Source organism: Pedobacter sp. UYP1 (assembly GCF_040547305.1).
GTDB lineage: Bacteria > Bacteroidota > Bacteroidia > Sphingobacteriales > Sphingobacteriaceae > Pedobacter.
On the sequence record NZ_JBEPPL010000007.1, the window covers coordinates 1 to 57,671 of the forward strand.

General features: G+C 39.6%; 38 protein-coding genes and 1 tRNA gene (1 of these 39 running past the window's edge). 15 read left to right on the forward strand and 24 right to left on the reverse strand.

Translation table 11 applies throughout. From position 1 onward, the window contains the following. Positions 1 to 224, forward strand: a 224-nt coding sequence (locus tag ABIB30_RS15015) for a hypothetical protein (protein WP_354303346.1), incomplete at its 5' end; no start/stop codon positions are given. A 267-nt stretch (positions 225 to 491) separates the two neighbouring features. Here the strand turns inward: ABIB30_RS15015 and ABIB30_RS15020 are convergent. The 9 genes from ABIB30_RS15020 to ABIB30_RS15060 form a co-directional block, all read right to left on the reverse strand. After that, positions 492 to 573 (reverse strand) — tRNA-Leu (locus ABIB30_RS15020). Positions 574 to 685: 112 nt separating this feature from the next. Next, positions 686 to 1,483 (reverse strand): ABC transporter substrate-binding protein, encoded by a 798-nt coding sequence (locus ABIB30_RS15025; RefSeq protein ID WP_354303348.1) that lies wholly within the window; start codon positions 1,481 to 1,483, stop codon positions 686 to 688. Positions 1,484 to 1,500: 17 nt separating this feature from the next. Beyond that, positions 1,501 to 2,184, reverse strand: a complete 684-nt coding sequence (locus ABIB30_RS15030; protein WP_354303350.1) for an ABC transporter ATP-binding protein — start codon at positions 2,182 to 2,184, stop codon at positions 1,501 to 1,503. A gap of 41 nt (positions 2,185 to 2,225) precedes the next feature. Then, complete coding sequence (locus ABIB30_RS15035; protein WP_354303352.1) at positions 2,226 to 4,622, reverse strand: ABC transporter permease; 2,397 nt, start codon at positions 4,620 to 4,622, stop codon at positions 2,226 to 2,228. A 10-nt stretch (positions 4,623 to 4,632) separates the two neighbouring features. Further along, complete coding sequence (locus ABIB30_RS15040) at positions 4,633 to 7,026, reverse strand: ABC transporter permease (RefSeq protein ID WP_354303355.1); 2,394 nt, start codon at positions 7,024 to 7,026, stop codon at positions 4,633 to 4,635. A 10-nt stretch (positions 7,027 to 7,036) separates the two neighbouring features. Beyond that, the gene (locus ABIB30_RS15045) at positions 7,037 to 9,430 is read right to left on the reverse strand and encodes an ABC transporter permease (protein ID WP_354303357.1); all 2,394 of its coding nucleotides are present in this window, start codon (positions 9,428 to 9,430) and stop codon (positions 7,037 to 7,039) included. An 11-nt stretch (positions 9,431 to 9,441) separates the two neighbouring features. Next, entirely contained in the window at positions 9,442 to 11,814 is a 2,373-nt protein-coding gene (locus ABIB30_RS15050; protein WP_354303359.1) for an ABC transporter permease, read from the reverse strand. Between the two features lie 68 nt (positions 11,815 to 11,882). Continuing rightward, the gene (locus ABIB30_RS15055) at positions 11,883 to 12,581 is read right to left on the reverse strand and encodes an ABC transporter ATP-binding protein (RefSeq protein ID WP_354303361.1); all 699 of its coding nucleotides are present in this window, start codon (positions 12,579 to 12,581) and stop codon (positions 11,883 to 11,885) included. 75 nt (positions 12,582 to 12,656) lie between these two features. Then, positions 12,657 to 13,901 carry an efflux RND transporter periplasmic adaptor subunit gene (locus tag ABIB30_RS15060; RefSeq protein WP_354303363.1) on the reverse strand — a complete coding sequence of 415 codons (1,245 nt, stop codon included), beginning with the start codon at positions 13,899 to 13,901 and terminating at the stop codon, positions 12,657 to 12,659. A 257-nt stretch (positions 13,902 to 14,158) separates the two neighbouring features. Here ABIB30_RS15060 and ABIB30_RS15065 point away from each other — a divergent pair, with 257 nt between their 5' ends. The 3 genes from ABIB30_RS15065 to ABIB30_RS15075 are packed head-to-tail and all read left to right on the forward strand — an operon-like array spanning position 14,159 to position 17,979. Further along, the gene (locus ABIB30_RS15065; RefSeq protein WP_354303365.1) at positions 14,159 to 15,529 is read left to right on the forward strand and encodes a sigma-54-dependent transcriptional regulator; all 1,371 of its coding nucleotides are present in this window, start codon (positions 14,159 to 14,161) and stop codon (positions 15,527 to 15,529) included. 3 nt (positions 15,530 to 15,532) lie between these two features. After that, complete coding sequence (locus tag ABIB30_RS15070; RefSeq protein ID WP_354303367.1) at positions 15,533 to 16,891, forward strand: sensor histidine kinase; 1,359 nt, start codon at positions 15,533 to 15,535, stop codon at positions 16,889 to 16,891. Between the two features lie 38 nt (positions 16,892 to 16,929). After that, complete coding sequence (locus ABIB30_RS15075) at positions 16,930 to 17,979, forward strand: 2Fe-2S iron-sulfur cluster-binding protein (RefSeq protein WP_354303369.1); 1,050 nt, start codon at positions 16,930 to 16,932, stop codon at positions 17,977 to 17,979. A gap of 483 nt (positions 17,980 to 18,462) precedes the next feature. Here the strand turns inward: ABIB30_RS15075 and ABIB30_RS15080 are convergent, their stop codons facing one another. Beyond that, entirely contained in the window at positions 18,463 to 19,737 is a 1,275-nt protein-coding gene (locus ABIB30_RS15080; RefSeq protein WP_354303371.1) for a glucose-1-phosphate adenylyltransferase, read from the reverse strand. A 9-nt stretch (positions 19,738 to 19,746) separates the two neighbouring features. Beyond that, positions 19,747 to 21,153 (reverse strand): glycogen synthase, encoded by a 1,407-nt coding sequence (locus ABIB30_RS15085; RefSeq protein WP_354303373.1) that lies wholly within the window; start codon positions 21,151 to 21,153, stop codon positions 19,747 to 19,749. 226 nt (positions 21,154 to 21,379) lie between these two features. On the opposite strand from ABIB30_RS15085, the gene ABIB30_RS15090 reads away from it, so the two are divergent. Continuing rightward, the gene (locus ABIB30_RS15090; RefSeq protein WP_354303375.1) at positions 21,380 to 22,183 is read left to right on the forward strand and encodes a hypothetical protein; all 804 of its coding nucleotides are present in this window, start codon (positions 21,380 to 21,382) and stop codon (positions 22,181 to 22,183) included. Between the two features lie 64 nt (positions 22,184 to 22,247). Here ABIB30_RS15090 and ABIB30_RS15095 read toward each other — a convergent pair whose 3' ends face one another. The 6 genes from ABIB30_RS15095 to ABIB30_RS15120 are packed head-to-tail and all read right to left on the reverse strand — an operon-like array spanning position 22,248 to position 32,046. Further along, entirely contained in the window at positions 22,248 to 24,842 is a 2,595-nt protein-coding gene (locus ABIB30_RS15095; RefSeq protein WP_354303377.1) for a BamA/TamA family outer membrane protein, read from the reverse strand. Positions 24,843 to 24,853: 11 nt separating this feature from the next. Next, positions 24,854 to 27,208: a GAF domain-containing protein gene (locus ABIB30_RS15100; RefSeq protein WP_354303379.1), complete on the reverse strand. Its 2,355-nt coding sequence runs from the start codon at positions 27,206 to 27,208 to the stop codon at positions 24,854 to 24,856. A 46-nt stretch (positions 27,209 to 27,254) separates the two neighbouring features. Continuing rightward, complete coding sequence (locus ABIB30_RS15105; protein ID WP_354303381.1) at positions 27,255 to 28,124, reverse strand: SdiA-regulated domain-containing protein; 870 nt, start codon at positions 28,122 to 28,124, stop codon at positions 27,255 to 27,257. Continuing rightward, positions 28,121 to 30,184 (reverse strand): polyphosphate kinase 1, encoded by a 2,064-nt coding sequence (gene ppk1 / locus ABIB30_RS15110; protein ID WP_354303382.1) that lies wholly within the window; start codon positions 30,182 to 30,184, stop codon positions 28,121 to 28,123. Before ppk1 ends, ABIB30_RS15105 begins: the two co-directional genes overlap by 4 nt. Before the next feature lie 7 nt (positions 30,185 to 30,191). Continuing rightward, entirely contained in the window at positions 30,192 to 31,433 is a 1,242-nt protein-coding gene (locus ABIB30_RS15115) for a Pycsar system effector family protein (protein ID WP_502931091.1), read from the reverse strand. Positions 31,434 to 31,458: 25 nt separating this feature from the next. Continuing rightward, the gene (locus tag ABIB30_RS15120) at positions 31,459 to 32,046 is read right to left on the reverse strand and encodes a TetR/AcrR family transcriptional regulator (protein WP_354303386.1); all 588 of its coding nucleotides are present in this window, start codon (positions 32,044 to 32,046) and stop codon (positions 31,459 to 31,461) included. Positions 32,047 to 32,507: 461 nt separating this feature from the next. On the opposite strand from ABIB30_RS15120, the gene ABIB30_RS15125 reads away from it, so the two are divergent. From ABIB30_RS15125 to ABIB30_RS15135, 3 genes are read left to right on the forward strand one after another with little or no spacing between them, the layout of a single operon-like run. Beyond that, positions 32,508 to 33,299 (forward strand): FkbM family methyltransferase, encoded by a 792-nt coding sequence (locus tag ABIB30_RS15125; protein ID WP_354303388.1) that lies wholly within the window; start codon positions 32,508 to 32,510, stop codon positions 33,297 to 33,299. Further along, complete coding sequence (locus ABIB30_RS15130) at positions 33,292 to 39,837, forward strand: amino acid adenylation domain-containing protein (protein ID WP_354303390.1); 6,546 nt, start codon at positions 33,292 to 33,294, stop codon at positions 39,835 to 39,837. The genes ABIB30_RS15125 and ABIB30_RS15130 overlap by 8 nt, the downstream gene beginning before the upstream one ends. 1 nt (position 39,838) lies before the next feature. Then, complete coding sequence (locus ABIB30_RS15135) at positions 39,839 to 43,897, forward strand: non-ribosomal peptide synthetase (protein WP_354303392.1); 4,059 nt, start codon at positions 39,839 to 39,841, stop codon at positions 43,895 to 43,897. Positions 43,898 to 43,934: 37 nt separating this feature from the next. Here the strand turns inward: ABIB30_RS15135 and ABIB30_RS15140 are convergent, their stop codons facing one another. Both ABIB30_RS15140 and ABIB30_RS15145 read right to left on the reverse strand, forming a co-directional pair. After that, positions 43,935 to 45,104, reverse strand: a complete 1,170-nt coding sequence (locus tag ABIB30_RS15140; protein ID WP_354303394.1) for a glycosyltransferase family 2 protein — start codon at positions 45,102 to 45,104, stop codon at positions 43,935 to 43,937. Between the two features lie 6 nt (positions 45,105 to 45,110). Next, entirely contained in the window at positions 45,111 to 46,022 is a 912-nt protein-coding gene (locus ABIB30_RS15145) for a glycosyltransferase family 2 protein (RefSeq protein WP_354303396.1), read from the reverse strand. A 410-nt stretch (positions 46,023 to 46,432) separates the two neighbouring features. On the opposite strand from ABIB30_RS15145, the gene ABIB30_RS15150 reads away from it, so the two are divergent. From ABIB30_RS15150 to ABIB30_RS15165, 4 genes are read left to right on the forward strand one after another with little or no spacing between them, the layout of a single operon-like run. Continuing rightward, positions 46,433 to 47,293, forward strand: a complete 861-nt coding sequence (locus ABIB30_RS15150) for a beta-1,6-N-acetylglucosaminyltransferase (protein WP_354303398.1) — start codon at positions 46,433 to 46,435, stop codon at positions 47,291 to 47,293. Continuing rightward, positions 47,277 to 47,648, forward strand: coding sequence for a sugar 3,4-ketoisomerase (locus ABIB30_RS15155; RefSeq protein ID WP_068395343.1), 372 nt, complete (start codon positions 47,277 to 47,279; stop codon positions 47,646 to 47,648). The genes ABIB30_RS15150 and ABIB30_RS15155 overlap by 17 nt, the downstream gene beginning before the upstream one ends. Next, complete coding sequence (locus tag ABIB30_RS15160) at positions 47,635 to 48,729, forward strand: DegT/DnrJ/EryC1/StrS family aminotransferase (protein ID WP_354303400.1); 1,095 nt, start codon at positions 47,635 to 47,637, stop codon at positions 48,727 to 48,729. Before ABIB30_RS15155 ends, ABIB30_RS15160 begins: the two co-directional genes overlap by 14 nt. Before the next feature lie 6 nt (positions 48,730 to 48,735). Further along, entirely contained in the window at positions 48,736 to 49,551 is an 816-nt protein-coding gene (locus tag ABIB30_RS15165) for a methyltransferase, TIGR04325 family (RefSeq protein ID WP_354303402.1), read from the forward strand. A gap of 4 nt (positions 49,552 to 49,555) precedes the next feature. On the opposite strand, the gene ABIB30_RS15170 is transcribed toward ABIB30_RS15165, so the two are convergent. Next, positions 49,556 to 50,578: a hypothetical protein gene (locus ABIB30_RS15170; protein ID WP_354303404.1), complete on the reverse strand. Its 1,023-nt coding sequence runs from the start codon at positions 50,576 to 50,578 to the stop codon at positions 49,556 to 49,558. Beyond that, positions 50,547 to 51,413 (reverse strand): beta-1,6-N-acetylglucosaminyltransferase, encoded by an 867-nt coding sequence (locus ABIB30_RS15175; RefSeq protein ID WP_354303406.1) that lies wholly within the window; start codon positions 51,411 to 51,413, stop codon positions 50,547 to 50,549. The genes ABIB30_RS15170 and ABIB30_RS15175 overlap by 32 nt, the downstream gene beginning before the upstream one ends. Positions 51,414 to 51,815: 402 nt before the next feature. Between ABIB30_RS15175 and ABIB30_RS15180 the strand changes: the two genes are divergently transcribed. The 3 genes from ABIB30_RS15180 to ABIB30_RS15190 all read left to right on the forward strand — a co-directional run bounded on the left by ABIB30_RS15180 (position 51,816) and on the right by ABIB30_RS15190 (position 55,066). Further along, positions 51,816 to 53,195: a hypothetical protein gene (locus tag ABIB30_RS15180; RefSeq protein WP_354303408.1), complete on the forward strand. Its 1,380-nt coding sequence runs from the start codon at positions 51,816 to 51,818 to the stop codon at positions 53,193 to 53,195. A gap of 125 nt (positions 53,196 to 53,320) precedes the next feature. After that, a complete protein-coding gene (locus ABIB30_RS15185) occupies positions 53,321 to 54,112 on the forward strand; it encodes a glycosyltransferase (protein WP_354303410.1) in 792 nt (263 codons plus the stop codon). Between the two features lie 60 nt (positions 54,113 to 54,172). Beyond that, positions 54,173 to 55,066, forward strand: a complete 894-nt coding sequence (locus tag ABIB30_RS15190) for a glycosyltransferase family 8 protein (RefSeq protein WP_354303412.1) — start codon at positions 54,173 to 54,175, stop codon at positions 55,064 to 55,066. A 5-nt stretch (positions 55,067 to 55,071) separates the two neighbouring features. Here ABIB30_RS15190 and ABIB30_RS15195 read toward each other — a convergent pair whose 3' ends face one another. The 3 genes in view from ABIB30_RS15195 to ABIB30_RS15205 are tightly spaced (at most 2 nt apart) and all read right to left on the reverse strand, a layout consistent with a single transcriptional unit that may run on beyond the window. Next, on the reverse strand, positions 55,072 to 56,769 hold the full coding sequence (locus ABIB30_RS15195; RefSeq protein WP_354303414.1) for a GMC oxidoreductase: 1,698 nt from the start codon (positions 56,767 to 56,769) through the stop codon (positions 55,072 to 55,074). A gap of 2 nt (positions 56,770 to 56,771) precedes the next feature. After that, the gene (locus ABIB30_RS15200) at positions 56,772 to 57,350 is read right to left on the reverse strand and encodes a gluconate 2-dehydrogenase subunit 3 family protein (RefSeq protein ID WP_354303415.1); all 579 of its coding nucleotides are present in this window, start codon (positions 57,348 to 57,350) and stop codon (positions 56,772 to 56,774) included. Continuing rightward, positions 57,351 to 57,671 carry the 3' end of an MOP flippase family protein gene (locus ABIB30_RS15205; protein ID WP_354303416.1) on the reverse strand. Its footprint extends 1,116 nt past the window's final position, so only the last 321 of its 1,437 coding nucleotides appear in the window; the start codon falls outside the window, past its right edge; it ends in the stop codon at positions 57,351 to 57,353. It abuts the gene before it with no gap.

Consider the following 57,671-nt stretch of genomic DNA (forward strand, 5'->3'; position numbering starts at 1 on the left):
TGGGAAGTTTAACGGGTAAATTTTCAAAGGGAATCCTGGGCGATTTCATTTTTAAAGCAGCAGTTTGGAGTACAGGTTGTTTCAAAAGTTCTGTACTGGGCATAAGGAAACAATCAATGGGAAACCGAAAGGCATCAGAGAACTTTCGTAAAAGTAGCAAGCCTGGAAAAATCAGGATCTTTCCTCCCCCTGAGAATTCCGCTGAAGCGCTGGCCGATCTCTGATCAAAAAAGTAATCAGGAGCGTTTAATAAGGATAAATTGAACTATAAAATCAGGAAGTAATTAGCTTGGTAAAGAAGCGTAACCAGCTGCTTTGAACTCGAAAAATATCAAACCAAAACTTGAAATTTAATCCCTGATCCACAAATTGATGACTTGATACCAAATTTGGCATTGATCCAATTTATCAGACTAGCTGCAAATAAATTACAAATAAAAACCCCTTAAAATAAAAATGGTGACAGATAATTAAATCTATCACCATTATTGTGCGGATGAAGGGACTCGAACCCCCACGCCGTGAAGCGCCAGATCCTAAGTCTGGTGCGGCTACCAATTACGCCACATCCGCAGTTAGGAATTGTTTTTGTTTGGACTGCAAAGATAGAGATAGTTATCAATTATCAAAAACCTTTTGCATTTATTTCACCTGTAAACAGCTAACACATTCATTTTAAGCGAATTTATTTTAATTCTTTTTGCAACTGAAATAAATATTGAACCGCTTTGACTAATCTGCTACCATACCAGGAGAACATTTCTCCGTCTACTAACATTACTTTAGCACCTGGAATAGCCATTTTCAATTCTTCAATATGCTTTTCCCGGAAAGGATATGGCTCTGAAGAGAGTAAAACCAGTTCCGGCTTTAATGCAGCCAGCTCCTGAAGCTCAATTTCAGGGTAACGATCTGCTTTAATTACGTTAGTCAGTCCGTTTTTAACCAAAACATCATTAATAAAAGTATTTCTTCCAGCCAGCATATACGGCCCCTTCCAGATCAGGTAAGCGACTTTTTTATCTATCCCCTGCTGTAAAGCTAAAGTTTGCAGATCTGTAAACCCCGCGTTGATCAGATAATTTAAGTAAGCTGCTTCAGGTTGCCTGTCTACCAGTTCTGCAATCTGCGTAATGGTTTTCATGGCGTCTTCCAACGTAAAAATATCGCTCATCCATACCGGAAACTCTTTCCGCAGCAATTCTATATCTTCTTGCGTATTTTCTTCCTTGTTGCCAATTATTAAATCAGGCTTCAGACTTCTGATCAACTCAATATTAAGTTTCTTCGTCCCTCCTACTTTAGTCTTAGCTTTAAACTGCTGCGCAGGATAAATGCAAAACCTGGTCAGCCCGACGACTTCTTCATTCAGGCCCAATTCAAACAATAATTCGGTTTGGGAAGGCACAATAGAAATGATCCGTTTTGGAGGATAATTAATCGTAATAGTCTGATCAAGCTGATCGGTAAACTGACGTAACATGGAACAAAGATACTTTTTTATACCACCACCTGAAGATCCTCACTGATTACTCCATCAAGCAAATGTAAAATACGTGTACCATAGCCAGCATTGATTTCAGAGTGCGTTACCTGGATAATAGTAATATTTTCTTCTTCATTCAGTTTTTTGAAAAGATCCATGATTTGCAAAGCCTGTGCCGACTGCAAATTTCCAGTTGGCTCATCTGCCAGGATAAGCAATGGTTGCGCCGCTAAAGCCCTTGCAATACCCACCAACTGCTGCTGACCGCCGGATAACTGATTAGGAAAAAGATCTTTTTTAGCTACCATATTAAAACGATCAAGCATTTCTGCTACACGACTTTTACGCTCTGCGCTACCTACCTTTTTATAAAGTAAGGGCGCTTCAATATTCTCGGCAACAGTCATCTCATCTATCAAATGATAAGCCTGGAAAACAAACCCGATATGATTTCTGTAAAGCTCAATCCTTTTGCGCTCATTCAGGGAAACTACATTTTCGCCCATAAACTCATAACTTCCATAAGTAGGTTCTTCCAGCATTCCCAATATATTCAGTAAAGTAGATTTTCCTGCACCAGAAGGCCCCATAATCGAGACAAATTCACCTTGTTGAATGGTTGTGCTCACATGTCTGAGGATATAGCTTTTCAGTCCTTTGTTTGCGTAGTATTTTTCTATATTCTGTAATTGTATCATGTTTTGATAAATATAAGGTTTAATCAGTTAATTCAATTTGTTTATTCGTCTTTCAATGCAGCTACCGGGCTCATCCTGGCAGCGCTGAAAGAACGGAAACTCACCGTTAGTAAGGTAATGCCCATCGAGGTAAACATCGCAATTGCAAAAGGCCATATATCCAGTTCAATCCGGTAAGCATAACCAGCCAGCCAACTGCTGATAAAGAGATAAGCAATTGGCCATGCGACTAAATTCGACAAAAATACCAGTAGTAAAAATGAACCATTCAGCAACTTAACCAGTTCAAAATTTGTAGCACCTAAAACTTTTCTGATCGCCACTTCACGCGTACGCTGCGAGGCTACAAAAGATATCAGGCCAAATAAACCGATAAATGAAATGAAGATAATCAACACTGAAAAATTTTGAAACAAGACACTCATTACTTTCTCCGTTTGATAGTATCTGTTTAAGTCGTCACTAACAAACCCGGTTTCGTAAACCTCTTGCGGAAAAGTAATATCCCATAAACGTTCCACTTGTTTCATGGACTCCAGCAAATTTTTCCGTTCCATTTTAATAGCCAGATTTGTGTACAGACTTTTGTCGGAAGAAAGTGCAAGCGGAGAAATTTCCTGATGCAAAGACTTATCATTAAAATCCTTCACCACCCCTGTTATTCTGGCCTCATGGTTATCAATACGGATTAATTTACCAAGCGCAAGTTGCGGGCTTGCAATATTCATCTTCTTCAGAAAGGTTTCATTCACAACATATGAATTAACTGTATCACTTTTTGATAAGATCTTTCCGTCAATCATCTTCAGATTAAAAGTTTCAAAATAAGCCTGGTCAGCATGTAATACCCGCACTTCGAAATCTTTAACCAGAATTCCGTTAATGGAAAATTTACTTTCATTCACCATAGTTGAAGAAGGAGCCATGTCGCAAAGGCTAACCTGGCTGACACCAGGTATCATTAATATCCGTTCTCTGAGTTGATTTTGTTTTAGCTGGTTCTGACGACTATCATTTGGTAAACGAATCATGGCAACCGTATCGGGATTAAAACCTAATGGCTTTTGCCGCATATAGCTCATTTGCTTTAAAACCACCAGTGTAGAAATAATCAGCACAACCGTAATTGTAAACTGGATAACAACCAGAATTCTGCGCAGTCCTAACCCGCCAGCCTGATTAGAAGCTGTTTTGTTCTTAATAGCTAATGCAGGACTAAATCCCGACATAACCATTGCAGGATAGAAACCAGCAAGCAAACCTACTGTAAAAACCAGCCCAGCCAGAAAAACAAAGATTACCGGGTGTTCAAACAGACTGAAAGAAATAGGTACATCAAAAAGATGCTGTAAATAAGGAATTGTAATTTCTGTCAACACGCAAGCAATCAATAAAGCGATGATACTGAGCGTTAGTGTTTCTGCTAAAAACTGGAACATAAGCTGTTTGCGTCCGCCACCCATTACTTTACGGATACCAACTTCTTTTGACCGGCTTACGGCTTGTGCAGTCGATATATTAATAAAGTTAATGCAAGCAGTGAGTAATAGAAAAACACCAATAATCACCAGACCATAAATTTCCTTCTTTTCCATCGTCTTATAGGCAAAATTCCCATAAAGCACATTGTGATGTATGTCTTTCAATGGTTGGAATGAATGATACTGCTGTCCTTGTTTGTCTGTTTTATTATAGTGTTTATGATTGAACGCAGCTAAGGAAGCATCTAAATCATGGATTCCAACTCCTTTTTTCAGTAGAAAATAGCATTCAGAATAAGAAACTACATATCCCCAGTTATTATCATTTTTATCCGGAAAGGTCGCATAGCTTAAAACCACATGAAGTGGCAAACTTGTATTTTCAGAAAGCGCTTTGAATACACCTGTTACCTTTAAATCTGTTTTATTGTTCAACCGGATGGATTTCCCTGCAGCCTTACGCCAATCTCCAAAATATTGAATTGCTTTATCATCAGATAACACTACCGTGTTCGGCTGGCTTAATGCTTGTTGAGGATTGCCTGCAAGCCAGGTGAAATTAAAGATTTCAAAAAATGCAGGTTGTGCATAAAACATGCGGGATGTCTCTTTAAAACCAGGTTTACCTGAAAGACCATTCATGCTGATCATCCCATAATAACTCTGGATCGCCGCAGCTTTCTCTACCTGTGGGAAATCCTGCGGTATGGCATTCACCAGCGGAATAGGCACACCTTGCGAGGCATTGGTTCCAGCAGCCATTCTCCAGTTAGTGACTACCCTGTAAATACGATCGCTGTATTTAAACTGGCTATCAAAACTAAGCTGATACCGGATAAAAATAAAAATCAGGATACAGCACACCATTCCCAATGTAAGGCCGGCAATATTTATCAAAGTATAGGTCTTATACTTCCACAAGTTGCGTAAGGCAATTTTGAAGTTGAGCTTAATCATATTCCTTTAATTATTCATCTTTTAATGCATTTATCGGGTTTGTTCTTGCCACACTGAAAGAGCGAAAGCTCACCGTTAGCAAGGTTGCCACCATTGAAATAGAGGTGACAATTAAAAAGGGCCAGCTATTTAATTCAATCCTGTAAGCATAACCAGACAACCATTTATCTATCAAAAGATATGCAATTGGCCAGGCAATCAGGTTAGCCAAAAGTACCAGCATCATAAAAGAAAAATTCAGCATATTAATCAGCTCTAATGTACTTGCGCCTAAAACCTTTCGTATCGCCATCTCTTTTGTTCTTTGTGTAGCCACAAAAGAAATCAATCCGAACAGACCAATAAAAGATATAAATACGATGACAAATGCAAATGCCTTAAACAGCGTCCCCATTACCCGCTCACTCTCATAATATTTATTGATTTTTTCTTCCATAAAAGTGGTCCCATACACCTGATCCGGATAAATAGAATTCCATATAGATTCAATGTTTTTCATCGTTGCAGGAATATTTTGCGAATTCACTTTGACAGCAATCACAGTAGCTTTCCTGGGATCTTTATGGAACAAAATCGGCGAAATTGCTTCTCTTAAATTTGTATTGTTAAAATCTTTCACAACGCCAACGATTGAGATCTGATCTGAACTTCCGCCCAAAGTAACTTTTTGTCCGATCGCATCTTCTGGACGCACTATATTTAATTTTTTCAGGAAAGTCTCATTCACAATGTACTCCTTCAAACTATCATTTTGGGAAAAGCTCTTTCCTGCAATCACCTTTAAGCCAAATGCTTTAAAATAATCAGCATCTGCATATTTACTCCCCACATGAAAACCTGGTTTCTTTCCATTATAAGAAAAATTAATATCGTCAACATCCATTGAGGAAGGGCCGTTGCTGCATAAACTTGCAAAACGCACACCAGTCACATTCAATATTCTTGTTTTCAACAGACCATACTTTAGCCTGCTGAGACTATCCCCAGGTATATCTACCATAGCAATTGCCGAAGGATTAAATCCCAATGGCTTTTCACGCATATACGTCATCTGTTTGATGATGATAAACGTTCCTGTCATCAGGACAATAGTGAGTGTAAACTGCATCACCACCAACACCTTGCGTAAAACGACGCCCCCTGAATTACTTAAGTTAACTTTATTCTTGATAGCCAGGATAGGATTAAAACCTGACATCACCATCGCCGGATAAAAACCAGCGACCAGGCTAACCAGCAGTACAAGCCCTATCATGAACACAAAAATTACCGGATGATCCAAAATACTAAAAGAGATATTTTCTCTGAACAATGCGATCATAGCAGGTAAAGCGGCCTCTGTCAATACGCATGCAATCAATAAAGATAAAATGGTAATTGTCAATGTTTCCGTCAGAAATTGCACCATCAGCTGCTTTCGTCTGCCCCCCATCACTTTACGCACCCCTATCTCTTTAGATCGGCTTATTGCTTGTGCAGTGGACAGGTTAATAAAATTGATACAAGCAGTAAGGAGTAAAAATACACCAATAGCAATTAAGCCTTTCAACTGACTTTTCTCTATTATTTTCCTGGAAAAGTTGCCATAGTTTGCATCTTTATGCAGCTCAGCCAGCGGTTGAAAAAAATGATCTTCTTTACCATTTGATTCTTTATCTGTATAATATTTTTTAAGAAAGGCATTTTTAGTCCCTTCAAGATCAGCAATATCTACCCCTTTTTTCAACAAAACATAAACTTCCGAACTTGAAGATACCGTATACCACGCTTTCATATCTTTATTTTCATATCCTGCATAGGCTATTGCGATATTGATAGGATTACTGCTGTTTTCAGGAATATCTGCAAATACACCAGTTACCTTCAGGATCTTGTCCCGATATTGAAAAGTCTGGCCCACTGCTTTATGCCAATCACCAAAAAATATTGAAGCCATTTTCTGAGAAAGCGCAACAGTATTTGGTTGTAGCAAAGCTTGCTGTGGGTTTCCTTCCAGCCAGGGATAATCAAATATTTTAAAAAAACCAGGCTCAATATAAAACACATCTTCTGCTATTTTCAACCTTAAATTACCTGATTGATCTTTTATTTTTATAATTCCGCCACTGCGCTGTAATGCAGCAACTTCATCCAGCATCCCAAAATCATTCCGCATGGCCGCAGCCAAAGGCCTTGGAACACCACTTTGAAATTCCTCCTTATCTGCAGACTTCCAATAAGAAACTACTCTGTAAATCCTGTCTTTATTGACGAATTGCTGATCAAAACTCAATTGATATCTGATAAAGATAAAAATGAGGATACAGCTGGCCATACCTATAGATAAGCCTGCAATATTGATAAAGGTATATCCTTTATTTTTCCAGAGATTTCTTAATGCAATTTTGAGATTGAGTCTAAACATCCTGCGTTATTTATTCGTATTTAAGTGCGTCTACCGGATTAGTTTTTGCTGTTTTATAAGAGCGGAAACTTACCGTTACCAGTGTAATCATCAAGGAGATAAACATCGCCGCTGCAAATGGCCAGATACTAAGTTCTATACGATAAGCATAACCGGATAACCATTTCTGGATAAAAATATAAGCTACCGGCCATGCGATCAGGTTGGCTATTAAAATCAGGAAGACAAAAGTCATATTCAGCATACTGACTAATTCAAAGACAGTTGCCCCCAAAACTTTACGAATAGCCATTTCTTTGGTTCTTTGTGTTGCAACGAAAGAGATCAGGCCAAATAAACCAATGAAAGAAATAAAGATGATCACCAGCGCAAATACGTTGAAGAGTGTACCCATTACTTGCTCACTTTCATAATATTTATTGATTTTATCATCCATAAAATCAGAAGAATAGACATGATCCGGATAATATTCATACCAGATTTTCTCTACATTTCTCATCACATCCGGAATTTGATTTACGTTCATTTTCACCGCCATAATCTCGAAACGATCATTGCGGGTACCCATAATTATCGGAGAAATTGAAGCTCTCAGATTCAGATTATTAAAGTCTTTCACTACCCCAACGACAGGAATACTTAGCCCTCCAAACAGAATTTTCTTTCCAATTGCATCCTGAGGATGGATAACATTTAATTTCCTCAATAAAGTTTCATTCACCACAAATTCATGGATGGTGTCGCTTTTACGCTGACTCAGGTATCTTCCCGCCACAAGCTGCAAACCAAATGTCTTCAAATAATCTTCATCTACAATTTTGGTGTTAGCTTGAAAATCAGCCTCTTTTGTTCCATCGAAAGCAAATGCGTTGTTTGTATTATCATCAGCACTAGGGCCATTATTGCACAAACTAACAGCTAATACACCTGGTTCGCCTTTAACCCTGTTCTTTAAAATCTCAAATTTCTGTCTGCTTACACTGTCAGTAGGAATGGTAACTAAAGCTACTGCTGAAGAATTAAATCCAAGAGGCTTTTCTCTCATAAATTTCATTTGCATCAGGATGACCAATGTACCAGTGACCAATACAATTGTGATGGCAAATTGAACAACAACAAGCACCTTGCGTAGCAATCCACCACCATGACCAATATTCACTTTGTTTTTAATAGCCAGCGCCGGACTAAATCCAGACATGACCATTGCAGGATAAAAGCCGGATAAAAAACCTGCAAACAACACCATACAGGTAATAAATACAAAAATGACCGGGCGCTCCAGCAGGTTAAAAGTTATTTTTTCATTAAACAAGGCAGACATGCCTGGCAGAGCAATTTCCGTAATTGCACAGGCCAATAACAACGCGACGAAGGTCAGCAGCATTGTTTCGGTTAAAAACTGGATCATGAGCTGTTTTTTACCACTTCCCATTACCTTGCGTACACCAACTTCTTTAGACCTCCCAACCGCTTGTGCAGTAGCCAGGTTTATAAAGTTGATGCATGCGGTAATTAGCAGCAACACACCAATCGCTGTAAGGCCAAACAGTTCACTTTTACTGGTTATTTTACCAGAAAAGTTACTGAAACGTTCATCTATATGGATTTCATCAAGCGGCTGGAAAAGATGATCCGGTTTAGCAATTGTCTTTTCGACATAGTATTTTTTTAGGAATAAAGCTTTTGGACGCTCTAAGTCAGCAATTGTTACACCTGGTTTAAGTAAAACATAACACTCTGAACTTGAAGATATTGAACCCCATTTTTTTTGATTTCTATTTTCAAAGCTTACATAAGAAATTGCAATCTTGATCACGTTACTATTATTTTCTGGCATATCAGCAAATACACCTGTGACTCTTAGATCTTTATTATTCTGATAATTGATAGTTTGACCAACGGCCTGATGCCAGTCACCAAAAAAACGTTCAGCAGTCTCTTTTGAAAGTGCCACAGTATTTGGCTCTTTTAAAGCCTGCTCCGGATTTCCCTGCAACCACTCGTAATCAAATATTCTGAAAAAATCAGGCGCTACATAAAATGCTTTATCCTGAATTTTAATTTTCACATTTCCTTTGGAATCTTTGACTTTAATCATTCCCCAGCTTCCCTCCAAAGCAGCGACCTGTTCCAACATTCCAAAATCATTACGCATAGCAGGAGCTAAAGGCAAGGGAACTCCACGATCAAATTCTTCACCACCTGCATAATACGCGTGGCTCACTACTCTATAGATTCTATCTTTATTTTTATATCGCTGATCAAAGCTTAATTGATAACTTATAAATAAAAAGATCAGAATACAGCCAGCCATACCAATAGATAAGCCAGCTATATTAATCAAAGTATAACTCTTGTTTTTCCAAAGGTTCCTGAAGGCAATTTTAAGATTGAGTCTGAACATGATCGTATCGATTATTCGTATTTTAAAGCCTGAACTGGATTTGTTTTTGCGGCCCTGTAAGTTTGAAGACTTACGGTAACCAGTGCAATCCCTAAAGTGCCTGCGGCTACCAGTACAATAACCATCCAGTTGATGGTTGTATGAATTTCAAAATTCCTCAGCCAGCCATTCATGATATAATTCGCAATAGGAACACCGATTACAATAGCGATCAGCACCATTTTAAGAAAATTTAAAGAAAGTAATTGCATTAGATGTACCACTGAAGCACCTAATACCTTTCTAACCCCAATCTCTTTTGTCCTTTGTTCCGCACTGAAGGCAGCGAGTCCAAATAAACCAAGACAGGAGATAAAAATAGCCAGCCCGCCAAAAAGATTAGACAATATACCTAACACCCTTTGTGCATTCAATTTACCTGCATATAATCGATCTACATAATTAACCTGAACAGGATATGCTGGATTTATCTCTTTAGTAATCTTCTCAATAAGTGCCAGATTAGCCACAGGAGTGTTTGCCGGATTTAACCGCATAATAACCGTTCCTCCCCAGCCCTGATAAAATCCAATGACCATAGGCCGGTCAATTTGAGCAGGTGAACCCCAGATGAAATCATCAAATACACCCACGATAGTCCGCTTCTCTCCATGATAAACAACAATCTGCCCCACAGGATTAATCAAATTCATCCGTTTCACTGCTGAGCGGCTTACCATGACAGCTGCACTATCAGATGCAAAATGCGGCGAGAACTCTCTTCCTTCCAGCAATTTCACACCTGTAGTTTTAATAAAATTATAAGTTGTGGCGATTTGGTTAAAAGTGAACAGCTCATCAGCATGAGTAGATCCAGGCCATTGCATTCCGGTAAAATTTGAACCATCTATGGTCATACTGGTTGAAGATTGTGCCAGTGCTGTGATCGCTCCGGATTGCAACAATTTAGCTTTCAATACCTCAAATTTGTTAACCAAATTACCATCCTGCTGCATTTCTACCAGCTCATTGACTTTGTAACCTACCGGCCTGTTTTTAATATATTGTATCTGCTGATAGATCACTGTTGTTGCAATAATCAATATCACAGCAAAACTGAATTGTCCGATTACTAATAACTGCCGGAGACTAATGAATTGTCCCTGGCTTTTACCTCCTTTTTTCCGGAGGATTTGCACTGGACTAAAGGAAGACAAATAGAACGCAGGATAACTTCCGGCAATCAAACCGGTTAGCAAAACTACCGAAATCAAGCCAGCCCATATCTCCGTATTTGAATAACTGATCCCCAATTCAATACCTAATAAATTATTAAATAAAGGTAATGCCAGCTCAATAATGACAATAGCCATAATTGCACTACAAAGGGTCAACACCAATGATTCCATCAGAAACTGGCTGATCAGGCTTCGCCTTGTTGCACCAATAGTTTTTTTAATTCCGACTTCTTTGGCTCTGCGTTCAGATTTTGCAGTAGCCATATTCATAAAATTAACACAGGCTATCAGCAGGATCCCTATACCCAGTCCCATAAATAAACGTACCTGTTCAATTTTCCCTCCCACACATTTTCCATTGACAAAGCTACCATTGAGATGAAGTTTACTTAACGGATAAACGAATACAGAGGCCCTGGCATCAGGACGGTTTTTCTCCATAAGCCCCTTGATCTGTTTATTAAACTGTTCAACATCAGTTGATGGATCAAGCCTGACTACTGTTGACCAGTTGAAATTAGTCCACATTGGCTGTTTCACCCAATTAAGTTGGGCTTCATAAAGTGACCAGGGCATCAGAAAGTCAAAATATACAGAAGTATTACCAGGCATATCTTTAACCACACCCGTAATTTTAAGGTTAAGTTTATCCTCAAAACGAACTGTTTTATTGAGTACATCTGTTGTACCGAACAATAACCTGGCAGTAGTTTCGGTTACGATTACGTTATCAGGTTCATCCAGGGCGGTTTTCTGATCACCAGAAATAAAAGTATAGTCAAATACATTCAGTATATCTGCATCCGCAAAGCGGCCACTTTTTTTAAAACTTTTCGTTCCATTAGCAATTAATTTCGGTTCTCCCCCTTCGTAACGGCTCATGGCTTTCACAGCAGGATAATTTTCCTTCAACGCTGGTCCTATCATATTTCCCGTTAGATCTCCTGTTGATTCTATCTTTCTATGAATGTCCAGAAAATTCGTCATCAATTTATAAACATGCCCGGCATCCTTTCCCTGATTATCATAACTCATTTCGTAAGAAACGTACAGCATCAGCAACAAACAGGAAGCAAGGCCAATGGCTAATCCGCTGATGTTGATTAATGAGGAGGTTTTATTTCTCCAGAGATTCCTTAAGGTTATTTTCAAATTGAGTTTAAACATAGTCGGTGGTTCAGGTTTACACTGGCGGTTCTCGTTACAGGTTGACGCTTTTTAAATGAAAACGTTGCTTAAATAAGCTCTTCAGACCTTGCTTTATTTAGTTTTTCTGAAATTACATGTCCATCTTTCAGGTTAATAATCCGGTTAGAGAAGCTAGCGTCATGCGAAGAGTGGGTCACCATCACAATGGTAGTCCCTTGTTCATTCAGTTCGCAAAGCAGTTCCATAACCTCATTACCATGAGAACTGTCCAGGTTACCCGTAGGCTCATCTGCCAGTACCAATTTTGGTTTAGTAACTAAAGCTCTTGCTACGGCAACACGCTGCTGCTGACCTCCGGATAACTGCTGAGGAAAATGACCACTGCGGTTCACAATATTCATTCTTTCGATCATCTCATTCACCAGGCGTTTACGCTCAGGAGCAGCAACTTTATTATAAATCAGGGGTAACTCTATATTTTCAAATACAGTGAGTTCATCAATCAGGTTGAAGTTCTGGAATACAAAACCCATATTTCTTTTGCGAAAATTGGAGCGTTCTTTATCATTCATAGTCAGCAGTTCTGTTTCCAGAAATTTATAACTGCCGCTTTCAGGTTTATCCAGAAGCCCCATTACATTCAGTAAAGTAGATTTTCCACAACCTGAGGGGCCCATAATAGAGACAAACTCTCCTGATTTGACGTGCATATTGATTCCATTCAAGGCGGTCGTTTCTACTTCTTCCGTTTTGTATACTTTTTCCAGGTTCTCAATTTTTATCATGATATGATGATTTATATTTTTATGTCTTTTTATGAATTGACGTTTTAATTATTTGATTACGCTATTGTTATCTGATTACTTACTGACCTCTACAATATCATATTGATTGAATTGATCATAAGAGGAAGTAATGACTTCTTCATTTTTCTGCAACCCTTCCATGATCTCATAGTACAAGTAATTTTTACGGCCTATTTTTACGTTTCTTTTTTGGGCTTTCCCATCCTTCAGCACAAATACCCATGATCCTCCGGTACTTTGAAAGAACTGTCCCTGTGCCAATAGCAGAGATTTACTGTTATCAGAAAGCGTAAGTTTTACTTGTAAAGATAATCCTCTTCTTAACTCATCTGGTGATTTCCCTTCAAAAACTAATTCCACCTGGAACTGTCCGGCTGTGACTTCAGGAATTACCTTTCTGACTGTAAGACGATAAGTTTTCCCATTAAATTCACAATTAGCAGATTGCCCTTCTTTTACCCGGTTAATATAATATTCGTCCACACCGGCCTGCAACTTATAACCCTGCATCACATCAATCTTTCCAAGCATCTCATTAGCGGTATAAGATTTACCAATCACCGGATCATAAGAAGACAACCTTCCGGAAACAGGTGCTTTAATAGTCATATTCTCTATATTTTTGCGGATAGTTTCCAAGCTCTCATTCATTCTGGTTACAGAAACATCAATTTGCTGCAACTGCATTGTCCTGCTCTGGTTTTCCTGCTTAACTGCCTGTTTTAAAATCGCTTTTCTACCCTTATTATATTCATAATCCTGGCTCGAAGTATTAAACTCTTCCCTGGTAATTACTTTATTCAAAAACAGTGCACTATCAATTTTATATTTCCGGCCAGCGGTTCTCAGTGTATTCTCGATCACCATCATATCCTGAGCCATTACCCTTTGATTTTGTTCCAGATCCAGACGCACTTTACGCAATTGATTGATCTGTTCTATAATGCTGGTTTCGCTAGAAGTATAGTTAGAAAGTGCATTTGGATTAGCAATTCTTAACAGCGGAGTGCCTTTGACCACACTAGCCCCATTCTCTGTGAAAATTTCGGCCACTGTTCCACCTTCCGGAGAGCTCACGATTACTGAAGTTAAGGGTACAACACTAGCATTCAGTAAAACTACATCCTCAAAATCACCATATTTAACTTTACTGATAGTCAGTTTATCTGCATCAGCTTTATAAACTTTATTCAATGATAATTTATATCCATAGGCCACCAATCCGGCTAACAAAAGCCCCCCCGTAAGCATTAATATCTTTTTGGTACTGAATCTCTTTTTTTCGATGATCTTATCCATGATAACTATTGTAATATTCGATGATCTTATCCATGATAACTATTGTAATATCTATCTGGCCTTAAGCTAAGGATATGCCAAAGCAAAAAAAAACATTTAACAATCTAAATACCAAACACTTAACACATTTAAACAGAAATATACCGTTCATTATCGGACACCTGTTGTACAGCAACGGACAATTCCACTATTTTTGTTCAGCAGCTAGTTAAACTGACCGGATCACAAAGCTTGGTTGCTGCCTAAAAATTCACAAAATGACAGAAGCAAACGTTTTAGTAATCGATGATGACGATGATATTCTATTAAGTGCAAAGCTATTTTTAAAGCAGCATTTCAATCAGGTTGTCACTTGCAAATCACCAAAGGAAATCAATGTTCTACTGAGCCATAACGAAATAGATATCATTCTGCTGGATATGAACTACCAAAAAGGGGCAAGCAATGGCCGGGAAGGACTTTATTGGTTAGAACACATCTTATCTATTGATAAAGACTATGTAGTTATTTTAATGACTGCCTATGGAAATGTAGAATTGGCTGTACAGGCCATCAAAAAAGGGGCAACTGATTTTATCCTTAAACCCTGGGAAAATGAAAAGCTCTACGCAACGCTTTCCGCTGCTTCTAAACTAAGACAATCCACTAAAAAAGTTAAAAAACTAGAGAAGATCAATACCTCGATTCAAACTGATCAGGCGCGCAAATTTGAGCATATCATCGGCACTTCTGAGCCTATCAAGCATTTACAAAACACTTTAATTAAGGTAGCCCCAACTGATGCCAACGTATTGATCCTTGGAGAAAACGGCACTGGAAAACAGGTTTTCGCCTACGAAATCCATAAACATTCGCTAAGAAAAAACCACATTTTTATGCATGTCGATCTGGGTTCCTTAAATGAGAACCTCTTTGAAAGTGAACTGTTCGGTTATGCTAAAGGTGCCTTTACCGATGCCCGGGATGACCGGCCGGGAAGATTCGAACTTGCTGATAACGGAACCATATTCCTGGATGAGATCGGTAACCTTTCGCTTCCTCTACAATCCAAACTGCTCACTGTGCTGCAGAACCGGACTGTAACGCGTTTGGGAGAGAGTAAAGATCGTAAAGTGAATGTAAGACTAATTACAGCCACCAATATGCCTTTGAATGAGATGGTTGCCAAGGGCACATTCCGTCAGGATTTACTTTTCCGGATTAATACTGTAGAATTGGAACTTCCTCCTCTGCACAAACGTGCAGAAGACATCATACAGCTCGCTAATCATTTTTTACACACATTCAGTACTAAGTATCATAAAAGTATCACCAACATCACCGAAAAGGCTGAGAAGACTTTATTAAACTATCATTGGCCGGGGAATGTCCGTGAATTGCAGCATGTGATTGAACGGGCTATTATTATGGCAGATGGGAAAGAAATTACCGAGCAGGATTTGCAATTGAGCCCACAAAGGTTTGGTGGCACTGCATCAATACCACAAACACTCGATCTGGAAGAAATGGAGAAGATGATGGTGCAAAAGGCAATAGAAAACCACAAAGGAAATATATCCCGTGCGGCGGCTGAGCTTGGTCTGACCCGTGCAGCCCTGTACCGCAGGATAGAAAAATTCGGATTATAGCTTATGTTTTATCAACGTTTTACTTTCAGGCTCCTTTTTAGCCTTTTACTGATCAACTCACTGGCTTTGCTGCTGGCTTACCTGGTGCTCAAAACCCAGCTCTGGTTTACCATTGCTGGTGTCTCCAGCATCTTTTTGATCAGTATCGTTTCGCTCTACAATTATATCAACCAGATCAGAGCTGATATCAAACGTTTTATACTCGCTATAAAAACCCGGGATCATACCTTAAACTTCAGAAATAAAAGTACCAAAGGCAGTTTCCCTGACCTTTACAGTTCCTTTGATGACATCATTAAAACGCATAAAGACATCCAACTGGAACAGGATGCTATGTTTCAGCTCATTAAAACCATTCTTCAGCAAGTTCCAGTTGGCGTGATTGTACTGAAAGACGACAACACCATACCCGAACAAGCTGAAATCTCCTTCTTTAATGAGGCCGCAGCAGCCTTACTAAAAGTTCCAGCCTATAAATACTGGCATCGCCTGAAAGAGCACCTTCCCCTTTTTGCTACTGAAATAGAGCGCATAGAAAGAGGAGGTAAGAGATTCCTTGAATTAAAAATTCAGGACAAACTGATCCAGCTCTCTACCGAAGTAATCCCGATCAACCTCTACAATACAAATTACAGGATCATCTCTTTCCAGAACATCAAGGATGAAATTGAGCAAAAAGAAATAGAAGCATGGAACAGGCTCATCGGAGTTATCTCTCATGAGATCCTAAATTCCATTACCCCCATCAGCTCTCTTTCTGATACCGTCAATACGATGGTTGCAAACAAAGATTCCCTGAACAAGGAGGAACTTGAAGATCTCAAACCCGCAATTCAAGCTATCAAAAGACGCTCAATTGGTTTGCTGGATTTTGTTAAAGACTACCGTTTAATTGCTGAATTACCAACCCCTGAACTCGAATCCCATAGTATAGGCGAAATCCTGCAGCACATCCAGGTTCTGATGCAGCCCTTTGCTGCTGCAAAAGACGTCAAACTATCAGTAGGTCAAACCTCTTCAAAAATCACCATCAACGTAGACTTGAAACTTGTAGAACAAGCCCTAATCAACCTGATCACCAACAGCATCCATGCCCTGGAAGACATCGATCATCCCCAGATAGAAATCGACTACCGTCTGGAACAAAGCAAGCTCTTCATAGACGTTACCGATAACGGTAAAGGAATAGAACCTGATCTTGCGGAGAAAATATTTGTCCCATTTTTCACGACCCGAAAAAACGGTTCTGGCATTGGCCTGACCATCACCCGTAACATCATGAAAATGCACTATGGCAACCTGGAAGTCAGTTCAACACCTCATGAAAAAACCGTCTTCTCCCTCGTTTTCAACTATGTTTAAGCCACCCTTTATAAAATAAATCGATAGATTTGTATCCTATGACTACCCTGCAATTACGTATTACTGAAATTTCACAACGTCCCGGAAACAACGTCTTTATTCAATTCGAACCCGTAAATGGCTTGCTGCCAAGCTACGAGGCAGGACAATTTCTGACTGTACTCTTCCAGGTCAACAACAAAGAAATCAGGCGTTCCTACTCCATCTGCAGCTCACCCGCCATAGATGAACCCCTCAGTATCGCAGTAAAACTCGTAGAAAATGGAGAAATCTCTAAATACCTGCACCACAAAACAGCCACCGGAGATATCCTGACCGTGTTGCCCCCAACAGGAATTTTCACCTACACCCCTGTTCAAACCATCAAACGTACCGTCTTCCTCTTTGCAGCCGGCGTGGGCATTACCCCTGTTTACTCCATTTTAAAAACAGCTCTTCTCCAGGAAGAAAACTCAAAAATAGTGCTGATCTACAGTAACCGTTCCGCCACTACAACCCTTTTCTACGAAGAACTAAACCAATGGCAAAAAGACTACCCCGAACGCTTTAAACTGATCTACCTGTTCAGCGACTCTAAGAACCTGCAGTTCGCACGCCTCAACAGCTTCGCATTCCACGACCTCTACAACTCCAACATCCAATACGACCAATCCGACGCCCTATGCTACACCTGCGGCCCAATTGACTATATGGTCATGTGCCGCATTTCCCTGTTAGGCTTAGGCTTCCGTATGGATCAGATAAAAAAAGAAACTTACTTCATCCCCGAAGACGAAGCGGACGACGACATGACCGAGAAGGTCATCAAAGACAAAAACACTTACACGGTCCTCCTTGAATTCAATAAAAACATTTACCAATTAGAAGTACCCTGGTATAAAAGAATCCTGGAAGTGGCCCTTGCCCACAACATCAACGTACCCTACAGCTGCGGGGCCGGGATATGCAGCTCCTGCGTGGCTTCCTGCACAGAAGGTGCTGTCAGAATGGACTACAACGAAGTCCTGACCGACGAAGAAATAGCAGCCGGCAGAGTATTGATCTGTACAGGGCATCCAACACAAAATAATACTAAAATCGTCATCTAAAGCACGATCACAATTTATCTTAAAATTCTATCCTGATCCTGTTACGCTAAGGTATTTATAATTCTATGCCCCAAAATTCCATCAAATTCAGAAATTAAAGCCTCATCTAATTCTGTATCCTTTAAAAAATCATTAAGAGATTAGCAATCCATTAACAACATCCAACTAGCAATCCATCAACAAAATCTAACCAACCATTGATAACAAGTAACTGCAATCCATAACGATATCTAACCAGCTAGCCATCAAAAAAATAACTAGCAATCCATCAACAACATCTAACAGCAATCCATATTACCAACAACCACAAGGTTGTGAATAAAGTATTGCGTTGTAAAACTCCTGCAACCGGTGGTCAGAAAGGATTAAAACCTGAATCAATTAAAAAAGGTTGAGCAGTTTTCTGAGCCTCGGATCCCTCATCAGGGAACGCAAGCCAGAAAACTGCTCAACCTTTTTTAATTGACCCTCAGGAAAAACCTCTTACCCGATCACCGTTCCATCAGTAATTACTGCATCCTTCTTCACAACCACAATCCCATCCTTAACCGCATAACACTCAAAATCGCCATCCTCTAAATGAATCCCCCCATTGATCACTACATCATTCCCAATCCTGCAATTCTTATCAACGATCGCGTTAAAAATCTTACACCTGTCACCAATCCCAATCAGCGGTCTGCCCGCAGCATTTTCCTCTGCAATCTCCGAAAGCGTCTGATACCTGTCGCTACCCATAATATAAGTATTTTCAATAGACGTACCATTTCCAATCCTCGACCTGATACCAATCACAGAATGCTTAATCAGATCTGCATTCAAAATACACCCCTCCGCGATAACCGCTTTCACTAAAGACGTACTTAAAATCTTCGTTGGAGGCAACATCCTCGGCCTTGTGAAAATACTCTGATTACTATCAAATAAATTAAACTTTGGAATATCATCCGTTAAGCCCAGATTCGCCTCGAAGAAAGAGCAGATATTACCAATATCCGTCCAATACCCCTCATACTGAAAACTCAGTACTCTTTGCGTCTGTAATACACGTGGAATAATCTCCTTACCAAAATCCTTCTCATCAGGATTCTCAGCAAATATCCTTACCAGTAAATCCCTGTTAAAAATATAAATGCCCATTGAAGCCAGGTAATTACGTCCCTCAGCCTGCATTTCCGGTCCCGTATCAGAAGCCCAGTCTACCAATAATTCAGCACTCGGCTTCTCAATAAAAGAAGTAATTATATTTTCTTCATTCGCCTTTAAGATACCGAAACTCGTTGCATCCTTAGCCGTACTTGGAATAGTCGCTAAAGTAACCTCCGCGCCACTTTCCTCATGCGCCAGTAACATCTCATTGAAATCCATCTGATACAGCTGATCACCCGACAATATCAGGACATATTCAAAATCATGCTGTAACAAGTGATGCATTGTCTGACGCACAGCATCAGCAGTGCCCTGGAACCACGTTGGGTTATCAGGAGTTTGCTCTGCCGCAAGTATATCCACAAAAGCATCACTGAAGTGACTAAAATGGTATGTATTTTTAATGTGCTTATTTAACGATGCCGAATTAAACTGCGTAAGTACAAACATGCGGTGAATACCAGAATTCAGACAATTAGAAATAGGAATGTCTACCAAACGATATTTCCCAGCAATCGGAACTGCGGGCTTGGAACGGGTCTGCGTAAGCGGTGATAATCTGGAGCCCTGGCCACCGCCGAGGATAACTCCTAGTACTTTTTCAGTCATATGAATAAATTACATTTGGTACAGATCTATATATTGTTGGGCTGCCTTATCCCAGGAGTGGTCCAGTTGCATTGTGAATTTCAAAATCTCTTTTACCTGTTTCTTATTCTGGTAAATATCATAAGCTCTTCCAATAGCCTGTCCAACATCTTCTACACTTGTTTGGTCATGGCAAATACCAAACCCACCATCACCTATATCCACCACCGTATCTTTTAATCCGCCTATTCTTCTTACAATTGGTATCGTACCATAACGCAAGGCATATAGCTGATTCAACCCACAAGGCTCTACCCTTGAAGGCATCAATAAGAAATCTGCTCCCGCATAAATCTGGTGGGACAACGTTTCATTGTAACCGATATAAGCGTTATAATTTCCGGGGAACCATTCCTTTAATTCAACCAGTTTTTCTTCAACCTCAGGCTCACCTGATCCCAGCACAAGAATATTGATATTCCCGTAACTGTGTGCTAATGAATTATGGAAAATTGCAGGCAATAAATCTGCTCCCTTCTCTCCTACTAACCTGCCAATAAAAGTGAACAGCGGTTTTGCAGGATCTAAATTAAAAACATCGCATAAGGCCGCTTTGTTTGCTTTCTTTCCACTTTCTACCGTCCTTATTGCGTAATTTTTTGTTAACATAGGATCTTTTTGCGGATCCCATACTTCATTGTCTATACCATTTAAAATTCCGGCAGACTTTCCTCTTTCACTCGCTAAAAGACTTTCCAGTCCATTGGCATTATAACTGATCTCTTCCAGGTAACTTGGAGAAACAGTCGTTACACGCCATGCACATTTAATCGCTGAAGCCAGTGGATTAATATCTTTTTTCCATTCCAGCAAGCCCGATCTCCAAAGATCAAAAGCTGGCAGATAATGTAACTTATCCCATCCAAATTGCCCCTGATATTGCGCATTGTGGATAGTAAGTATAGTCGGAATATTTCTGAGGTCTTTATATTTCTCACAATTGCCTGTCATAAATGGGACAAGGCCAGTGTGGTGATCATGACAATGGATTACATCAGGCCGGTGTTCCCATTGATTGATCCAGTCTAGTGTTGCAATCTGATAAGCTAGAAAACGCTCGGTATCATCTTCGTAACCATAAACTTTATCGCGGTCTGTAAGACCAGCAATGTGAACAAGGTAAAGATCAAAACCCAGTTTATTGGTTTTCTCTCTGAAGATACGAACAGGAAAATGACGTGTTCCAAGGTTGCCCCATCCATCATACACAACTTCAAATTCGTTTTGAAGCAGAAATGAATTGTTATAGGCTGGCATCACCACTTTAGCATAATGGCCAAGTTTGGTTTGGTATTTAGGTAATGCACCTACTACATCCCCTAACCCGCCAACTTTAGCTATCGGATAACATTCTGCGCTAAGATGAATTATTTCCATAAATTATTTGGAGTACTGAGGTAAGAGGTTGTTTATAATTTGCTATTAAAATATGAGTTATAACCCAAATAAGCGCAGTTTGTTTTTCATTAAATTGTATTATTTTTTTTCAATGTCTATCAGGCTTATTTTGTTATTGTTAGGATATTTATTTAAATATTTAAACATTATATGGAAATACAGGAGTAAGTTGGGTTTTTAATTAAATATTAAATTTATTATTGATATGGAAATTTACAAAAAATGTTTTTGGATTAGCATGATCTTTTTATTGGGGTTACCGGGCTGTAAAAAGAAAGATGGAGCAGTTCAGAATTCCGAAATTATTCCACCAATTGTGGAGGTTGGAGCAAGGAAATTAATTCCAGTACAGCTGGGAACCGGAAAGTCGAAGTTGGTGATTAGCTATACCCCGCAATCCGCTATTCAAAAGATGACACACGAAGACGGGAGAACGCTGGTGATGACCTATGATCAAACAGGTAAGCCCATAGAGCTGGAGCGTTTTAAGAATGATGAGCCCGTTTCTGGTACAAGTTACGAGCTGGATGAGAAAGGCAGGGTAATCAGCGGTACCACCTACAAAATAAAAGGGAATAACTATAGCCAGACCGGAACTTACGAACTGGATTACAATACAGAAAACCAGGTCATTAATGCAAGTTATTTCGATATCAATAACCGAAAGATAGCCGAACACGAGAAAAGCTACCATACGACCGGCAGCCTGAGTGCTGACAAAGGAGGTACACTCAGCTTAAGCTATGACTATGATCTTAAAAATGGCATGTTCAAGCACAGCAGTTATACCTGGTTGCTGCAACTGGAGAAAGAAAACAACCTTTTCCCTGCAGAGATGCAACTCTTTCTTTCAGGAATAAATAACATACAGTTTTGCAATAACCTGCTGAGCCCGGATATGCAGCAGAGTTTTAGCTATATTTTTAACAAGGATGGTTATCCGGAAACTATCAATGCAACCATTGATGGAGTAAAAAGTTCAGTTAAAGTGGTTTATAAAGGACTCTGATAAACTATGGAGAGGTACCGGAATGAATATTGAATCAATCCGGCACCTTTTTTTTTATGATATTTTAGAAATTAAACCCTACCGAGATGTAAGGCATTGTACTTTCTTTTGAAAAGCCTACTGCCGCCTGGATCAGGATTAAATCTGCTGGAACAATGTAAATTCCACCACCATAACCGTGATGCCACTGATTGGAAGTTTGTCCCGGCATCCATACGCGACCTACGTCGTTAAAGCCTAAAAGACCCAATGAACCAGGCACAATATAAGATGTAAAGTCAAACAGCTTCATACGCAGGTCAAGGTTATAATACAGCATAGATTTTCCTGTAAAACGGTTGGTATGGAAACCGCGCAGGTTATGCACACCACCCAACTGCATTTGCTGGAAAAATTCAGGATCACCAATAGTAGTACCTCCACCCAGGCGGTTCGCAATTACAAAACCAGAATGCCCCGGATTCAGATAATAACGGAATTCTGATTGTATTTTCCCGTAACGCTCATGATCTCCATTGAGCTGCTGGTTAGCGGTAATCCTGGTATTCCAGTACATTCCTTTTTTAGGAATAGAGATATTATCTCTGGAATCATATTTTATTTCCGTAATCAGACCTGCGTAAACACGGTCTGAGAAAACAGATTCTTCCGGGTTACTCAGGTTGAAATCATTCAGGAACCGATTTTCGTTTCCTTTACGGCTGCTGGTATAGTACTCTGTGGCCAGTCCCCCGCCTATGGTCCATTTGTCAAGTTTTTCATAGACCTGAAAATCTGCCGTCAGGTAATCGTAGCGGTTTCTGTAATAAGACATCCCTTTAGGATCCTCTTTGATAAAAGCAGTCTCATTACCCAGGCCAAAAAAGTTACTCAGGTTATTCGGGCCCAGCAGGTTTGCATTCACTTTGAAATTAACATTTCCGATTACTTTTTTAAAGTCTCCCGCATAGCTTAAGATAAAGGATTTTCGACCCGTTGAATAATCTACCCAAAATTCCTGGTGAGAAGCGTAAGGGGTTTTCCTAAAACCCTGTTTCTCAAGGATCAAACCTACCCCTGCTTGTATTCCCTGGTCAATATTATAGTTTACATGAAACAGTGGCCCGAACTGGTCGAATACAAAGCTTCTTTTATTGTGTTGATTGACGCTTGTATCTGTTGACAGACGAAGTTTGGCTACACTGGCGGCTGGAAGGTCGTTCTCTTCATCCGAACGGTCATAGATATAAGTATTGGATTTATGATTCAGCGCCTGGTCAATTTCAAACTTGTCATGACCATCTCCACCAATCATACGAACTTTGATCGGTGATTTTGTTTTTCCGGTAACTTCAAAAACATCATCTCCTCCCATTCCATATAACCTGATTTCGTTGGTTAACTTCGGATCAAAGGTGCGTTGATAAAGCTTTCTGCCTGTTTCACCATTCTTTTTAATATTTCTGACCGTCAGTTCAATCTGACCATTTTTCTGATGCTTCACTTCAAAATACTCTTTTTTATCAGAAGCAGGAATTTCGACAGTAGTGGCCAGAAAACGATAATAAGTCATTGCACTTTTCTCCAGATTATCTTTCCTCGCTATCATGATTTGCAAGGTCTGTTCTCCACCTTGCGCAAAGATATTTGCCGGCATCAGTAACATTGATTTCCTTAAAAGGGCAGGCGTCAATTTCTCTTGCACATATTTGATTTCTTCCTGCCAGTCTTTTTCACTCAGTCCGCTCAGGAAATATCTGTCAAAATAGCGTTGATAAAAATTCCACTGGTCGACTGCCCTGATATTTGGTTCATAAGGCTGATGTTTTGCATTCAGCCATTGATGAGAAAGAATCCACGGGAATACACCAGAAGACTTAAAGAACACTTTATCCCGGTCACGCGGGACAGGAACATATTCCTTATCGCCTTTCTTATCTTCTAGCTTCAACCATCTCCAATTATCCTCATGTCTATCCCAATCACCTACAATAAAATCAAGCAATCTTGCTCTTAATACCAGTTTTTGATTAAAATGAATGTCATTATCTTCTTCTACTTTCCGCTGTGCTTTGATGGTATTGTCACTTTTCTCATAGCCGGTTGGCATACGTTCTTCCAATAGATAAACCGCATTGGCAAAATCTTTCCTGTATTCACCCAATGCCGGATCATCTCCAACATATACAATTTCGGGATTAGCATGCGGAAGGTCAAGAGCATCGGCTAATGGAGGAACTATTAATGCAGAATAAGGATGACTCGTAGAGATCTGATCCTGCACAATGTCTTTTGCAATCGTTGCCCTGAGATTTTCAGGTAAACCTCTTTCAGAATATTTCTGTACAGTTCTTAAAACCCATTCCCTACCCGAAGCATCTTCCAAACGCATCGACCGGGTCTGCATCCCTCCACCCATCTGCAGAAATTTCATCCCGCCTTGTTCTTTCTGCAAGTCAACAACCCGCATCTTTACAGGCGTAGCCCATTGTTTACGGTAATTTTCCCCTAAAAAGAACCGGTGTGTTTTGGATACCGCATCATATTCAGGAGCAATCGCTACAGTAATAGAATCCTTTGTACCTTTGACTTGCGCATTTATAAATAACGGGAAACTAAAAAACAGAGTAGTTAATGATACTGTCAGGTTTATCTTATTCTTTCTGGAAATTATGATCATTTAATCTGTTTTTAAACGGCGACTGTTACGCGCAATGCTTTAAGTCCTTCCACACCTTGTAATTCTTCTACCTCCAGGTATTCTACCTGATTGTTCAGCAGGCCTTGCTTCTGTAATTTATGGATATAAATCATATATTCATCTGCCTCTGAACCATTGAAATAAACAATAGCAATTTTACCCGGCTGGGTCAGGCGTTCTGAACTTTCTTTGATATGTGCTTTGTCAATCCTTTTCTTCACCATCTGATACCGGATATTGTAACTTCCCTCGACATCAAATCTTTGTTCATCAATACGGAAACTAATGTCAATGATCTTCTCATAAACAAAAATCAGCTGTGTCGTTTCCAATGGTATCGGTAAGGAGGGTTTCAGCTCATGTGTTAGTTTTGTAATCTGTGCAATAGCTTTCAACTGCCTCAACCGGAAATCGGCCACTAAATCAGTCTTGAACTCTCTGTCAGGAGCAATCGAATGTCCGAGGTAAATATCAAACTCTACCCCATCAGTTCTGAATTTCTCAAAATAACAAGGGTGTTCCTGTTGTAATTCTGCATTGAACTGATCCAGGTGTTTATTGACTGCCTGGTTGATGGTCTGCATGCTTCGCTCATAATTATCCCTGTTTTCAAAGATCTTCCCTCCCTGGTGTGTCAGCTCAAAATATTCATTAATGATTCCTTCAGCCTCAGGATAGACTTCTTTAAGGACGTTCAGATAAGGAGGAAGCTGATGTTGTAAATAGTCATCAGTTTTCATAATTTCCCGGTCAGAAATCTCATCAAAACCTTTATGGTCCCAGGACGATTGCTGTCTTGGAAAATCATCTTCTACAATTTCCGGAATAACAGCCTTCAGATTTCCCAATGCAGTTTCCAGGATCTCAAAATGTGCAAACAAATCTTTCCGGATCATCAGGTTCCGTTCAATACTCGAATTCCTGATATCAATTGCCCCATAAAATGGATGCACGTCCTCAAAATAAACAGGTTCAACAGGCAGGTCTTTCTCCCATCCGCCAGATTGCATATAATTGTAAGCAACCTCATTGAAACGCCATGCTACAGAAGATTGAAGGGCTGTAAATTTATCCGTTACAATTGTGGTAATCTCATTGTTAAAATCAACAATAATATTCTGGTAAAGCTGGGCAAGTAAAGGAAATGCACTTTCAATTCTGGACAAAGTATTCCCATTGAAAGCAGAACTGTCTTTGGTATAAAGTTCTAAACAACCAATCAGTTTGGCATTATAATACAATGGAAAGATAGCATAAGACTTAATTCCTGCAGCTGCAACAAGCTTCAGCATCGGAAAAGTTGAGTATTCTTCAATATTAATCTCAGGAAAGATCAATCTTCGCGGGTTTGCCACGAAGTCTGCTACGAGCTTGGAATATTCTGCTTCATTGACTCCACTAAGCTTTGCCTGCTGAATAATTACACTTTGAAAACCCTCATGAAAGTAAGGTAAGACCTTATCATTTAATTTCAAATAAGGCAGTAGCCCGAATGAGATCTGATCACTGCCAACTAAAGATTTTAATGCGGTTGAAATTGAAGCAGTACTCCACCCTATCTGACATTGGTTATGTGATATAATAGCATTTTTAATAGACTCTAATGCATATTCCGCAGTAATATCTACTAAGCTTACAATAGAAATCCCCTCTACACGGAACATTTCTGAAGGCAATAGCGTCATCAGCGTATCCAGGCTATTCGTTTCATCCTGCATATACTCCTTCACGTTCTGAAGTGTCAGCTCAGGTAAAGCTTTAGTACTGGTGATTTCTACAAAACGGCTATCTATATTTAATTTGTAATATTTTAATAATTGCGTATCATGGTCAACAATAGATTTAATCACATGCTGATCTGTTCCCAGGCTAAAGTTATAAAACTTTTGCAGCACGAGGTTGTACAGCGTAGTTAGCATGGTCTTTTGCATCTCCTTTTGAGAAGGTAAAGCCAGATCCGTATTCAGACCTTCCTTTTTATCATCCAGCAAAACTTTATAAAAAGCATTTGTCCCATAATGAAAGCAAGGACAAACCGGTTTACTTAAAGCCCAAAGCTGTTCCTTCTCGTCGTTGATGATAGGAGACAGCGCAGTATAAATCAGTTCATATAGGTGATTGTATTTAGCTACATTGGCAGCAGGGATTGGATCCATCAATTCTGGAAAAGCAGAAAATTGTTCCAGCAGATAGGTATAGAAATTTATTTTGGCTGTCTTTTCTACTTTAATTTTTTCCGTCAGGAAATTGATAAATGGTTTTAAAGAAAGCCGGATATCTGCTTTCATCCCATTTAATTCGTCTCCGCACACGAACTTGTTAAAGTCAATAGTTATTGCCTGCATTTTTTGTTTTTAGGTATAAGAGTCATTAATAAATTTACGCAGATTCTTAAGGTTTACGTTTAAACTTTAAAATATTTCCAGAGGTCAGTTCATCACCTTCATTAGAAATATACAGGTTCATCTGGTTATCAAAAGCTATTCCTTCGGGCTGTGCAAAAATAGAAGAATTTAACCGGTGCACACTTTTAACTTTCCAGTCCGGACCAGCTACCAATAGCAGTTTATTTACCGAAGAAAGAATATACCAATCTCCTGAATGCGGATCTTTTGTTAATGCAGAAGCCTTTAACCCCGTTTTCAGAATTTGTCCTGAAGTTACCAGTTCACTCAGATCCATAGAGAAATTACCCGAAGCAATTAATTCTTTTTTCGCTGGATTATAAGTAAAAATAAAACCGGACATCGTTTGGTTTTTTTTATCTCCTTTACAGTTTTTACACAGCAGGTAAACCTGGTTGGTTTGCTGGTCAGCATAAATACTCTCATATTCTCCGTCCGGCAAAATATCGTCCCATTCTTTGATCTTTCCCGCTTTCGGTTGAATTGCTTCTGTAAAAGGAAAAGTGAAAAGTGTGCCGTCGCTTCTCAGGATAATGACAGTCTCGTTTAAAATTGCCAGATCTTCATAATCTCCCTTCTTACCGAAAACTGCATGCTGTTGCTTTTTATTCCCCCAGGCTTGTCTGTAAAGCCGGCCTTCCTCATCCTGAATAGAATAGACCGTATCACTTTTACCTTTGTAAAAAGCAATTCCAGAGATCTCATGCAAACTTTCAGGCATAATAAATTTCTCAGGATGATTGAAATCATATCCTTTAGGGCTCGAATAAGATTGCTTTGCTGGCTTACAAGCATAAAACCCGATAAGGATCAGTATAGGCAAAAGGTAACTCAGCTTTTTAAGAAATGCTTTCATGATACGTTATTTTCGATGGTATGTGCAGTGGTTTCTTTCAGATAACTATAAATAGCCTGTTGAGAGCGGACTTTGACCTCGCCAGTACAATAGTTATTCTGCATTTCTTCGTTAAGTTCAACTGCCTGAACAGTATCGCTTAACTGTAAACTTAAGATTTCTATCAGTCTTATTTTTAATTCCTGGTCGTAGATTGGAAAACAGACCTCTATCCTGCCATAAATATTTCTGTTCATCCAATCGGCCGATCCCATAAAAAGATCCTTCGCACCGTTGTTGTGGAAAAGAAAGATCCGCCCATGTTCCAGATATCGGTCTACAATTCGCGTCACCGTAATGTTTTCACTTTGTCCTTCAATCCCCGGGATAAGACAACAGACACTGCGCACAATCAATTGTATTTTTACGCCCGCAGAAGAAGCTTCATAAAGCTTGGAAATTAATACCCGTTCTTCGAGGTTATTCATCTTAATCACCATTTCAGCTGGCAGCCCTTTTTTGGCATTGACGATTTCACGATCTATCCATGCAATAAATTTCTGCTGCAAATTGAATTGTGCAACTAATAAATGTTCGAAGTTAATGGCATCTTCAAGCAGTGGCTTTTTCTTTTTCTTGCTCAGGAAACCAAATAGCTGTTTCAACTCTTCGAGCATAGCCTGGTTAGCTGTCAATAAGATATGATCCGTATAAAAGCGCGCGGTTGATTCGTTCAGATTTCCTGTAGCCAGCAGTCCCAGATAATGACTCTGATTCCTGACTGTTCTTTTAACGAGTGCCACCTTTGCATGTACTTTCAGTTCTTTATTGCTATAGATGATTTTCACACCTGAAGCTTTCATCCGGGAAGCCCATTTAATATTATTGGCTTCATCAAATCTCGCTTTCAGCTCCACCATTACAGCAACCTTTTTACCATTTTTTGCCGCAGTCATCAAAGCATTTACAATTCTGGAATTATCTGCAACCCGGTAAAGCGTTACGTAAATCTCTTCAGTGAAACTGTCATTTGCAGCTTCATTGAAAAATCTTAATATCGGATCATAATTCTGATATGGAACATGAACCATCAGATCCTTTTTAAATATTTGTTCAAAAAGAGTTTCTTCTTTTTTCAGAAGCAGGTTGGGCAATGCAGGCCACTTTGGATAATTTAGCGCAGCTTCCTGAAGGGGGAAATTACTCAGATCCTTCATATTATGGTAATACCCACCTTCTACAACCGAAGAATTAGCTAAGTTGAGTGCATAAATAATTTTGTACAGATATCTGAGTGGTATCCCAGGCTGACATAGAAACCGGGTAGCGGTCCCCAGATCTCTTTTCTTTAACTCCTTTTCCAGCGCAATCGTAATATCTTCATCCAGATCTTCAATTTCCTCTTTAATATTCATCTCTGCATTTCTGGTGATCTTGATATTAAAGACGCCTTTGATTTCTTCAGCAGGAAAAAGATAATTCAGGTTATTTCTGATAATATCATCCAGAAAAACAACATATTTCTGATCATCTTTGTTCACCGCATACAACCTGGGCAAAACATCAGAAGGAAGGGTAATTAGTTCCAGGCGTTCTATACCGGCCGCATCCGAAAGGATTACTGCCTGGTATAATTTGTTATTTTCAGCAAAGAAGCCATCTTCATCCTTCGCTACTGAAAATAACCTGATATAAGCCAGTACTTCATTAAAGAAGATCCGGGATAATTCATCTGTTATCAATTCAGGAATAGCTTCATTGTATAACCAGTGGATATCCTTTGCTTTTAAAGCTGGCAAAAGCTGGTTAGCCAGTAAATGCCCAAACCTTTGCTGTTGCTGGTTGATTAAAAACTGAGCTTTATAATAATTATTATTTAATCCTGTACGCTCATCAAAGTTATCAATAGCCATCAAAACCGGCATCCTGACCCGGTAGAATTCATCCAGATTGGAAGAATAAATAGACAGAAACCTGATGCGCTCCAATAAGGGAACCTGCTCACTTTCGGCTTCCATCAATACGCGCTCATTAAAACTTAACCAGCTCAGGTCGCGGTTAAAAAAGGTATATTCTGTCATCGTATTTTTATAAAGCTACTACCGCACTGGCAATAACAAAAGCAAGAACGGAAGCAATAATACCGAACATAAATACATTATAGGCGATTCTCAGTAAACGGTATTTACGCCCTAAAACCACACCCTGAGAATATAAATCACGGATTAGGCTCCCATATAAGAACTCTCTGTCTTCCATCATTTTCTGCATTCCATTCACATAATCGGGTAAGGCCATCCGGTAAAAATTACCAAAGAACAGTAAGTTCACCTTTTTTTCATCAATATCCTGCTGACTAAAAGTTCCCGGAGGTACGGTAGGCCTGGTAGCCAGGATAGAAAAGACCATCGTCACCACACAAATAATCAGTAAGATTAATGTCGGGATGATCAAATGAGGATTATCTTCCAGTTTACGCAGCAGTACACTCAAAGTAACAGATAAAATGATAGAATTGGTAGAGATCATAATATGTGCTTTATTATCTGCCATATCACTCAACCGCTGATGGTTACCTGACGAAATCCGGAACATCGTTTCTATCCCCTTATCCGGGCGGTCACTTTTTTGCTTCTTATCTTTATTTTTTTTCTCCACAACTATTTCGGTCTGCTTTTCTGAGATAACCGGGGTTGAATCATGAAGAACCTCTTCCTTTTTTTTCCCATACTTGTCTTTAAATACTTTTTCTTTCAACTCGTTCAGATTTGATTCCTTTTTTGCTGCCAGTAAATCCTGACAGTAATCGGTATGGTAATGGTGCATTTCGAAAAGGACAATGGTTTTTGAACGCCATTCCTCTTTATCGATATCCCTGCCCGAAAAAGCAATTGCTTCCTTACGGATCAGTTTATTTCTTTCCTTAAAATCCTCACTGCCTAAATGAAAAAGATCTGCATCACATACAATTTCTTCTAATAACCCCACCGGGCGCTGAGGCATTTTTGTAGCCAGAATACAATTGGTTACCAAATCCGTTAATTCCGGCTCTGCCCCTTTTGATTCCAGAAATTCTTTAGCCAATGCCGCCCCGCGCTCTTCATGTCTTTCACAATTGGTCAGGTAACCTATATCGTGGAACCAAGCGGCTACATTGACCACAAAAAAGTCATGGTCTGACAATTGGTAATGGTTGGCTATTTTGACTACAGCCTTCACAACCTGCTCAGTATGCAACAAGTTATGATAAGTTAATCTCTCGTCTTTATTCAGGTGAAACAAGTTCGAGACATGTGCTCTGACCTGATCCAGGATATCCAGGTAATTCATCATATAAATATGGAGGTTTAAATTCTTAATTCCCAATGCCTTCAATAAGCATCTCTACGAGCTCATCAAAATATTCATGGGATTGTATTTCTGAAGGATTAATAGAGAGCGGAAAGTGTAAGCCCCTGAAAGCAACGATCAACACGAAAGACATCTTATGAATACTTTCTGCAGAAAGGTCTCTGAATTCCCCGCTTTGTGTACCTCCCAGAATGATTTCACTGATCATCCCCAACTGCATCTGTTCATATTTTAGTCTGAGCGGCAGCAACATCCTGCGGGATTCAATCATGTCTTCAAAAATCACTTTATAGAGACTGCGGAATTCCAGAATAGCTGTGCTTTGAAAATTCAGAAAAGCTTTTAGTTTATCTTCCGCAGAAAGTACACGGTTTACTGTTTCACGCAAATTTTTAATCACTGCTTTCATTTCATCTTTAACAACAGCAGCGAAGATTTCGTTTTTTCCGGGGAAATAATAATAAAGGGTACTTTTTCCTTTTCCGGCGGCTGCAGAGATATCTTCTATAGTTGTCTTTTTTAATCCGAATTTCCCAAACAAAGATTTGGCGGCAATTAAGATCTCACTAATTACGATTTCATCTTTATCCATAATCATTGTTTCAATAGGTTCTGCTTAACAGGTCTGCTGAATTTCAGACAGCTTTTTGAATTCCAAAAGTATTGAATTTAACTGGGGAAAATAATACCCTGATGAATAAAAAGAACCCCTTTCCTTTCTGAATAAATGACAAGATCAAATGGTAACAAAATAATGACAAAATGTTTTAGACTGAGGCAGACAACAAGTTATCAGGAACTCAATTCAGGAACACCAGAACAGGAACGATCTTTGTCTATTCTTCTGAGCATATCAAAAATAAATGAATTCTTAATTTAACAACTTAATCAGCGCAGTGAAGTCATACTAAAGATGCATCAGACGAAATAAACAGCCCAATCAGAACGGATTGATATTATTTAAACAATTAAGAAAATATCACTTAATTTCCTTATATTAAGATAATACCAATCAGAACGTAATTTTAACGCAAACTCAACAGCATTCTTAGAATGGCAACTCAATTTATTAAAAGAATGCTCGGCATTCATCATCAATCCAACGTACAACCATTGAAAAACTTAAGCTACTTCGGTTCCGCAAGACATGGATATATGGTTCCTGATCACTTTTTAGGATCACATTCCATTTGCTACTGTGTGGGTGCCGGCGAAGATATTTCTTTCGATACAGAGCTTAAAATCGCTTTTGATGCAAAAGTTTACATTTTTGATCCTTCCCCTTATGGAATTAACCACTTCAATCAGGTTAAAGATTATGTACATCATGGAATCCCGCTCACACTGGATAAAACCCTTGCACCTTACGTTTACAATATCAGCAGTAAACAATTCTCTGAAATCAAATTTGTTCCGGTAGGTCTTTGGGATGAGAAGAAAACATTAAGATTCTATGACCCTGAAAGAGAGAATTACTCCTCTCATTCTGCCATTTTATTTACGGAATCAAAGAGTTTTATTGAAGCTCCCGTTGACCGTTTAAGCAGCCTGATGAAAGAACTGGATCACCAGCATATTGATCTGCTCAAAATAGAGATAGAAGGTGCTGAATACAAAGTGATTGACACAATTATTGAAGATAAGCTAAATGTTAAAGCTATCTTGGTAGAATTCGACGAAATTTACAATACAAAGGATAAATCATTCCATTTCAGAATAAAAAGGAGCTGTAATAAATTAAGGAAAGCGGGCTATGTACTGGCACATTCTACGGTAGCAATGAAACGCCTGTTCATCAGGAAAGACATTTATGATCAGTTAAAAAAATTAGAAATTAATGCATAATATTACTAAACAGGATTTTGTTGATTTGGGAGCAATTCCTTCTGTTTATTCTCTTTTTGAGGATGCAGCAAAGAATTTCCCAAAACTTACTGCGCTTGCTTTCGGGCAGGAGCAGTTCACTTATGAAGCACTCTTACAAAGAGTGACTGACTTAAGTGCAAAAATCACTGAATTAACACTGAATGAAGATCTTATTGGCTTAAGTACAACCAGATCTGCCGACATGATTATCACCTTGCTGGCTATACTCAAATCCGGAAAAGCTTACCTCCCTTTAGACCCTGCTTATCCCAAACAAAGGTTACAGCAGATCGTTACAGATTCAGGTCTTAAAACCTGTATTTGTCCGGTTCAGGAACAAGAACTTTTTGGCCTATCAGCATTAAATACGCTCACCAGCAACACACCTGTTGCAACAATTGTATCACAGCAAAAGGAAGCACACGTCGTGCAAAATCCCAATGCTTACGTACTCTATACCTCAGGCTCTACAGGTACCCCTAAAGGAGTATATATGACACAGGCTGCCCTGGTCAACCTTGTTTTATGGCAGCAACAGCATTCCATAACAGGCCCGGGCAGTAAAACCTTACAATTCGCACCTGTAAGTTTTGACGTGTCTTTCCAGGAAATATTCTGCACACTTACCACAGGAGCAACCCTGGTACTCATTAACGATGACCTGAGGCTCGATCCTGTGAACCTGCTGAATTTCATCAATGAGACTGCTATAGATCGTATTTTCCTGCCTTTTGTAGCATTGCAGTTTTTGGCCGAAGCTGCCACTGCCAGTCAACAATATCCTTGGCATTTAAAAGAGGTAATGACTGCTGGTGAACAGCTGAAAATAACTCCGCAGGTCAAAGAATTTTTCGAAGGATTAAACAACTGTGTTCTGTTTAACCAATACGGTCCTACAGAATGCCATGTGGTCACTGAACTTAAATTAACCGGCGTGCCAGCCAGCTGGCCACTATTGCCAAATATTGGTCAGCCTATCTCCAATACGATCATTTATATTTTAAACCAGGACAATAATGTACTGGAAGCGGGGGAAACCGGAGAACTGGCAATTTCAGGGATCAGCCTTGCTGAAGGTTACCTGAACAGGCCGGAGCTAACTGCAGAAAAATTCATCTGGATTTCCGTAAACGGTCTGCAGACCCGGGTTTACCTGACTGGTGACCTTGCGCGTTATGAAAATGATGGTACTATTGAGTTTCTGGGAAGAAAGGACGATCAGGTAAAAATCAGAGGCTATAGAATTGAATTGGGAGAAATTGAAGTTCTTCTCAACCAGATAGCGGGTATCAAACAAGCTGTTGTTATCGCTAAACCCGACTTAAGTGGTCAGTACAGGCTGCTGGCTTATCTTGTTGCCGATACAGCAAACAGGAATACAAGCCTGATCAGAAATGAACTGGAAGCGAATTTACCTGATTATATGATCCCTTCCGCTTTCATCTGGATGGAAGACCTGCCTAAAACAACCAGTGGTAAAATAGATAAAAAGAACCTTCCTTTACCAGAACGAAAAAGGCCTGAGTTAGCTACGCTTTATAGCCCGGCCAAAACTACATTGGAGAAAAGAATTGCCGCAATCTGGGGCAATGTATTAGAAATAGACCAAATCGGGATCAATGATAATTTCTTTGAACTGGGCGGTAACTCTCTTTTAGCATTAAAAACAGTTTCTTCTTTAAGAGCTGAACATCATATCACACTGCCGATTACTAAACTTTATCAATTTCCGCAGCTCAGTCAGCTTGTAAATTATCTTGATGCGGCATCGGCAGCGCCAAAAAAACAAAGAGAACGCTCCTCTAATCCGGAACAGCCTGTCGCCATTATTGGCATGGCGGGTAAATTCCCTGGTGCAGATACCGTAGAAGAGTTATGGGAAGTACTTCGCAATGGAAAGGAAACAATCACTTTCTTTAAAGACCTCGATAGTACTATTCCGGACGATGTAAAAAATGATCCGCAATATGTAAAAGCCAGAGGTATTCTGAACGGGGCAGATTTATTTGACCCTGCATTTTTCGGCATCAATCCTAAACTTGCCGAACTCATGGACCCCCAGCAAAGGGTATTCCTGGAAATCAGCAGGGATGTGCTGGAAAAATCAGGACATTTACCTGCGGTTTATGATGGGTTGATTGGTGTATTTGCCGGCTCTGGAAACAACAGTTATTTCCCTCATAATGTGGCAGGCAACACCGATTTAATTAACCAGGTAGGTAGCTTCCAGGTTATGACTGTCAATGAAAAAGACTATATCTCTTCCCGGACAGCTTATCAGCTGGATTTAAAAGGCCCTGCAGTGAGTGTATTTTCAGCCTGCTCTACTTCTTTGCTTGCGGTTACTCAGGCCGTAGAAAGTCTGCGAAAAAACCAATGTGACGTTGCTATTGCTGGTGGGGCAAGTATTACGTCTCCGATTCACAGCGGACACATTTATCAGGAAGGCGCTATGCTAAGCAAGGACGGCCATTGCCGCTCTTTCGATGCAAACGCTACCGGAACAGTATTCAGTGATGGAGCAGGAGTCGTGCTATTGAAAACACTGGCTGCTGCTTTACAAGACGGGGATACCATTTATGGACTGATTAAGGGTGTCGGTGTAAACAATGACGGAGGCGCGAAAGGAAGTTTTACTGCGCCAAGCACCGATGGACAAGCTGCTGCAATTGCAATGGCAATTGAGGATGCCGGCGTTGATCCTGCTACGATCTCTTATGTGGAAACGCATGGAACGGCCACACCTCTGGGTGATCCGATTGAGATTGAAGGCTTAAAACAAGCATTCGGAACCCAAACCGCCAACCAATTTTGCGCCATAGGTTCTATTAAAAGCAACATGGGACATATGACTGCAGCTGCTGGTGTGGCTGGTCTGATCAAAACGACCCTTGCTTTATATTATAAAGAAATCCCCCCATCTATCAACTTTGAAAAGCCCAATCCAGATATATCATTTGCCGATTCTCCGTTTTATGTTAATGACAGGTTAAAACCCTGGGATACGGATAAAATAAGAAGAGCAGGCGTAAGCTCTTTTGGTGTCGGAGGAACAAATATTCATGTCATTGTAGAAGAACACGACCATTTAAACGCGCTGAATGAAGATCAGGGAAGGTTAAAAAACCTGTTTACCTGGTCGGCTAAATCAACAGAGAGCTTACAAGCTTATGAAGCGGTTTTAAAAACATATCTGAATACAAAACCTGACCTTAATCATGCCGATGCTGCTTATACTTTGCAAACTACAAGGGCTGATTTTTTACAGCGCAGTTTTCTGGTTGCAAATACAGGACAGGAATTAGCAGAGGGACATACCGTATCCACTGCTATTGTTAAAACACAACCGGGCGAAACTGTATTTCTATTTCCTGGTCAGGGTGCACAATACCCTGGCATGGGTGCTGAATTATATGAAAATGAGCCTGTTTACAAAGCTGCTATAGATGAATGTGCATTGATACTAACCAAATATCTGGATCTGGATATCAGGCACCTTATTTATGCAGCGGCCGATGACCTGCAGGCGGGTATGCTGCTGAACAATACAAAATATACTCAACCTGCTTTATTTATCACCTCTTATGCGCTTGCCCGTTTGTGGATGAACTGGGGAATACAGCCCTCCGTTCTTTGCGGACACAGTATTGGAGAATACGTTGCGGCACATTTAGCCGGTGTTTTCACATTGGAAGATGGTATTAAACTGATTACCGCACGTGGTGCAATGGTTAGCCGACTACCAGAAGGAAGCATGTTAAGTGTAAGGGCTTCTGCCTTGGAAATTGAGAAAATACTTCCGGAAAATTTAACCATTGCAGCTATAAACAGCCCCAAATTATGTGTTGTTGCCGGAAAGAATGAAGATATTGATGCTTTTCAGCTCAAACTTGATGAAAGACTGATTTTACACAAAAGATTACTGACCAGTCATGCTTTTCACTCTGCAATGATGGACCCTATCCTCAAAGACTTCAGTGAAATTGTAAGCCGGGTTAAATTAAGCAGACCTCAAAAACCAATTGTTTCTACAGTTACCGGCGATTTTCTGACCGATGCACAAGCACAAAATCCGGCTTACTGGACGGAACATTTAAGGAACACAGTGCGGTTTTCTCCTGCTCTGGATACGATATTAGCACTAGATCATCCAGTATTAATTGAAGCCGGACCAGGAAATACTTGTACCACACTGGCCTGGCAACATGAAGCCAAATCTACTTTTACCGCTATCGCCAGTCTGGATAAAAAAGAAGCCACAGGCTCTTACGATGCTATTTTAACAGCTTTGGGAAAAATCTGGTTAGCAGGATTAACGCCCGACTGGAAAGCATTCTATAACCATCAGCAAAGGCGGCGGGTTGAGCTGCCAGCTTATAGTTACCATAAAAAAAGATACTGGGCAGAACCAAAAAACATTGCAAAACAAAATCTATTGACCAATACTCACCAAAACAATACACCCCTTACTGCCATGAGGAAAGATATACTGATTGAGAAAATAAAACATCTGCTGGAAAATGCCTCTGGAATTGAAATGGATGGCGTTACCCCAGATACAAGTTTTATTGAAATCGGACTGGATTCATTGCTGCTGACACAGGTAGCAATCACCTTTAAAAAAGAATTCTCGCTTCCGGTTAGCTTTAGACAATTGAATGAAGAATATTCAACTATTGATGCACTTGCCGTTTATATAGATAAAAATACGCCACAAGAGTCAGCTCCTGTAGCTATACCAGGCTCACTGGCAGTTGATACACAAACTGCCAGTGAGCCTGCTGCCTTTGCACCTGCGGACACTGCGCTTGGCTTAATTGCTCAGCAATTGCAGTTATTGACTAAACAGGTAGAATTGATGAGCGGATCTGCGCCATCCAATTACCGGGATGCAGTTTCTGCTGCGCCGATACTTGTACCGGCAACGGATATATCTGCAGAAGAACTGATAGAAATTAAAAAACCATTCGGAGCTACTGCAAGAATTGAAAAAAATTCAACTGCGCTGACACCTGAGCAAAAAGAATTCCTGGCGCAATTAACACAACGCTACAATCAAAAAACTGCTGCCAGTAAAGCTTATACACAAAAACACAGGGCGCATATGGCCGACCCACGGGTAGTTTCCGGATTCAAGCCTTATACCAAAGAGATTGTTTATTCTATTGTTGTGAATAAATCTGACGGAAGTCATTTATGGGATATTGACGGGAATGAATATATAGATGCCCTGAATGGTTTTGGCTCAAACTTATTAGGCTATCAGCATCCGGTATTAAAAAATGCCATCCTTGCACAGGTAGAAAAAGGATATGAAATAGGTCCGCAGCATGAGCTTGCCGGTGAGGTTAGCCAATTAATTTGTGAGTTCACTGGTTTTGAACGCGCTGCTCTATGTAATACTGGCTCTGAAGCTGTTTTAGGCGCAATGAGAATTGCAAGAACAGTAACCGGCCGTTCTTTGATCGTTTCTTTTTCCGGCTCTTATCATGGAATTAATGATGAGGTCATTATCAGGGGAACCAGGAAATTAAAAAGCTTTCCGGCTGCTCCGGGCATTATGCCCGAAGCTGTACAAAATATGCTGGTCCTGGATTATGGGACTGAAGAATCTTTAAATATAATCAGAGAGCGGGCCCATGAAATTGCCGCCGTTCTGGTAGAACCTGTACAAAGCAGAAGACCAGAATTTCAGCCTGTAGCATTTCTGAAAGAGCTCAGGGAGATTACCCTGAAATCTGAAACTGTACTGATCTTCGACGAAGTCATTACCGGTTTCCGCGCACATCAGGGTGGGGCGCAAGCGATATTTGGCATTCAGGCCGATCTGGGTACTTATGGAAAAGTCATTGGCGGAGGTTTACCAATCGGAGCCATTGCTGGAAAAAAACAATTCATGGATGCATTGGATGGTGGTTTCTGGTCTTTTGGTGATACTTCTTATCCGGAAGTTGGCGTTACTTATTTCGCCGGGACTTTTGTCAGGCACCCTTTGGCACTGGCTGCTGGTAAAGCCAGTCTGGAATATATGAAAGCAAAAGGTCATGAATTCCAGCTCAAATTAAATAACAATACCACCTACCTGGCCGGCTTATTAAATGATACAATTGAGGAATTGGGCCTGCCCATGCTTGCCGCACATTTTGGTTCTTTATGGAAAATAAAGTTTACAGAAGAATATCCGTACAGTGAGTTGCTATTTACCTTAATGCGGTATAAAGGAATTCATATCTGGGATGGTTTCCCTTGTTTTTTAACAGAAGCACATACCCTGGATGAAATCAATCAGATTGCAGCGAAATTCAAAGAAAGTGTACTGGAATTAATGAAAGCCGGACTAATCCCTTTAAATCAATCCCCATCTTTAACTGAACCTGTCCGCTCACCTGCAATACCCGGACTTCAACCGCCTGTTCCGGGTGCAAGATTAGGAAGAGATCAATCGGGAAATCCTGCCTGGTTTATTACAGATCCGGAAAATCCGGAAAAATATCTTCAGGTGGAGTCAAATAGTTAAAATGATAGTGCGTAAACAAAACATAACCTATAAATCAGTTGATTTTGATCCTTTTATAGCAGGAGAAATCATTCGTACTGCGCCAGCAACGGAGCCTCAGATAGAAATCTGGACTTCCTGTATGCTGGGTGGCAATGATGCGAGCAGAGCATACAATGAATCTGTTTCACTCCGTCTGAAGGGAAATATAGACCCTGCTTTATTAAAAGATACCATCAAAAGAGTAGCGCAGCGACATGAAGCCTTAAGGTCTGCTTTTAGCAGGGACGGTGCTACTATTCTGATTTTTGATCAGGTAAAAGATGAACTGGCTTTTACAGATTTATCAATCCTGAGCCCAGCTCAAAAAGAACAGGAAATTAAGCAATACGTTGAAAGTGATGCCTTATTCTTGTTTGATCTTCTGAATGGCCCGCTGTTTAAAACAGGTCTGCAAAAGCTATCCGATCAGGAATACCATTTCACTTTTACAGGACATCATATTATCTGCGATGGCTGGTCACTGGGAATCATTTTACAGGACATCAGTAAAATCTATACCGCACTAGTTAATCAAATTGATCCGGATCTGGAAGAAGCAACTTCCTTAACTGATTTTGCCTATGAGCAACTGGAGTTTTCGAAGAGCGCTGAGCGCAAAGCCAATGAACAATTCTGGCTCAGCCAGTATGAACAGCATATTCCAGTATTGGATGTCCCCACTGATCATGAGCGTCCGCAGCTTAGAACCTTCCAGAGTAAGCGCCTGGATTTCCATGTTTCACAGGACCTGATCCATGCGTTGAAGGAAACCGGAAGGGCTGAAGGAAGCAGCCTGGTCATTACTTTTCTGGCTGCCTTTGAAGTATTTCTGCACCTTTTAACCGGGCAAAGAGATGTCGTGGTCGGCTTACCAGCTTCCGGACAATCCGTTACCGGGCATTATAACCTGGTTGGACATTGTGTAAACTTTCTGCCTTTAAGAAGTTACCCGAATAAAAACTACAGTTTTAAGGAGTACCTGAAACTGAGAAAATCAGCTGTGCTGGATGCTTTCGATCATCAGCAGATTACCTGGGGTAACTTATTGAAAAACCTTAAGATTGCAAGAGATCCTTCCAGAATCCCTCTGGCCCCGGTTGTTTTCAATGTAGACATGGGCTTAGATGACGGAGTAGCTTTTGAACACCTTGACTATCAATTGATCAGTAATCCCAGAGCTTTTGAAAGCTTCGAGCTGTTCATCAATGCCAGCGGCTCAGAAAATACATTTGTGCTGGAATGGTCTTACAACACCCAGTTATTCGAACAACAGACCATTGAGCAGATGATGGCCGGCTTTGAAAATATCTTAAAGTTTATCACTACACATCCCGGCCAGAAACTGAAAGAATTGGTTCAGCAGGATAATCCATATTTTCTTTCGGCTCCTGTCTTTAAAAGGAGCACAGCTGTTTCTGCATTAGCCATACCCGACTTCAGCGCAGAGATTGCCGCACTAAAAGGAGTCACAATTCAGCATTTATTTGAAAAAGCGGCGGCCGTTTTTAAAGATCAGACCGCCATTACTTTTCAGGATGAATCTATTAGTTATAGCAATCTTGAAATCAGGGCCGATAACCTGAGCAGGGCAATTCTGAATCGTGCACCTCAAGAGGAAATCATCGGAATCAGTACTACACGCGGCATTAATATGATCGTGGCTATCCTTGCGATTCTTAAAGCAGGAAAAGCTTATCTGCCAATGGACCCTAATTATCCTGAAATCAGGCTGAGCCAGATTATAAATGATTCAAACCTCCATTTTTGTATTGCCGGAGCCGTAGAAAACAAATTCTTTCAGCAACTGGATTTGCAAACGATAGACTTCGATCTTACTTATAGTTTACCTGTACAAAACATCAGTTTGCAGAATCCGAACGGATATGTTTTATATACTTCAGGTTCTACTGGAAAACCTAAAGGCGTTTACATGACGCAGCTTGCCCTGGTCAATTTAATCCAGTGGCAAATGGTTAATTCTATTGCCGGAGCAGGAAGTATAACCCTGCAATTTGCACCATTAACTTTTGATGTATCTTTCCAGGAGATATTCTGTACCCTTTGTGCCGGCGGGCAACTGATCCTGATTGACGATGTACTCCGGTTGAACCCCGATAACTTACTGGATAAGATTGAGCTAAAAAAGATCAACAGGATTTATCTGCCTTTTGTAGCCTTACAATTCCTTGCCGAAACTGCAGCAAGTATGGGTAAATTCCCTAAAGCTTTAAAAGAAGTGATGACTGCCGGTGAACAATTGAAAATTACCCCGCAGATCGAACAGTTTTTCAGAGCTGTTCCAGGTTGTATCCTTTACAATCAATATGGCCCTACAGAATGTCATGTAGTAACCCAATTAAAATTAACCGGAAACCCTTCCAAATGGCCGGCTTTACCTAACATTGGGAGCCCGGTTTCCAATACCACTATCCATATTATTACCGAAAACCTGGAAATACTGGCCCCGGGAGAAATTGGAGAATTATGTATTGCTGGTGCCAGCCTGGCTGCCGGATATTTAAATAAACCTGAGCTGACCGCTGAAAAGTTTGTCAGCTTAAATTTACCTGACGGAAAACAGGTGCTTGTTTACCGTACAGGTGATGTGGCCAGAATTTTACCTGATGGGAATATTGAGTTCCTGGGGCGTAACGATGACCAGGTTAAAATAAGAGGTTACCGGATTGAACTTGGAGAAGTAGAAGCCGTATTAAACCGCATTCCAGGCATCGCACAGGTTGTGGTGACCGCAAAAGAAGATCATAATGGCCGGAAAAGATTAGTAGCTTATTTAGCTTCTGCTACCGGAAATCAGGATACTGCTTTTGTAAGGAATGAAATCCAAAGCAGATTACCCGCTTTTATGATCCCCTCCGTATTTGTCTGGGTTATGGAATTTCCAAGAACCAGCAGTGGTAAAATAGACAAGAAATTGTTGCCTGCTCCCGACCATCTGCATGCTGGTGATTTCAGCAAATATACAGCACCACAAACGGCAACCGAGACTACCATTGTCAAACTATGGGAAGAATTACTCGATGTCAAAGAGATAGGTATTGATGATAATTTCTTCGAACTGGGCGGGCATTCACTCATCGCTATCCAGTTCATGATCCAGATAGAAAAAGCCAACGGACATGGTTTACCACTTGCTACTTTATTTGAATATCCGACCATCCGGACTCTAGGGAAATTACTGGATGGACAGAACCGCCCCACTACTTATACTTCATTGGTACCTATTAAACCATCGGGTTCAAAGACTCCGATCTATATTGTTCATGGAGGTGGTTACAACGTACTTAACTTTAGTGGGATCGGTTTGCATGTAGACCAGGAACAACCTGTATTTGGTATTCAGGCGCAAGGACTGGATGGTGTAGAAGAACCAATGGACAACATGGAAGACATTGCCCGTTATTATATAGAAAGTATACTGGCACAAAATCCACATGGCCCATATGCACTTGCCGGCTATTCTTTTGGAGGTTATGTCGTGATCGAAATGGCCAGACAGTTAAGAGAACTGGGACATGAGATAAAAATGCTGGGTATTTTTGATACCAATGCAAAAAACCTGGACTTCCACGGAAATGACTTTAGTGTTTTCAAAGAAAGAGTAAAGAAACAGCTACCAAAATTCTGGTGGATCATCACTTCATTTTTAAAGAACCCTAAAGCGACGGTTAATTATCAGAAACATATCATCACCACCAGATTAAAGGAGATTTTTGGTACCCAGACCAAAACAGAAGGAGAATCTGGAGGAATCTATGAGATTATGAGGCGGATTGACAAGAAATATGATATTGCTTATCAGGCCTATAAATTAGCTCCGTTTGAAGAGAAGGTACATTTGTTCAGAGCCACAGACAATGTTTATTTTGTAGAGGATTTTAAATACCTGGGCTGGCAGAAATATGCCTTAAAAGGAGTTGAAGTACATGATGTACCCGGAGATCATAAAACAATGCTCCTGGCGCCTTACGATAAAGAATTTGCGAGGACACTACAGCAAGTGCTGGACAGTGTCACCTAAAATGTGCTGGATGATGTCTCTTAAATCAGGATTGAGGTTAAGCTTTTCTTTTCGATTTTTCCCATGCTGCACTTTGATTTTTACGGTAATACCGCAAAATACCTGCAAGTACGGCATAATTCATCATGCAAAAATAATAGGGAACGAATAAGGCTTTTACACGAATATTTCGCTGTTCAAAATAAAACCCGATGATACTTAATACATAGAAAAACACTTGCAGCGCAAATAGATATTGGTAAAAGGCAGCAGGTTGCGTAAATGCGATAAGGCCGTTCAGTATAAACACCAGGATTAAAAGAAATGGTACAATTGTCCACCGTAAAACCCTGTGGCTGATATATTGAAAAGTAAATACAAAGTTACGAAACGGATTTGCTGCTTTTTTTAAACGAAGGATGGATTGTATACCTCCGGCAGCTATCCTGATTTTTCTTTTAAGCTCTTCTTTAACATCGGCCGATGCAGTTTCCATAGCATATGCTCCAGGCTCATAAGCAATCACATAACCGTTCTCAGCAATGCGCATGGCAATCATATGGTCATCTATAATCGTGTCACTTTCAACAGGCTGGTACAATGCAGTCCTGATACTGAACAATTCTCCGGCTGCCCCTACATTGGAATATAATTCATAGTCCAGTTTTTTTAATTTAGACTCATATTTCCAGTAGAACCCCTCCCCTGCTGAACTGGCATCAGCAGTTGCTTCAACCAGTATTCTCTTTTCACCTGCAACTGCCCCAACCTTAGGATTCTGATAGTGCTTCACCAGTTCATTGATAGCTTCAGCATTTAAAAAAGTATTCGCATCTGTAAATACAGTAATTGCGCCGTTGATTAAAGGAATAGCCCGTTTAATAGCGGCCATCTTTCCAGCTCTTAAATCCTGATGTAATAATGTGATCTCTTTAAAATTACTCACCTTCACAGCTGTCTGATCGGAAGATCCGTCGGTAATAAAAATTAGCTGAAGTTTATCTTTAGGGTAATCCAGCTGCAAAGTATTCTTTATTTTATCTTCAATGATATCTTCTTCATTGTAGGCTGCAACCATCAGGGTGACCGTTGGCAAAACGGCGTCTTTTTTAAAAGCAAACGGCTTGCTGAATAACCTTTTGATTTTCACCAGCAGATAAAGCATGAAACCGTAACCAACAAACGTATATACAATCAGAAAAATGCTGATCCAAAAAACTATAATCATCAATATTTATATTTTAAAGCCTAAATCATTACTATCTTTTGAATGGGTAAAATTCCATTTCAATCCAAGGAATACCCATTTAATCAGGTCTTTCCTGTTCTTCTTCCTATACATGAATACTTGCTTCGGGCTGGCAATGCTGATATAATATAAGCTAAAAAGTAAAGTATTCAGCCAGCTGGTATTTCTGCGGATAAATAACATCCTGTTCCGGGTCATAAAGTATGTTTTGATACTACTTTCTTTCCCCACACTCATGGATTCTTTATGGTAAATTTTGGTACGGCCCGTAAACCAGATTTTTTTACCTGCTTTTTTAAATTTCTCACACCAGTCCAGTTCTTCATAATACAGGAAAAAGTTATTGTCCATTAACCCGGCAGTCACCAGATCAGCCTTACGGCACATCATGGCAGCACCATGGCAGAAAGCTGTTTCCACATCTTGCTCGTTATATTGTCCATGGTCAATTTCCATAGCTCCAATAGTACTGTTCCGGCAAGTGATATAATTCATTTTGGTTGCACCTGCATATTGAATCACATCAGGCGCATCAAAATACAATAATAATGGGGAGATTAATCCGATTTCCTGGTTTTCATCCAGCGCTCTGGTCAGTTCAGTTACCAGGTTTCCGGTAATTTCGGTATCATTATTCAGGAATAAAAGATATTCTCCTTCCGCTTTTGCAATTCCCAGATTATTACCACCCGCAAATCCAAGGTTTTCGGAAGAAGAAATATAAATAAGACCGGGATATTCGTTGATGAAAATAGCCGAATGATCTTCTGTGCTACCATTATCAACCAGAATAACCTCAACCTCGGTCAAATTGGTGTGAAGTTTTACTGATCTTAAAAAATCCAGTGTGACCGCCGGCTGATTAAAGTTAACTGTTATAATTGAAGTGCGTTTCATCCCTTGTAAAAGTAGTGATTTGAAGGTAACTGCTGGCTTAAATTTCGAGGATAATATGCTATAATCCCCAGACTATAAGCTGATGCTAATAATTAAAGCCTGATAAGCAATAAGTAATCCAACTCCTGTTAGTTTTAATTGAGGTCTTTCACAATGAAATTATTTAAAAAAAAGTAGATTTGTGTATAAGAGTATCTACAATTTGGGCAAAAATTGCGATTTGTACCTCTCAATTAGAATCAACTATAAGTCATAGCAATAAAATATTAAATTTATTGCCTGTTAGCATTTAAACATTAATTATTATAAAATAACAGACTACGTTTTAACCTGTTTTTAATACTGGCACCATTTTTTCTACAGGGTCGGTGTTACAGTAGACATAAAATCTTCATTAACTCTACCAGAAAATGCGTATTGCCCATCTGATTCTTACCTATACCAGTCCTGAACAAACAGAGCGAATGATCAAAAGTTTATCTCATCCTAACTTTGACTTCTATATTCATGTAGATAAGAAATTTGACATCAACCCACACTTATTCCTTAAAGATATTCCGAACGTTTATTTCATTAACAACAGAATTGACGTTAGATGGGCAGGCTTCAGTACGGTGACCGCAACCTTTGAATGTATCAAAGAAATTTCAAAAACTGGTATCCGGTATGATTTTATCAATTTTCTGAGCGGACAGGATTACCCGGTTAAATCTGCTGATTATATCAATGATTTTTTCGTAAAGAACAAAGGCAAAGAATTTTTAAGTTACCGTGATATCAAAAACGACTGGAAAGAAGGGCTGATCAGAATGGAAAAATACTTCCTGACCAGCTATAACTTTATCGGGAAATACAGACTGGAAAACCTGATCAATAGAATCATGCCTAAAAGAAAGCTGCCTTATAACCTGCATCCTTATGGCAAATCAATGTTCTGGATGCTAAGTCCGGAAGTCGCATTACATGTAGTACATACGGTTGAAAACGATCAGAAACTTAAATATTTTTTCTCTTTATGCTGGGCGAGTGATGAATTTGTCTTTCAGACCATCTTACTCAATTCCAGATACAAAGACAGAATTATTAATAACAATTACAGATATATTGACTGGTCAGCTGGCGGAGCCAACCCAAAAATACTAGATGAAAGTGACTTCGAAAAAATTGCAGCTTCAGAGATGCTGTTTGCAAGGAAGTTTAATATGGCCGACCAACCGGAAATCCTTAATTTAATAGACAAGAACTTATTAGCAAATGGCGCACATACTTAATATACAAACTTTTAAAGATAGCAGAGGCATTTTGACAGTGCTCGATAATATTGTTCCTTTCGAAATTAAAAGATTATTCTATATCTACTCGGTAGATGATACTGATCGCGGAGGACACAGACATCATGAAACCCATCAGGCGGCAATATGTATCAAAGGTTCTTGCAAAATCACCAACAATAACGGAAAAAAAACAGAGATGTTTGATTTAGACAGCCCTGAAAAATGTTTAATGTTATTGCCTGAAGACTGGCATGTGATGCACGATTTTTCGGCAGATGCAATTCTTTTAGTACTGGCTTCTACAGCGTTTGATCCTAAAGACTATATTTACGAGCCTTATGATTCCATATGAAAGCCTGAAAATACTTAACCGTCCATTTGAAGAAAAGTTTAAAAGTAAATTTGCTGATTTTCTGGATAAAGGATGGTATATACTGGGTGAGGAAGTTGCCCAATTTGAACAGGAATTTGCAGCCTATCACCAGGAAAACTACGTCGTTGGGGTAGCCAATGGCCTGGATGCACTGATCCTTTCCCTGCAATGCTGTAAATTTCAAAAAGGTGACGAAGTTATCGTGCCTTCCAACACTTATATTGCGACTATCCTGGCTATCATACAATGTGGGCTGACACCGGTACTGGTTGAGCCAGACCGTCATACCTACAATATTGATCCTGTACTGATCTCCCGTGCCATTACCCCTAAAACTGTGGCTATTATGGTCGTTCATTTATATGGGCAATGTTGTGATATGGATCCTATACTGGAGCTGGCCAACAAATATCAGCTCAAAGTAATTGAAGATTGTGCGCAAGCACATGGGGCAAAATATAAAGGCAAATTAGCCGGAACTTTTGGTGATTTTGGTGCTTTCAGCTTTTATCCAACCAAAAATTTAGGTGCTTTAGGTGATGCCGGAGCCATTTTATGCCGTACTGAATCAGACTATCATAAGCTCAGACAATTAAGGAATTACGGTTCGGAAAAGAAATATCACAATGGAGTAATTGGGTATAATTCAAGACTTGATGAACTGCAAGCTTCTTTTTTAAGGATTAAATTGCCACACCTGGACGAGATCAATACGCATAAAAGAAAATTAGCAGCAATCTATAATGAGCATTTGAGTGATTCATTCGTCAAGCCAAAACCTGATGCTGATTTTCACCATGTCTATCACATCTACAATATTCTGCATCCGAAAAGAGAGCAGCTGAAACAATATTTACAGGAACACCAGATCGGTACAGAAGTTCACTACCCGGTAGCCCCTCAGGATCAGCTGGCTTTAAAGGACGTACTCCAAAATTTCGACTATCCAATCTCCGCAAAAATACATCAGCAAACGCTTAGTCTGCCTTGTTCTTTTGCACATACAGCGGAAGATATTTTCCATGTGACCGAGGTCATGAATAAGTTTCATTTAAAATAACGAAGGATGTTCTATTTATTGAAAGAACTTGCCCCTCCAATTGTAAATACTTTAAGATGGTACAGTTTTAAATATGGCTGGAAGGGCAATTATAAAACTTACGAGCAAGCTAAACAACATTGTAAAGGTTATGATGAAGATCACATCCTGAACCGGATTATTGAAACCACATACCAGGTTAAAAATAACGAGATTGCTTATGAGCGGGACGGGATTGCTTATGATACTGTCCAGATGAACTTCCCTTTATTAAAAACACTGTTATACATTGCTTCTACAAATAATAACGAGCTTACTGTCATAGACTTTGGCGGCTCCCTGGGCACCACATATTATCAGAATTATCCCTATCTGAAGCATTTAAAAAAATTAAAGTGGTGCATTATCGAACAACCAAAGTTTGTAGAAGCAGGAAAGAAACACTTTGAAAATGAACACATTAAGTTCTACAACAATATTCAGGAGTGTATGGCTGAAAATAAGCCTCAGTTATTCCTGATCTGTAGTGTGCTGCAATATATTGATAAACCTTATCAATTGCTGAATGAGGTTATGGAGACGAGGATTCCCTATGTGATGCTGGATTATGTAGGCTATAACAGCGGTAGTACTGACAGAATCACCATACAGCACGTTCCTCCGGTATTTTATGGAATCGAGACCTCTTATCCCTGTTATTTCTTTAGCAGGGTAAAAATACAGGATAAACTTTGTGAATATTATGAGAAAGCATACGATTTCATTGCTTCCAGTGAAAAATATTACGTCCAGTTTAAGCCTTTCAGATACGAAGGGTCATTATGGAAAGTACGGCCACAATAGCTTGTTATTTTCTTTTTGAACTCGCTGCTGCAATTAACTCTCTGTACAAAAGAGGGTTAAAAGGATCTTTCAGGAGTACTTGCGCACTCTTTTTCAGCCCATATAACCATGATCCCAAAGAAAGTGCAATCGCTGCCTTTTCCTGAATAATATCAACTTCAACCTTGAATTTCCAGTGGGTTGTTATGCTTTTGATCAGTGTTTTATCTTTTAATTCGACAAGCTTATAGCTGTTTAATAAACCAACCAGCAATTTATCCAGCATTACCTTCTGGCGTTTACCCCAATAATGCAGAATAGAAGTATCTGCAGCCTGCAAAATTTTTCTGCGCTGCAAGATTAATGAAAAGGCAATCTGTTCGCTGATAAACCACCTGGAATTCTCATAAAATTCGTCATTTAATCTGAATACATCAGGCATATACATAGAAAAGCTACTATGTAATCCCAATACACCGGAATTCCAACCATAATCATTTTTGGTAAATCTTTCTGGTTTCCCGCCAATAATCAGATCGCGGTCAGAGATATAAGCTATAAATGCCTCCGGAAATTCTCCCTCATTAAAGCTTTTAAAAATACCTAACCCCTGCTCAAAAGTATATTCCCGCTGATGCATAAAAGCATGATCTTCAGTTATTCCATTAAAGAGCAAGGTCGCATCCCCAGTAAAAAAAGTATCTGAATCAATAAAAATCACATTGCTTTCAGGATATTTCTTAAAGGTCATATCAATTGAAGCTATCTTTCTGCGGTGATAGAACAAAGTCCCTCCCAGCATCTCTTCCATCACCTCAGGAGTCATAGTAACATATTCAATGTTAGGCTGGTCCAGGTAAGTCTGAAAAAATTGAGGCTGGTCCGTATACACAAGAATTCTTGTCCGCTCTATATCACCGGCAGCCGACCAGGCATAAAAACTCAGGATACTAAAGATAGCCCTGCGAAATTCGGTTTCAGCACCATAAGAAAGAAAAACCAGATTCTGATCAGGGTTAAACCCGTTTACTGTTAGAGGTATGTTCATCGATTGCAGCTAAAATATCAATATCTATACCAATATCAAACTTCCTGGCGAAAAGCATGTGAGAAGAAATCATTTTATCCAGGTCTGCCAGCCTTAGAATTTTTGGATTCGCCATCCCATCCGGGAAATCTATATAGCGCAGGTTATCATTTACAATACGATCCTTTAGTGGTGAGTTCATTAATATGGTCGGGATCACAAATTCATCCGTTCCCCAGCAAAACTTCAAAAACTTCTTGATCTTGTTTTCTGTGTCGAAATAATTGGCAAGATAGACCGCACTTTCTTTATTGAGACTCCACCAGCTCGACTTACTGCCTCCGTATAGCTTCATTGCCAATGGGAATTTACGCGGTGGAAGTATTTTATTCAGCATATTTTCAATAAAGAACTTACCACTGAAATTAAAGTCAGTCAAGTGATAACGTTGAAATCTATAAACTGCTCCTTCCCACCATTTGGAATCTTCAGCATCATAATAGATAAATGACTTCTCTTTATTTTGCTGAAAAAAGTCACAAATTTCCTCATTACTTTTCAACGGATAATCCTGGGCACTTAACAGGTTGTAGAACCCATACTCCGTTTTATTCAGCAATACTTCTTTAAGAGAACTTACCATTGCATGAAGGGTGCTGTACCCTCCCCAATTACAGATCGATCTGTACTGTATGAATTTAACCCCCCGGATAGCCCCCAGAAATTCATAGGGTTTAATATCAACCTTTTTGTCTACATGGATATAAAAATCAAAATCAGGATGCTGCATCTTTAGCAAAAGACGATTTAATTGCTCCGGATTTTTATGAGCAATTATAATATGTGCTATACGCATAGAAAAATTAAATTAACTCCAGTTATAAACTCGCATCGCATCACATTCTTCATGGGCTGTACTGATCAAAAGAGAGCTCTAAAATAGTGCAAAACTAATCATAAATAAAAATGATTATTTCAGATCAGACAAAAACAGCTGATAATCAGCCTATGATAAATCAATAGCTGTCAAATTTGTCATTGTCAGCGTTAATTTTCGTTTTAGCAACACCAGCTATTTCCATCATAAATAATTCAGACACGTTTCCCACGCGTTAACCAATTTACAGCAACCAATGTAAATCGGGAAATAATTACCCAAATTTCCCCATTTTTCTTAATAATATTCTTTGGTTTATAAATAATATGTGTATCTATGCATCAAGTTGAAAAAATAATGAACAAAACTATCCCGCTAAAAATGAGAACATTATCAATTATATTCATCTTTTCTCTTTCCTCGATTCTATTATTAGCTTCTTGTAAAAAGAATATTATTGAAAATCCCGATATTTCGGTGATTGTTCCCGGATCAGGACCTGATACGACCAAAGTGCCCGCACCAATTGTTTATAAAAGAACAGTTAATATTGGTACAGGCTCAGGAGTTTTGAATTTTGACGGTGCTACGTTTGCCGTACAATGTAATGATCTGATTAAAATCAAAGGAGGGAACTATACTTCTATCAATATCAAGAATGTGATGTCTGCCGATGGATGTCCGATTACCTTCAAAAATGACGGTCTTGTAGAACTTGCGGGAAATTACAATGCCATGTCTCTTGAAAACTTAAAAAATGTATATATATCCGGAGACGGAACTCCTGGACTGGCTAAAGGATTCTCATTCAGAGACAACTCTTACAGAGCAGTAGTTATTACAGGTACGCTGAATAAGTTCACTTTTCAATACGCAGCTTTCAAAAACATCGGTGATCTGGATATTACCTTTAAATACAATGATGTTTATGACGGAACAGAAGGATCTTATTCAAAAGACCTTAAATTCCTGAACATGTCTTGTGACAACACAGCTCAATTCCTGACTACCGGAGGATATATTCAAGGCGGAGTCGTTTATGGTTTAGTGAAGAACATTGAGGTCGCTAACATAGACTTTCAGAATGCTCCCGATGTAGGTACAGTTGTTTTTATGGGAAATGTAGAAGACTATAATATCCACAATAACAAAATCAACAATATCAATACCAGCAATAACAACCATAACGGTATCTTTCAGATTGCAGGAAATGGAAGATTTCACGATAACTTAGTGACCAACCACCAGGGAAATGCAATCCGCGCCTGGGGACACACCGTTGGCAGCACACCAAAAGACATTCTGATTTACAATAACATCGTTTTAAACTCCCGTAAATATTCAGGTTTTGAAGTTCAGGCTTATGCAGATAGAATTACACCTGGAAAAACAACTTATACCAACGCAATTATCTTCAACAATACTTGTGGTAATTTAAACCTTTCCAATGATTGGCAGGCAGCTGTAGTTGACGTATATGGCATGTCGGGTGGTAAAGTCGATGTTTACAACAACCTTGGTTTCAACTTCCTGCCAAACCAGAAACTGATCGCTTTACAATGGGCTGAAGTTATTCCGAACACTTCGTACAATGTATATAATGAAACCTCCGGACAAGCCGGGATTACAGATCAGACTACATTAAATTTAACCAGCAATTCACCAGCAAAATATAAAGGCAGACCAACACCATTTGTAATCACAGATTTCTATGGTAAGCCAAGAAGCGCAACTACTCCTTCTATAGGTGCTGTTGAATAAGCAAACAAAAAATATAAATTAAAAATCTCAGCTCCTTGTGAACTGAGATTTTTTTTTGGCACTCTATCTGCCTAGTTGTCAAACAAACTTATTACATTTATATTCATTAGCCGGGCAATTAATAGATGATGAACACTCCATACCACTTTAAAAGCGTTACTTTACTGATTACCCATTACAATAGATGTAAGTCGCTGGAGCGGCTTTTAAAGGCTTTTAAAGAATTGAACTGCAATTTCGACGACATCGTTATTTCTGATGACGGCAGTGAAAAAAGTCAGTTGCAATACATTGAAAAATTACAGCAGGATTATACCTTCAGGTTAATTACTACCCCAGTTAATAAAGGATTGGGGAATAATATAAACAAAGGCCAGGATAGTGTCCATACAGAGTACACGCTTTACATACAGGAAGATTTTGTCCCTAAGGCCACTTTTCCAGAACATTTCTCCGATGCCCTTCAAATTATGCAGCAAGATAAGAAATGGGATATGGTCACTTTATATTCTTATTCGCCCTACCCTTACATGAAGCCTTACAAGCTTGGCTTCTCTGAAAAAGTATTTCACCTGGCTCCATGGTACACCAATAACCTGAAATTTTATCTTTATGGAGATCATCCGCATTTGAGACGATCAACCTTTTTAAAAGACTTTGGCAGGTACCCTGAAGGCCTCAATGGTGACCAGACCGAAATGCAGATGAGTTTTGCGTTTATCAAAAACAAAGGCAGGTGTCTTTTTTATGATGATCATTATGGTTTACTGACACAAGAAAATTCAGCAGAAGAGCCAAGTACAGCAACTTTCAGAAAATCATGGAGGAGCGGCAACAGCGTCCCTTTTATTGCAGCCAAATGGCTCTATGCAAAATACAAGTTTTTAAAACTTAATGCACAGCTGCTCACCAAATAACGAAATGGGTTTAAGACCTGAATTGTATATATTTATAAAAAAAGAACTACGTTAAAATTGATGGAAAAATCGGATCCTATTGCTATAATTTGTGTTTGTGATAACCACTATGCTATTTTACTGGCAGCTTTAATCAAATCTATTGAAGTAAACCATCACTCTGGTGAAAAACTGGAATTCTTTATCGTAGAAGATGGTATTACGAATAAAAATAAGACGAGAATACGCAATGCCAGCAATCAGGAAGTTACTACTATTCACTGGATGGCGATGTCAGAATGCCTGCCAAAAGATGCGAAGCTGCCTGTTGACAAAAGCAGTCTGCCCTTAAATATTTATACCAGGCTGTTCATCCCGCATTTCATCCCTAAACATATCAAGAAAATCATCTTCCTGGATGTAGATATGATTATGCTGGAAGATGTGAGCAAGCTATGGCATACCGATCTGGGCAATAATATTGTTGGCGCTGTTCAGGACCAATTTATACAGGTCGTAACCCGTTGGGGCGGAATCAGTAATTATGAAGAATTAGGCATACCAGCCGATAATAAATATTTCAATGCAGGATTGATGGTGCTGGATATTGATAAATGGGAAAAAGCAGACATCACCAATAAAGTATTAACCTGCCTTACCCAGCATAAAAAACATGCTGTATTTCAGGATCAATATGGGTTGAATGCAGTGCTTGCGTTGCATTGGCAAGAGCTAGACCCACTGTGGAACCGTTTTGCTTACTCTGAAGAAGAAAGACCGTTCCTGATCCATTTTACCGGAAGAAAGCCTATTTATAAATCGTACGAATTCAGCGAAAAATACAAAGAAATATTCTTCTCTTACCTGAATATGACGGCCTGGAAGAACTTCAAACCTATTGGTGAAAGTTCAAGATATTTAAAGAAATTCTACAACATTTTAGAAAAACTCAGAAATCTGATAGGCATTAAATAAGTAGACTATAGCTCACCCTTCTTTAGTTGCTCATAAGCAAACTGACTTGCTCTTGCTGTTAAGGCCATATAAGTTAAAGATGGATTCTGACATGCAGAGGAAGTCATACAGCTGCCATCAGTAATAAAAACATTCTTTGCCTCATGCATCTGGTTAAACTTGTTTAAAACAGATGTTTTGGGGTCATGCCCCATACGGGCGGTTCCCATTTCATGAATGGTCGAACCTCCTGGTTTGTTATAATTAAAGGTATCAATATTCTTGAATCCAGCCTTTTCGAACATTTCGCCACAAGTATGCTGAATGTCAGTCATCATTTTACGCTCGTTTTCACGGAAAGAAAAATCAATTTTAAGCAATGGCTGTCCCCATTTATCTTTCTGGAAGTTATCCAGCGAGACTTTATTATCGAAATAAGGCAGGCATTCCCCCCAGCCAGCCATCCATATGGTCCATGGGCCTGGCGTCGTTAGCTGTGCTTTAAAATCTTCCCCGAACCCATCAATACTCTGCGCTTTGTCCATCCATTCCTGGCGTTCACCATGGCCCTGGATATTATATCCTCTTTTAAAATCCAGACTTTTATCGTCCTGAAGATTTCTGTATCTCGGAATCAAAAATCCACAAGGCCTTCTTCCTTTGTAGTACTGATCTGTATAAGCTTCGTGCATCCCATAAGCACCCGCCGAAGAGTGGTGATCCATCAGGTTATGCCCTAACTGCCCGCTTCCGTTACCAAAACCATCAGGAAATCGCGAAGAAACAGAATTCAATAATAAGCCCGCAGTTGCAATGGTAGAAGCATTGACAAAAACAATCTTCGCATAAAACTCATGCACTTCATTACTTAAAGTATCAATTACCCTAACCCCTTTGGCCTTCTGCTTCTGCTCATCAAACAAGAGCTCAGTAACAATTGAAAATGGTCTTAAAGTTAAATTACCCGTAGCCATAGCCGCAGGAATAGTCGAACTGTTACTGCTGAAATATCCTCCGAACGGACATCCTCTGTTACAAAGATTCCTGTTTTGACAAGGGCCACGGTGATCCCATCCCCTGGTTAAATTAGCCACCCTTGCAATCGTTAATAACCGGTGTTCATCATGCTTGCGGATAGAATCGCCCAAATGCTTTTCAATACAATTCAGCTCCATCGGTGTTAAAAACTCACCGTCCGGCAACTGCTTTAAATTTTCCCGGTTCCCGCTTACCCCAATAAATGATTCTGCATAACTGTACCACTGCTCCAGGTCTTTATACCGGATTGGCCAGTCCACACCAAAACCATCTTTATGATTAGCCTCAAAATCAAGATCACTCAAACGATAACACTGTCTGCCCCAAGTCAATGACCTGCCACCAACCTGATAACCTCTATACCAGTTAAACGGCTTTTCCTGAACGTATGGATGTTCAGCATCACTTACATAAAAATGTTTGTCAGCAGGGCTGTATGCAGTACTCTGAATAGGATCAATCTCCCGGTCCTTCATGGTATTGTTCAAGCCCGCTTTAAAATCCCAGGGATTAAGCGTTGCAGTTGGATAATCTACAATATGTTTCACATCACGGCCTCTTTCCAAAAGCAATGTCTTTAATCCTTTTTTACATAGTTCCATTGCAGCCCACCCTCCACTGATCCCTGAACCAATTACAATGGCATCATAAGTATTGAGTTGCTTGTTTTTATCGCTGATGTACATAATTACTTGGTTGCCCAGGATTTCTGGTTTTTAAGGAGTGGAATACAGGCTTCAAAAGTGTGGGGAATATAATCATAGGCAAGACCTTGCGTAGCGCCTAACTGAGACTGGCAATACCCATCTACAGTTAATTCTCTAAGCTTCAGGAAAAATGGTTTACCAAAAAGCTTGTTGTTAATCTTATTCAGGATCTTGTAAGAATAACCGGATGAATTTTTAGCCATGTGCTTCAATACAGTTTTTCTTTCTGCCAGACTGCATTTCAAAAACTCTTTACCATATTGAGCAGCAGTATAATCCTCCAGCTCAGCAATTCCATCAATAAACTTATTTTGTTCCTTTGCGGGCGTGCAATTCAGCATAACCGCAATGATATAATCCTGTACCATAGCAGCCTTCGCTCCAGGTGTATCCGTTTGAGGGATAATCAGCTCCGCAAGCTCGGCCAGCAATTCTTTTTTATGAACCAGATCAGCAGGGACGATTGCCCTGTTCATGCTCACCCATTTAAAAATAGAAAAAGAAGCTGCACCTGCTACAGCCAAACCGAAGACACTCTTAATATATAATCTTCTGTCCACTTACAAGGATTGCTTTAAGTTTTTAATTTCAGCGAATGACAATTTATATTTTAAAGTTAAGCCGGCATAAACCAATCCACCCAAAGCAATCTGAACCATGGTATGGAAAGTCCCCGTATTTCCTACAAACTGTTTATACAACAAGATCACTACTGCCATGGCCACACTGAATAAAAGCGGCTTGGCAATATTTTCCAGAAACGTTTTCATAAAATCACCCACCATAAACTGGATCAGGAAGAAATTCATCACCAGCGTGATAAAGGTCGTGATTAAGAATCCATAAGCAATCCCCATAATCCCATAATGTTTAGCCATAAT

Bases quoted from the DNA above. Each gene is read 5' to 3' on its own strand.
- ABIB30_RS15025 (WP_354303348.1), bottom strand. From the start codon at position 1,483: ATGTTACGTCAGTTTACCGATCAGCTTGATCAGACTATTACGATTAAT.
- ABIB30_RS15030 (WP_354303350.1), bottom strand. From the start codon at position 2,184: ATGATACAATTACAGAATATAGAAAAATACTACGCAAACAAAGGACTG.
- ABIB30_RS15035 (WP_354303352.1), bottom strand. From the start codon at position 4,622: ATGATTAAGCTCAACTTCAAAATTGCCTTACGCAACTTGTGGAAGTAT.
- ABIB30_RS15040 (WP_354303355.1), bottom strand. From the start codon at position 7,026: ATGTTTAGACTCAATCTCAAAATTGCATTAAGAAATCTCTGGAAAAAT.
- ABIB30_RS15045 (WP_354303357.1), bottom strand. From the start codon at position 9,430: ATGTTCAGACTCAATCTTAAAATTGCCTTCAGGAACCTTTGGAAAAAC.
- ABIB30_RS15050 (WP_354303359.1), bottom strand. From the start codon at position 11,814: ATGTTTAAACTCAATTTGAAAATAACCTTAAGGAATCTCTGGAGAAAT.
- ABIB30_RS15055 (WP_354303361.1), bottom strand. From the start codon at position 12,581: ATGATAAAAATTGAGAACCTGGAAAAAGTATACAAAACGGAAGAAGTA.
- ABIB30_RS15060 (WP_354303363.1), bottom strand. From the start codon at position 13,901: ATGGATAAGATCATCGAAAAAAAGAGATTCAGTACCAAAAAGATATTA.
- ABIB30_RS15065 (WP_354303365.1), top strand. From the start codon at position 14,159: ATGACAGAAGCAAACGTTTTAGTAATCGATGATGACGATGATATTCTA.
- ABIB30_RS15070 (WP_354303367.1), top strand. From the start codon at position 15,533: ATGTTTTATCAACGTTTTACTTTCAGGCTCCTTTTTAGCCTTTTACTG.
- ABIB30_RS15075 (WP_354303369.1), top strand. From the start codon at position 16,930: ATGACTACCCTGCAATTACGTATTACTGAAATTTCACAACGTCCCGGA.
- ABIB30_RS15080 (WP_354303371.1), bottom strand. From the start codon at position 19,737: ATGACTGAAAAAGTACTAGGAGTTATCCTCGGCGGTGGCCAGGGCTCC.
- ABIB30_RS15085 (WP_354303373.1), bottom strand. From the start codon at position 21,153: ATGGAAATAATTCATCTTAGCGCAGAATGTTATCCGATAGCTAAAGTT.
- ABIB30_RS15090 (WP_354303375.1), top strand. From the start codon at position 21,380: ATGGAAATTTACAAAAAATGTTTTTGGATTAGCATGATCTTTTTATTG.
- ABIB30_RS15095 (WP_354303377.1), bottom strand. From the start codon at position 24,842: ATGATCATAATTTCCAGAAAGAATAAGATAAACCTGACAGTATCATTA.
- ABIB30_RS15100 (WP_354303379.1), bottom strand. From the start codon at position 27,208: ATGCAGGCAATAACTATTGACTTTAACAAGTTCGTGTGCGGAGACGAA.
- ABIB30_RS15105 (WP_354303381.1), bottom strand. From the start codon at position 28,124: ATGAAAGCATTTCTTAAAAAGCTGAGTTACCTTTTGCCTATACTGATC.
- ppk1 (WP_354303382.1), bottom strand. From the start codon at position 30,184: ATGACAGAATATACCTTTTTTAACCGCGACCTGAGCTGGTTAAGTTTT.
- ABIB30_RS15115 (WP_502931091.1), bottom strand. From the start codon at position 31,433: ATGAATTACCTGGATATCCTGGATCAGGTCAGAGCACATGTCTCGAAC.
- ABIB30_RS15120 (WP_354303386.1), bottom strand. From the start codon at position 32,046: ATGGATAAAGATGAAATCGTAATTAGTGAGATCTTAATTGCCGCCAAA.
- ABIB30_RS15125 (WP_354303388.1), top strand. From the start codon at position 32,508: ATGGCAACTCAATTTATTAAAAGAATGCTCGGCATTCATCATCAATCC.
- ABIB30_RS15130 (WP_354303390.1), top strand. From the start codon at position 33,292: ATGCATAATATTACTAAACAGGATTTTGTTGATTTGGGAGCAATTCCT.
- ABIB30_RS15135 (WP_354303392.1), top strand. From the start codon at position 39,839: ATGATAGTGCGTAAACAAAACATAACCTATAAATCAGTTGATTTTGAT.
- ABIB30_RS15140 (WP_354303394.1), bottom strand. From the start codon at position 45,104: ATGATTATAGTTTTTTGGATCAGCATTTTTCTGATTGTATATACGTTT.
- ABIB30_RS15145 (WP_354303396.1), bottom strand. From the start codon at position 46,022: ATGAAACGCACTTCAATTATAACAGTTAACTTTAATCAGCCGGCGGTC.
- ABIB30_RS15150 (WP_354303398.1), top strand. From the start codon at position 46,433: ATGCGTATTGCCCATCTGATTCTTACCTATACCAGTCCTGAACAAACA.
- ABIB30_RS15155 (WP_068395343.1), top strand. From the start codon at position 47,277: ATGGCGCACATACTTAATATACAAACTTTTAAAGATAGCAGAGGCATT.
- ABIB30_RS15160 (WP_354303400.1), top strand. From the start codon at position 47,635: ATGATTCCATATGAAAGCCTGAAAATACTTAACCGTCCATTTGAAGAA.
- ABIB30_RS15165 (WP_354303402.1), top strand. From the start codon at position 48,736: ATGTTCTATTTATTGAAAGAACTTGCCCCTCCAATTGTAAATACTTTA.
- ABIB30_RS15170 (WP_354303404.1), bottom strand. From the start codon at position 50,578: ATGAACATACCTCTAACAGTAAACGGGTTTAACCCTGATCAGAATCTG.
- ABIB30_RS15175 (WP_354303406.1), bottom strand. From the start codon at position 51,413: ATGCGTATAGCACATATTATAATTGCTCATAAAAATCCGGAGCAATTA.
- ABIB30_RS15180 (WP_354303408.1), top strand. From the start codon at position 51,816: ATGAGAACATTATCAATTATATTCATCTTTTCTCTTTCCTCGATTCTA.
- ABIB30_RS15185 (WP_354303410.1), top strand. From the start codon at position 53,321: ATGATGAACACTCCATACCACTTTAAAAGCGTTACTTTACTGATTACC.
- ABIB30_RS15190 (WP_354303412.1), top strand. From the start codon at position 54,173: ATGGAAAAATCGGATCCTATTGCTATAATTTGTGTTTGTGATAACCAC.
- ABIB30_RS15195 (WP_354303414.1), bottom strand. From the start codon at position 56,769: ATGTACATCAGCGATAAAAACAAGCAACTCAATACTTATGATGCCATT.